The sequence below is a fragment of the Isoptericola halotolerans genome, from assembly GCF_045689585.1.
Lineage (GTDB): Bacteria > Actinomycetota > Actinomycetes > Actinomycetales > Cellulomonadaceae > Isoptericola > Isoptericola halotolerans_B.
The window spans coordinates 2,722,761-2,780,431 of record NZ_CP140108.1 but is presented as its reverse complement, the minus strand read 5'-3'; the positions used below and the strand labels follow the sequence as shown (position 1 = coordinate 2,780,431).

49 protein-coding genes and 2 pseudogenes (2 of these 51 cut by a window edge) are annotated in these 57,671 nt (G+C 72.9%); 25 read left to right on the top strand and 26 right to left on the bottom strand.

Annotated elements, in window-relative coordinates; genetic code table 11:
• From UQW22_RS12890 to UQW22_RS12880, 3 genes are all read right to left on the bottom strand, one after another.
• Positions 1-619: the 5' portion of a sugar ABC transporter permease gene (locus UQW22_RS12890; protein ID WP_407317401.1), read on the bottom strand. Its footprint begins 299 nt before the window's first position; 619 of the gene's 918 nt are visible here — the first part of the coding sequence; the start codon lies at positions 617-619; its stop codon lies off the left edge, out of view.
• Position 620: 1 nt separating this feature from the next.
• Positions 621-2,273 (bottom strand): ABC transporter permease subunit, encoded by a 1,653-nt coding sequence (locus tag UQW22_RS12885; RefSeq protein ID WP_407317400.1) that lies wholly within the window; start codon positions 2,271-2,273, stop codon positions 621-623.
• 67 nt (positions 2,274-2,340) lie between these two features.
• The gene (locus tag UQW22_RS12880) at positions 2,341-3,600 is read right to left on the bottom strand and encodes an extracellular solute-binding protein (protein WP_407317398.1); all 1,260 of its coding nucleotides are present in this window, start codon (positions 3,598-3,600) and stop codon (positions 2,341-2,343) included.
• 195 nt (positions 3,601-3,795) lie between these two features.
• Here UQW22_RS12880 and UQW22_RS12875 point away from each other — a divergent pair, with 195 nt between their 5' ends.
• From UQW22_RS12875 to UQW22_RS12865, 3 genes and pseudogenes are all read left to right on the top strand, one after another.
• Positions 3,796-4,818 carry a LacI family DNA-binding transcriptional regulator gene (locus UQW22_RS12875; protein ID WP_407317397.1) on the top strand — a complete coding sequence of 341 codons (1,023 nt, stop codon included), beginning with the start codon at positions 3,796-3,798 and terminating at the stop codon, positions 4,816-4,818.
• Positions 4,819-4,963: 145 nt separating this feature from the next.
• Complete coding sequence (locus tag UQW22_RS12870; protein WP_407317395.1) at positions 4,964-6,709, top strand: glycoside hydrolase family 13 protein; 1,746 nt, start codon at positions 4,964-4,966, stop codon at positions 6,707-6,709.
• Positions 6,710-6,955: 246 nt separating this feature from the next.
• Positions 6,956-8,128: pseudogene (locus tag UQW22_RS12865) on the top strand (protein kinase domain-containing protein); the annotation flags it as partial.
• Between the two features lie 48 nt (positions 8,129-8,176).
• Here the strand turns inward: UQW22_RS12865 and dusB are convergent.
• The 3 genes and pseudogenes from dusB to UQW22_RS12850 all read right to left on the bottom strand — a co-directional run bounded on the left by dusB (position 8,177) and on the right by UQW22_RS12850 (position 11,861).
• Complete coding sequence (gene dusB, locus UQW22_RS12860) at positions 8,177-9,430, bottom strand: tRNA dihydrouridine synthase DusB (RefSeq protein WP_407317394.1); 1,254 nt, start codon at positions 9,428-9,430, stop codon at positions 8,177-8,179.
• Positions 9,431-9,461: 31 nt separating this feature from the next.
• Positions 9,462-10,919 (bottom strand): annotated as a pseudogene (locus UQW22_RS12855) (alanine/glycine:cation symporter family protein).
• Between the two features lie 78 nt (positions 10,920-10,997).
• Complete coding sequence (locus UQW22_RS12850) at positions 10,998-11,861, bottom strand: helix-turn-helix transcriptional regulator (protein WP_407317393.1); 864 nt, start codon at positions 11,859-11,861, stop codon at positions 10,998-11,000.
• Positions 11,862-11,971: 110 nt separating this feature from the next.
• On the opposite strand from UQW22_RS12850, the gene UQW22_RS12845 reads away from it, so the two are divergent.
• Both UQW22_RS12845 and UQW22_RS12840 read left to right on the top strand, forming a co-directional pair.
• A complete protein-coding gene (locus tag UQW22_RS12845; protein ID WP_407317392.1) occupies positions 11,972-12,721 on the top strand; it encodes an SDR family NAD(P)-dependent oxidoreductase in 750 nt (249 codons plus the stop codon).
• Positions 12,722-12,853: 132 nt separating this feature from the next.
• Complete coding sequence (locus UQW22_RS12840) at positions 12,854-13,003, top strand: hypothetical protein (protein WP_407317391.1); 150 nt, start codon at positions 12,854-12,856, stop codon at positions 13,001-13,003.
• 94 nt (positions 13,004-13,097) lie between these two features.
• On the opposite strand, the gene UQW22_RS12835 is transcribed toward UQW22_RS12840, so the two are convergent.
• Entirely contained in the window at positions 13,098-14,486 is a 1,389-nt protein-coding gene (locus UQW22_RS12835) for a glycine--tRNA ligase (RefSeq protein WP_407317390.1), read from the bottom strand.
• 179 nt (positions 14,487-14,665) lie between these two features.
• On the bottom strand, positions 14,666-15,706 hold the full coding sequence (locus UQW22_RS12830) for an FUSC family protein (protein ID WP_407317389.1): 1,041 nt from the start codon (positions 15,704-15,706) through the stop codon (positions 14,666-14,668).
• Between the two features lie 251 nt (positions 15,707-15,957).
• Between UQW22_RS12830 and UQW22_RS12825 the strand changes: the two genes are divergently transcribed.
• From UQW22_RS12825 to UQW22_RS12785, 9 genes are all read left to right on the top strand, one after another.
• Entirely contained in the window at positions 15,958-16,941 is a 984-nt protein-coding gene (locus UQW22_RS12825) for a metal ABC transporter solute-binding protein, Zn/Mn family (RefSeq protein ID WP_407317388.1), read from the top strand.
• Positions 16,938-17,741 (top strand): metal ABC transporter ATP-binding protein, encoded by an 804-nt coding sequence (locus UQW22_RS12820; RefSeq protein ID WP_407317387.1) that lies wholly within the window; start codon positions 16,938-16,940, stop codon positions 17,739-17,741. Before UQW22_RS12825 ends, UQW22_RS12820 begins: the two co-directional genes overlap by 4 nt.
• A 14-nt stretch (positions 17,742-17,755) precedes the next feature.
• Positions 17,756-18,673, top strand: a complete 918-nt coding sequence (locus UQW22_RS12815) for a metal ABC transporter permease (protein WP_407320815.1) — start codon at positions 17,756-17,758, stop codon at positions 18,671-18,673.
• Positions 18,670-19,089, top strand: coding sequence for a Fur family transcriptional regulator (locus UQW22_RS12810; RefSeq protein ID WP_407317386.1), 420 nt, complete (start codon positions 18,670-18,672; stop codon positions 19,087-19,089). The genes UQW22_RS12815 and UQW22_RS12810 overlap by 4 nt, the downstream gene beginning before the upstream one ends.
• A gap of 33 nt (positions 19,090-19,122) precedes the next feature.
• Positions 19,123-19,677: a DedA family protein gene (locus UQW22_RS12805; protein ID WP_407317385.1), complete on the top strand. Its 555-nt coding sequence runs from the start codon at positions 19,123-19,125 to the stop codon at positions 19,675-19,677.
• Between the two features lie 3 nt (positions 19,678-19,680).
• Positions 19,681-20,718, top strand: a complete 1,038-nt coding sequence (locus UQW22_RS12800) for a FecCD family ABC transporter permease (RefSeq protein ID WP_407317384.1) — start codon at positions 19,681-19,683, stop codon at positions 20,716-20,718.
• A 1-nt stretch (position 20,719) separates the two neighbouring features.
• Positions 20,720-21,748, top strand: a complete 1,029-nt coding sequence (locus UQW22_RS12795) for a FecCD family ABC transporter permease (RefSeq protein ID WP_407317382.1) — start codon at positions 20,720-20,722, stop codon at positions 21,746-21,748.
• Positions 21,745-22,638 (top strand): ABC transporter ATP-binding protein, encoded by an 894-nt coding sequence (locus UQW22_RS12790; protein WP_407317380.1) that lies wholly within the window; start codon positions 21,745-21,747, stop codon positions 22,636-22,638. The genes UQW22_RS12795 and UQW22_RS12790 overlap by 4 nt, the downstream gene beginning before the upstream one ends.
• 120 nt (positions 22,639-22,758) lie before the next feature.
• Complete coding sequence (locus UQW22_RS12785; RefSeq protein WP_407317379.1) at positions 22,759-23,817, top strand: iron-siderophore ABC transporter substrate-binding protein; 1,059 nt, start codon at positions 22,759-22,761, stop codon at positions 23,815-23,817.
• A gap of 76 nt (positions 23,818-23,893) precedes the next feature.
• On the opposite strand, the gene UQW22_RS12780 is transcribed toward UQW22_RS12785, so the two are convergent.
• The 13 genes from UQW22_RS12780 to hrcA all read right to left on the bottom strand — a co-directional run bounded on the left by UQW22_RS12780 (position 23,894) and on the right by hrcA (position 38,307).
• Positions 23,894-24,685, bottom strand: coding sequence for an isoprenyl transferase (locus UQW22_RS12780; protein WP_407317378.1), 792 nt, complete (start codon positions 24,683-24,685; stop codon positions 23,894-23,896).
• On the bottom strand, positions 24,685-25,419 hold the full coding sequence (gene recO / locus UQW22_RS12775) for a DNA repair protein RecO (RefSeq protein WP_407317377.1): 735 nt from the start codon (positions 25,417-25,419) through the stop codon (positions 24,685-24,687). Before recO ends, UQW22_RS12780 begins: the two co-directional genes overlap by 1 nt.
• 78 nt (positions 25,420-25,497) lie before the next feature.
• Complete coding sequence (gene leuA, locus UQW22_RS12770) at positions 25,498-27,264, bottom strand: 2-isopropylmalate synthase (RefSeq protein ID WP_407317375.1); 1,767 nt, start codon at positions 27,262-27,264, stop codon at positions 25,498-25,500.
• A gap of 172 nt (positions 27,265-27,436) precedes the next feature.
• A complete protein-coding gene (locus tag UQW22_RS12765; RefSeq protein ID WP_407317373.1) occupies positions 27,437-29,191 on the bottom strand; it encodes a hypothetical protein in 1,755 nt (584 codons plus the stop codon).
• Between the two features lie 98 nt (positions 29,192-29,289).
• Positions 29,290-30,894 (bottom strand): alpha/beta hydrolase family protein, encoded by a 1,605-nt coding sequence (locus tag UQW22_RS12760; RefSeq protein WP_407317372.1) that lies wholly within the window; start codon positions 30,892-30,894, stop codon positions 29,290-29,292.
• A gap of 48 nt (positions 30,895-30,942) precedes the next feature.
• Complete coding sequence (gene era, locus UQW22_RS12755; protein ID WP_407317370.1) at positions 30,943-31,908, bottom strand: GTPase Era; 966 nt, start codon at positions 31,906-31,908, stop codon at positions 30,943-30,945.
• Positions 31,905-33,239: a hemolysin family protein gene (locus UQW22_RS12750; RefSeq protein WP_407317369.1), complete on the bottom strand. Its 1,335-nt coding sequence runs from the start codon at positions 33,237-33,239 to the stop codon at positions 31,905-31,907. Before UQW22_RS12750 ends, era begins: the two co-directional genes overlap by 4 nt.
• 8 nt (positions 33,240-33,247) lie before the next feature.
• Positions 33,248-33,700: an rRNA maturation RNase YbeY gene (gene ybeY / locus UQW22_RS12745; protein WP_407317367.1), complete on the bottom strand. Its 453-nt coding sequence runs from the start codon at positions 33,698-33,700 to the stop codon at positions 33,248-33,250.
• Positions 33,697-34,773: a PhoH family protein gene (locus UQW22_RS12740; protein WP_407317365.1), complete on the bottom strand. Its 1,077-nt coding sequence runs from the start codon at positions 34,771-34,773 to the stop codon at positions 33,697-33,699. The genes ybeY and UQW22_RS12740 overlap by 4 nt, the downstream gene beginning before the upstream one ends.
• Positions 34,774-34,775: 2 nt before the next feature.
• Positions 34,776-35,132, bottom strand: a complete 357-nt coding sequence (locus tag UQW22_RS12735) for an HIT domain-containing protein (protein WP_407317364.1) — start codon at positions 35,130-35,132, stop codon at positions 34,776-34,778.
• 10 nt (positions 35,133-35,142) lie between these two features.
• Positions 35,143-35,925: a 16S rRNA (uracil(1498)-N(3))-methyltransferase gene (locus UQW22_RS12730; RefSeq protein ID WP_407317363.1), complete on the bottom strand. Its 783-nt coding sequence runs from the start codon at positions 35,923-35,925 to the stop codon at positions 35,143-35,145.
• A 179-nt stretch (positions 35,926-36,104) separates the two neighbouring features.
• Complete coding sequence (dnaJ, locus tag UQW22_RS12725) at positions 36,105-37,226, bottom strand: molecular chaperone DnaJ (protein ID WP_407317362.1); 1,122 nt, start codon at positions 37,224-37,226, stop codon at positions 36,105-36,107.
• 49 nt (positions 37,227-37,275) lie between these two features.
• Positions 37,276-38,307, bottom strand: a complete 1,032-nt coding sequence (gene hrcA / locus UQW22_RS12720; RefSeq protein ID WP_407317361.1) for a heat-inducible transcriptional repressor HrcA — start codon at positions 38,305-38,307, stop codon at positions 37,276-37,278.
• 271 nt (positions 38,308-38,578) lie between these two features.
• Between hrcA and UQW22_RS12715 the strand changes: the two genes are divergently transcribed.
• From UQW22_RS12715 to UQW22_RS12705, 3 genes are all read left to right on the top strand, one after another.
• Positions 38,579-38,791, top strand: a complete 213-nt coding sequence (locus UQW22_RS12715) for a hypothetical protein (RefSeq protein ID WP_407317359.1) — start codon at positions 38,579-38,581, stop codon at positions 38,789-38,791.
• Positions 38,788-41,706 carry an AAA family ATPase gene (locus UQW22_RS12710; protein ID WP_407317358.1) on the top strand — a complete coding sequence of 973 codons (2,919 nt, stop codon included), beginning with the start codon at positions 38,788-38,790 and terminating at the stop codon, positions 41,704-41,706. Before UQW22_RS12715 ends, UQW22_RS12710 begins: the two co-directional genes overlap by 4 nt.
• Before the next feature lie 116 nt (positions 41,707-41,822).
• Positions 41,823-42,704, top strand: a complete 882-nt coding sequence (locus tag UQW22_RS12705; protein WP_407320813.1) for a DUF3097 domain-containing protein — start codon at positions 41,823-41,825, stop codon at positions 42,702-42,704.
• On the opposite strand, the gene UQW22_RS12700 is transcribed toward UQW22_RS12705, so the two are convergent.
• Positions 42,705-43,295 carry a DUF4282 domain-containing protein gene (locus UQW22_RS12700; RefSeq protein WP_407317357.1) on the bottom strand — a complete coding sequence of 197 codons (591 nt, stop codon included), beginning with the start codon at positions 43,293-43,295 and terminating at the stop codon, positions 42,705-42,707.
• 116 nt (positions 43,296-43,411) lie between these two features.
• Between UQW22_RS12700 and UQW22_RS12695 the strand changes: the two genes are divergently transcribed.
• Positions 43,412-43,807: a DUF4870 domain-containing protein gene (locus tag UQW22_RS12695; RefSeq protein WP_407317356.1), complete on the top strand. Its 396-nt coding sequence runs from the start codon at positions 43,412-43,414 to the stop codon at positions 43,805-43,807.
• A gap of 150 nt (positions 43,808-43,957) precedes the next feature.
• A complete protein-coding gene (locus tag UQW22_RS12690) occupies positions 43,958-44,455 on the top strand; it encodes a DUF4870 domain-containing protein (protein WP_407317355.1) in 498 nt (165 codons plus the stop codon).
• 51 nt (positions 44,456-44,506) lie between these two features.
• On the opposite strand, the gene hemW is transcribed toward UQW22_RS12690, so the two are convergent.
• Both hemW and lepA read right to left on the bottom strand, forming a co-directional pair.
• Entirely contained in the window at positions 44,507-45,778 is a 1,272-nt protein-coding gene (hemW, locus tag UQW22_RS12685; protein ID WP_407317354.1) for a radical SAM family heme chaperone HemW, read from the bottom strand.
• Between the two features lies 1 nt (position 45,779).
• Entirely contained in the window at positions 45,780-47,672 is a 1,893-nt protein-coding gene (gene lepA / locus UQW22_RS12680) for a translation elongation factor 4 (RefSeq protein WP_407317353.1), read from the bottom strand.
• A gap of 140 nt (positions 47,673-47,812) precedes the next feature.
• Here lepA and UQW22_RS12675 point away from each other — a divergent pair, with 140 nt between their 5' ends.
• From UQW22_RS12675 to rpsT, 4 genes are all read left to right on the top strand, one after another.
• The gene (locus UQW22_RS12675) at positions 47,813-48,580 is read left to right on the top strand and encodes a maleylpyruvate isomerase N-terminal domain-containing protein (protein WP_407317352.1); all 768 of its coding nucleotides are present in this window, start codon (positions 47,813-47,815) and stop codon (positions 48,578-48,580) included.
• 101 nt (positions 48,581-48,681) lie between these two features.
• Positions 48,682-49,104 (top strand): enoyl-CoA hydratase/isomerase family protein, encoded by a 423-nt coding sequence (locus UQW22_RS12670; RefSeq protein WP_407317351.1) that lies wholly within the window; start codon positions 48,682-48,684, stop codon positions 49,102-49,104.
• A gap of 121 nt (positions 49,105-49,225) precedes the next feature.
• Complete coding sequence (locus tag UQW22_RS12665) at positions 49,226-49,750, top strand: type II toxin-antitoxin system PemK/MazF family toxin (RefSeq protein ID WP_407317350.1); 525 nt, start codon at positions 49,226-49,228, stop codon at positions 49,748-49,750.
• Between the two features lie 142 nt (positions 49,751-49,892).
• On the top strand, positions 49,893-50,153 hold the full coding sequence (rpsT, locus tag UQW22_RS12660) for a 30S ribosomal protein S20 (protein WP_407317349.1): 261 nt from the start codon (positions 49,893-49,895) through the stop codon (positions 50,151-50,153).
• Positions 50,154-50,228: 75 nt separating this feature from the next.
• Here the strand turns inward: rpsT and holA are convergent, their stop codons facing one another.
• Together holA and UQW22_RS12650 are read right to left on the bottom strand one after the other, a co-directional pair.
• Entirely contained in the window at positions 50,229-51,254 is a 1,026-nt protein-coding gene (gene holA, locus UQW22_RS12655) for a DNA polymerase III subunit delta (RefSeq protein WP_407317347.1), read from the bottom strand.
• A 51-nt stretch (positions 51,255-51,305) separates the two neighbouring features.
• Positions 51,306-54,470 carry a glycoside hydrolase family 9 protein gene (locus UQW22_RS12650; protein ID WP_407317346.1) on the bottom strand — a complete coding sequence of 1,055 codons (3,165 nt, stop codon included), beginning with the start codon at positions 54,468-54,470 and terminating at the stop codon, positions 51,306-51,308.
• Positions 54,471-54,607: 137 nt separating this feature from the next.
• Between UQW22_RS12650 and UQW22_RS12645 the strand changes: the two genes are divergently transcribed.
• Positions 54,608-55,747: a glycosyltransferase family 4 protein gene (locus UQW22_RS12645; RefSeq protein WP_407317344.1), complete on the top strand. Its 1,140-nt coding sequence runs from the start codon at positions 54,608-54,610 to the stop codon at positions 55,745-55,747.
• Between the two features lie 4 nt (positions 55,748-55,751).
• Positions 55,752-57,671: the 5' portion of a LuxR C-terminal-related transcriptional regulator gene (locus tag UQW22_RS12640; RefSeq protein WP_407317343.1), read on the top strand. 333 nt of this gene lie beyond the right edge of the window; the window shows 1,920 of its 2,253 coding nt (coding positions 1-1,920); the start codon lies at positions 55,752-55,754; its stop codon lies beyond the right edge, outside the window.

The window sequence follows — 57,671 nt, the reverse complement described above, 5'->3', positions numbered from 1 at the left end:
GGGTGGCTCCGTCGATCTTCGCCGCCTCGTCCAGCTCGCGCGGGATGGTGTTGAAGAACCCGTACATGAGGAACGTGTTCACGCCCAGCGCCCCGCCCAGGTAGACGCACACGAGCGCCACCTTCGAGTTGAGCCCGAGCGCCGGCACCACCTCGCCGAGGCTGATCAGCAGCAGGAAGATCGCGACGAAGGCGAGCATCTGCGGGAACATCTGCACGATGAGCAACGTCGTGAGCCCGGCACGACGCCCCTCGAAGCGGAAGCGGCTGAACGCGTACGCCGCGGCGGCGCCCATGAGCACCGTGCCGATCGCCGTCGCCACGGCCACCTGGACCGAGTTGGCGAACCACGACCAGAACGCCGTGCCGCCCAGCGCGGTGTAGTTGGCACCGCTGATCGTGTCGAACAGCTGGTTGGAGCCGGTCAGGGTCCCGCCGGCGGACAGCGAGGCGGACAGCACGTAGACGATCGGGAAGACCGCGTACACGACGAACACGACGCCGACGAGGTGACGCCAGCCGGTGTCGGCGAACCAACGGCCCGGGGTCCGGCGGCGACTGGCGGCGCTCGGCGCGGGGCGACCGGCGGCACGGCCCTCGGGGAGCATGGTGGCGGTCATGTCAGTTGATCTCCTCGAGCGAGCGGGTCCGCTTGAAGGCGATGGCCGAGATCGTCGCGATGATCACGAAGATGACGATGGACAGCGCGCTGGCGAGCCCGAAGTTCTTCGGTGCGCTGCCGTCGAGACCTGCCACGGAGTACACCATCGTGATGAGGATGTCGGTGTGCCCCAGCGGCACGGAGGCGTCGTCGAACCTCGGCCCTCCCCCGGTGAGCATGTAGATCAGCGCGAAGTTGTTGAAGTTGAACGCGAAGCTGGAGATGAGCAGCGGCGTCGTCGAGACCAGCAGCAGCGGCATCGTCACCGCCCGCCACGTGCGCAGGCGGCCGGCGCCGTCGATCTTCGCTGCCTCCATCACGTCGGCCGGCAGGGACTGCAGCGCCCCGGTGCAGATGAGGAACATGTAGGGGAAGCCGAGCCACAGGTTGACCGCGATGATCGAGAGCTTGGCGAGCCACGGGTCCGTCAGCCACGGGATCGCCGCACCGCCGAGCAGCACCTGGTTGACGAACCCGAAGCTGCGGTTGAGCAGCCCGGACCACAGCAGCGGCGCCACGAAGCCGGGGATGGCGTACGGCAGGATCAGCAGCGTGCGGTAGATCCTGCGTCCACGGATCGGCGCGTTGAACACCGTCGCCAGGAACATCCCGAGCAGGAACGTGGTGGCGACGGACAAGAAGGCGAAAACGAAGGTCCACACCACGACCTGGAAGAACGGGCCGGCGTACCGGGAGTCGCTGAAAGCCGTGGTGAAGTTGTCGAAACCGACGAACACGCGCCAGCCCACCTGCAGCGTGGAGCCGTCGGCGGCCTCGAACCGACCCTCGTCGTTCGGTGTGTAGACGGTCCCGGTCGTGGTGTCCGTCATCGTGTCGGCCGCCTCGTCGTAGACGAGCGTCGGGGTGAAGACGTACCCGGTGCGGGCGTCCTGGGTGCGCACCGACCCGTCGTTCGGGTCGTCGGAGAGCGGGACCCGCAGGGCGGTGACCTCGTCCTGACGCTCCAAGACCTCCTGACGGGTCAGCACGTCCCAGCCGTCGACGGCGGCGACCTGCCCGTCGGTGACGGTGGCGTCCACCGGGGCGAGGGCGTCGTCGGCGTCGCCCACGGCCGTCGTGCCGTCCGGCCGCACGACGGCGAAGCCGAGGTCGTCGCCGTCGGTCACGACCGTCAGGGGCAGGCTGGGCGAGCCCTCGACGCGGCGCTCGTTCTGCGCCAGCAGCGCCGTGATCGCGTCTTCCTTGGTCGAGTTGTGGCCGTCGCCGTAGTTCGTGAAGGCGACCCAGCCGGTGTACGCGATCGTGAAGATCTGGAAGGTGAACAGGAAGATCAGACCGGGCAGCACGTACTTCAGCGGCACGGTGCGCCGGGAGAAGTACACCCAGTTCGCGACGGCGAGCATCGCCACCATCGCTCCCAGGATCACCCAGGACTCGGCGACCCATGCCGACCACACCACGTAGACGCCGAACGCGTCGACGACGGCCATCAGCGCGAGCTTGACGAGGAACCCTGACCCGAACCGGCGCGCCGGGGACTCGTCGGGACGGGTCCGGCGAGGCGGCGGGGAGCTCGGGGGGTTCGTGGCGCCGGAGCCCGTCGCCGGGCGGTCGGTGGCGCTCGTGGCGCCGGGTTGCTGCAGATCGGTCATCGAGGTGCCTTCCGAGGTCGCACGACGGACCGTGGCACGACGCCACGGCCCGTCGTGTGCTGGTACGTCAGGAGCCGAGGGCCCCTTCGATGTCCGAGATCATCTTGTTCCAGGCCTCGGCCGGCTCGGCCTTGCCCGAGATGATGCCGGCCTCGGTGACACCCCAGAAGGCCCAGACCGAGCCCATCTCCGGGATCGAGGGCATCGGCACGGCGTCGGCACCGACCTCGCGGAAGCCGGCGACGATCGGGTCAGACGACGCGGCGTCGGCCGCGGCGGTCAGGGCCGGCGGGCGCCCGCCCGCCTCGAAGAGCCCCGTCTGCGCCTCCTCGGTGGACAGGTAGTTGACCAGGAAGTCGTTCGCGAGCAGCGTGTTCTCGCTCTGCGCGCTGACGTAGAAGCCCTGCACGCCGACGAACGGCTGCGCGGGCTGGTCACCCGCCGCCGGGACCGGGTCGATGGCGAGGTCGAGGTCGGCGAACTGCTCGAGCATCCACGGCCCGCCGACGATGAAGGGCGACTGGCCCTTGGCGAACGCCTCGACCGCGATGTCGTAGGTGGTGTCGATGGTGAGGTTGCCGGCCGCGCCCTGCTCGGCGAGCCACTGGGCGTACGCCTCGCCGTTCTCGCCGCCCATCGCCAGCTCCGGGGTGTAGGAGCCGTCGGCGTTCTGCTCGAAGACCGGGGCGCCGAACGACGTCTGGAACGGGTAGTACGTGTACGGGTCGCCGTTCTCGCCGTCGGACTGGATGAGGAAGGGGAACTTGGTGTCGGCGTCCTCGCCGGCCGTGATCGCCTCGTCCCACGTGGCGGGCGCGGTGTCGGCCAGCTCGGTGTTGCGGATCAGGGCGATGTTCTCGATCGCGTAGGGCAGGCCGTAGACCTGGCCGTCGGCGGTGAACGCCTGGACGGCGACCTCCTCGAACTCCGCGGCCTTGTCGCCGAGCTCGACGGGGGCGACCACGCCGTTGGTGATCAGCTCGCCGAGCCAGTCGTGCGCGCCGACGGTGACGTCGGGGCCCTCGCCGGTGGGGACCTGGGCGACGAAGTCGGCGCGGATGTCCTCGAAGGGCTTGAGCACGAGCTCGACCTCGGCGCCGGTCTCCGCCTCGAAGTCCGCCGCGGCGGACTCGACCGCGGCCTGACGGGTCTCGTCGACCCAGACCGTCAGCGTGCCGCCGGCACCCGTCTCGTCGGCGGCCGCCGTCTCGTCGCCCGTGGCCGCGTCGCCGGCATCGGTCGTCTCGCCGGTGTCGTCGGTCCCGCCGCACGCCGTCAGGGCGAGCGTGGTGACCAGGGCGGAGGCAAGAAGGATGCTCCGTCGCATCGTGGTACTCCCAGCATGAGTCGGATGGCCCGGTGGCGTACGCGCCGGTGGGCCCTGCTGAGGGATGAACCTAAGAGGTATGGTCGCTTTTTGCAAGATCTTGCAATAACGTTTCTGCAACACGACGTCGCGCCGTGCGTCCGACCGGCGGGCGGCCCAGGACGAGGAGGTCCGTTGTCCCCTACGATCAGCGGCGTGCGCACCCGACTGAGCGACCTGGCCGAGCAGGCCGGGGTCTCCACCGCTACGGTCTCGCGCGTGCTCAACGGCAAGCCGGGGGTCGCCAGCTCGACCCGGCAGTCCGTCCTGGCCGCCCTCGACGTCCTCGGCTACGAACGACCGACCGCGCTGCGCGGTCGGTCGGCCGGGCTCGTCGGGCTGGTCGTGCCGGAGCTCACCAACCCGGTCTTCCCCGCGTTCGCCCAGGCCGTCGAGTCGATCCTCGCCCAGCACGGCTACACGCCGCTGCTGTGCACGCAGGCCCCCGGGGGCACCACCGAGGACGAGTACGTCTCGACGCTGGTCGACCACTCCGTCGACGGCATCGTCTTCATCTCCGGGCTGCACGCCGACACGCGCGCGGACCACACGCGCTACGAGCTGCTGCGGGGACAGGGCATCCCCATCGTGCTCGTCAACGGGTACGCCCCCGGGATCGACGCGCCGTTCGTCTCCCCCGACGACGTCGCGAGCGTCGACGTCGCCGTCCAGCACCTGGTCACGCTCGGTCACCACAGTATCGGGCTGGCCATCGGCCCCGAACGGTACGTGCCCGCGCAGCGCAAGCTGGGTGCCTTCACCGCGGCACTGGTGCGACACGGCCTGGTGGCCGACGAGGCGGAGGCCCGCCGGCACGTGACCAGCACGCTCTACACCCTGGAGGGCGGGCAGGCCGCCGGCGGCGAGCTGTTCTCGGCCGGGCACACCGCCGTCGTGTGCGGCTCGGACCTCATGGCCCTGGGCGTGGTGCGCGCGGCGCGCGCCCGCGGCCTGCGCGTCCCCGAGGACGTCTCGGTCGTCGGGTACGACGACGCCCCGCTCATCGCCTTCACCGAGCCGCCGCTGACCACGGTCCGCCAGCCGGTCGAGGCCATGGCGCACGCGGCCGTCAGCGCCCTGCTGACCGAGATCGGCGGGGACCAGGCTCCGCGCACGGAGCTGCTGTTCGCCCCGGAACTGGTCGTGCGCGGCTCCACCGGCGTCGCACCGCGCACCTGAGTCACCGCTTGCACCGGCCCGACGGCCCGCGCAGGCTGGTCGTCAGGCACGACACGCCCGACCGGCGTCGCGGCCCGCGTTGAAAACCTTGCAGCAAGGCATACACTCGACCGCCGTACCCATCCGCCGACTCATCGAGGACCCCATGGCCACCACCGAGCCGCCCACTCCGACGCCCGTGCCGCTCACCACCGACGGCACCGTGCACGTCGGGTCCGACACCGCCCGCGAGTGGTGGCGCGACGCCGTGATCTACCAGGTCTACCCGCGTTCCTTCGCCGACGGCGACGGCGACGGCATCGGCGACATCCCGGGCATCACGGCGCGGCTCGACCACCTGCGGACCCTGGGCATCGACGCCGTCTGGCTCTCGCCGTTCTACCGCTCCCCGCAGAAGGACGCGGGCTACGACGTCGCCGACTACCGCGACGTCGACCCGCTGTTCGGCACGCTCGACGACTTCGACACGATGCTCGCCGGCGCCCACGAGCGCGGCATGCGCGTCATCGTGGACCTGGTGCCGAACCACACCTCCGACCAGCACGTCTGGTTCCAGCAGGCGCTGGCCGCCGCCCCCGGCTCGCCGGAGCGGGCGCGTTACATCTTCCGCGACGGCCGCGGCCCCGCCGGCGAGCAGCCGCCGAACAACTGGCAGTCGATCTTCGGCGGGGCCGCCTGGACCCGCGTCCCGGACGGCCAGTGGTACCTGCACCTGTTCGACTCCTCCCAGCCCGACCTCGACTGGAACCACCCCGAGGTGCGCACCGAGTTCGAGGACGTGCTGCGCTTCTGGCTCGACCGGGGGGTCGACGGGTTCCGCGTCGACGTCGCGCACGGCATGGTCAAGGCCGAGGGCCTGCCCGACTGGCACGGCCACGTCTCGATGGTCGACGGCGGCAGCAGCGACGACCAGCCCACCGATCCCGGAGCCCCCGAGGACGGGTCCACCGGCGCCGGCAACCAGGGCCCCATGTTCGACCAGGAGGGCGTGCACGAGATCTACCGCTCATGGCACCAGGTCCTCGCCGGCTACGACGGCGACCGCTGCCTGGTCGCGGAGGCCTGGGTGGAGCCGTTGTCGCGGCTGGCCCGGTACGTGCGCCCCGACGAGATGCACCAGGCCTTCAACTTCTCGTTCCTGACCACCGCGTGGGACGCGGCCGCGCTGCGTCGGGTGATCAGGGCTTCGTACCGCGCGAACGACGAGGTCGGCGCGCCCACGACCTGGGTGCTGTCCAACCACGACGTCGTGCGGCACGCCACCCGGCTGGGGCTCCCCGACCCGGGCGTCCGGCCCAACGGCGTCTTCCCCGGCGACCCGCAGCCCGACGAGGAGCTCGGTCTGCGCCGTGCGCGCGCCGCGTCGCTCCTCATGCTCGGGCTGCCCGGCTCCGCGTACCTGTACCAGGGCGAGGAGCTCGGCCTGCCCGAGCACACGACGATGCCCGACGAGGTGCGCCAGGACCCCGGGCACTTCCGCACGCACGGCGCCGAGGCGGGCCGGGACGGCTGTCGCGTCCCTCTGCCCTGGCGTGCGGACGCCCCGGGCTACGGCTTCGGACCGACCGGCGCCACCTGGCTCCCCCAGCCCGAGTCCTACCAGCGCTACGCCGCCGACACGCAGTACGGCGTGGACGGCTCCACGTTCGAGCTGTACCGGGCGGCCCTGGCCCTCCGCCGCACGGAGGGTCTCGGGCACGGTGGGCTCAGCTGGCTCGACGCCTGGGCCGACTCCCCCGACGTCGTCGCCTTCGCCAACCGGGGGGTCGCCGTCGTCGCCAACCTCTCCTCGACGGCCGTCGACCTGCCCGACGCCGAGGTCCTGCTGGCCTCCGGGCCGCTCGAGGACGGCGTGCTCCCGGCGGACACCACGGCCTGGCTGCGGGGCTGAGGCGGCGCGGCCGGGTCGCCGTCCACCGGCACCGACCCGGCCGCGCCGTCACCTCCGGATGACGGCGCGGAGCGGGTGGGTCGGTAACCTCCTGGTGTCACACCCGTGTCCGACCACTCCGATCGGGGGCCCGTTGCCCGTGAGCAGTCCAGGTGAAGCGCTGCCCAGCGGCGTCACGCCGCTCGCGCCCACCGACCCGCGGACCCTCGGTGCCCTGCGGGTCCTGGGCCGGCCGAGTACGTCCCGGGCCTCACCCTCGCGGCTCGCGTGGCCGACGGCGGGCCGCTCGCCGAGCCGGAGGTGCGGCTGCTCGTGGCACACCTGGCCGGAGCGCTCCACGACGTCCACCGGGCCGACCTCGTCCACCGCGACCTCAAGCCGGCGTACGTGCTGCTCGGGCCCGACGGTCCTCGATTCATCGACATGGGGATCGCGCGGGCGGCCGACTCGACGTCCCTGACCATGACCGGGATGCAGCTCGGCACCCCGGTCTTCATGGCACCCGAGCAGGCGAAGGTCGACGAGCCCAGTGCCGCCACCGACGTCTGGGCGCTCGGCGCGGTGGCCTTCTTCGCCGCGACCGGGCAGCGCCCCTTCGGCGAGGGCCGTCCCGACATCATGTACTACCGGGTCGTGCACGAGGCGCCTCGTCTCGACGACTGCCCACCTTTCCTGCGCCTCTTCGTCGAGGCCTGTCTCGCGACGGACCCGGCGGACCGCCCCACCGTCGCCGAGATGATCGCCGCCCAGCCGGGACTGCCCGGACCGCGCCCTCACCTCCGGGCGGCGCCCCTCGCCGAGGTCCCGTTCCTCGCCGACCCGCAGCCGGTCGACGACTCCCCCGCCGACGACACCCAGGTGCCGTCGGCCGCCGCCGGGCCGGTCACCGTCGCGGCGCCCGGGGCGGAGGCGTCCGCGACGACGTCGCCGACCGCTTCGCCGAGCGCGTCACCCAGCACGTCACCGGTGGATGCGCAGGCGCCGGTGCCGCCGACGCTCGACCCCTGCCTCGTGGGCCGCTGGGAGCAGACCTCCATGACCGACACCTGGGACCTGCTCGGCGAGGACGTCGAGGTCACCGGGTGGGACGGCCGCGTGCTCGAGATCGCCGAGGACGGCAGCGAGGTCGTCACCTACGACGACGCCGACCCTGTGACGGGCGCGATGAGCGTGGGCACGATCACGGACACCTGGAGCGGGACGTCCACGGACAGGCTCGTCACGGACGACGGCACGCTGGAGTTCACCGCGACCGACCACTCCGGGGTGACCGTGGACCGTGAGGTGGCGGGGTTCACCGAGACGTACGAGCCGCCGTCGGCCGCCGGCGACCCGGTCGGCTACACGTGCGACGGGGACACGATGGTCCAGCGCGACCCCGACCGGGCCTACGAGGCGACGTTCGCCCGCCTCGACTGATCGGCTGGACCCTCGTCCGGGGACCGGGCCGTGCCACCCCTCGTGCGCTCAGCCCCCCGAGACGCTGAGCTCGGCCTCGCGCAGCTTCGCCTCGAACTCGGCGTCGAGCTCGCGCGAGTCCAGCCAGCCGTAGGGCAGGTGCGGCTTCTTGGGCGAGCCGGCGCGCCCGCGCGGCCCCTCGGCGTCGGCCCCGGGGTAGCCGAGCGTGAGGTCGAGCGCGTCGAGGTGCGTCCGCAGCTCCTCGAGAGAGGACAGCATGGCGAGCGCACGGCGGGTCTCGCCCCCGACGGCGTAGCCCTTGAGGTACCAGGCCATGTGCTTGCGCAGGTCCCGCATGCCCTTGGACTCGTCGCCGTCGTAGTAGGAGATCATCAGCTCGCCGTGGCGGTAGATCGTCTCGGCGACCTCGCGCAGGCCGGGGCGCACCCGCTGGTCGGAGCCGTTGAAGGCGGCGGCCAGGTCCGCGAACAGCCACGGGCGGCCCTGGCAGCCCCGGCCGACGACGACGCCGTCGGCGCCGGTCTCGCGGACCATGCGCAGCGCGTCCTCGGCGGCCCAGATGTCGCCGTTGCCGAGCACGGGGACCGTGGTCACCGCTTCCTTGAGACGAGCGACGGCGGACCAGTCCGCCGTGCCGGAGTAGTGCTCGGCGGCCGTGCGGGCGTGCAGCGCGACGGCGGCGACCCCCAGCGACTCGGCGGTGCGGCCGGCGTCCAGGTACGTCAGGTGGTCGTCGTCGATGCCCTTGCGCATCTTGACGGTCACCGGGATCCCGTACGGCGTGGCGGCGTCGACGGCGGCGCGCACGATGTCGGTGAAGAGCTGCTTCTTCCAGGGCAGGGCGGACCCCCCGCCCTTGCGCGTGACCTTGGGCACCGGGCAGCCGAAGTTGAGGTCGACGTGGTCCGCGCGGTCCTCGCTCGCGATGATCTTCACCGCCGCCCCCACGGTGGCCGGGTCGACGCCGTAGACCTGCGCCGAGCGCGGCGTCTCGTCCTCGCCGAAGGTGACGATGCGCAACGCCTCCGGGTTCCGCTCGACCAGCGCACGGCTCGTGACCATCTCCGCGACGTAGAGCCCCGGGTCGAACCCCGTGGAGCGGCCGGCCTCGCGGCACAGCGTGCGGAAGGCGCGGTTGGTGACGCCGGCCATCGGCGCGAGCACCACGGGCGTGCCGACCGTGATCGGCCCGATCTGCAGCGCGGGCAGCACCTGCGTGCCCGACGACGGAGCCCCGCTCGCGGAGGTGGGCTGCGGCGTCGTCGTGCTGACGGGTTCGAGCGTGGAAGTCACATCCGCCATTGTCGCAAACCTGCCGGGGCGATGGCGGGGGCTACGCCTTCACGACCGGCGTGACACCGGTCACCGCGCGTTCGTCCTCCCAGCACTCGATCCCCGCGACTCCGGGCAGCCGGTCCCGGGTGAAGACGGGGTCGCGGCCGCCGCGACGCTGCTGCAGGTAGTCGGCCAGCAGCTTCCACACGATCCCGGACAGCAGCGCGATCGCGACCAGGTTGACCAGCGCCATGAGCCCCATGATCCCGTCGGCCGTGTTCCAGACCAGGTCCGACGAGGCGACCGAACCGCCGAGGATCGCCAGCACCACGAGGGCGCGGTACCCCTGCAGCACGCGCCGGGAACCGGTGATGAACTCGATGTTGGACTCGCCGTAGTAGTAGTTGCCGAGGATCGAGCTGAAGGCGAGCAGGAAGATGATGACCGTCAGCAGCCCGTTCGCCCAGGTGCCGAGGCCGACCACGAGCGCCTCCTGCGTCAGGGTGATCCCCGGGGCGGCGTTCGCCAGGTCCGGGCCGGTGACCAGGATGATGAACGCCGTCACCGAGCACACGACGAACGTGTCGAAGTAGACGCCGAGCGACTGGACCAGCCCCTGCTTGACCGGATGGGTCACCGCCGCCGTCGCGCCGGCGTTCGGGGCGGAGCCGAGGCCCGCCTCGTTGGAGAACATGCCGCGCTTGACGCCCTGCATGATGACTGTGCCGAGCGTGGCGCCGAGCACCTCGTTGAACCCGAACGCATCGGTGAAGATCATGGCGACGACGTCGGGGATCCGTTCGGCGTTCATCGCGACGACCACCAGCCCCGTGAGCAGGTAGACGAGCGCCATCGTCGGCACCACGGCCTGCGTGACGTGCGCGATGCGCCGGACGCCGCCGAAGATCACCATGCCCGTGAGGACGGCCAGCACGATGCCGACGCCCCAGGCGAGTGCGCCACCACCCTCGACCCCGACGGTGGAGGCCACCGTGGCGGTGATGGTGTTGGCCTGCAGCGACGAGAACGCGAACGGGAAGCAGAGGATGAGGATGACGGCGAACAGGACGCCCATCCACCGCGCCTTGAGCCCGCGCTGCATGTAGTAGGCCGGACCGCCACGGAACCCGTCCGCGTCGCGCGTCTTGAAGAGCTGGGCCAGAGACGACTCGACGAACGCCTAGGCACCGCCCACGAACGCCATGAGCCACATCCAGAAGACTGCTCCGGCGCCACCCACCGCGATCGCCGTGCCGACGCCAGCGATGTTGCCGACCCCGACGCGCGAGGCCGCGGAGATGGTGAACGCACCGAACGCCGACACCGACTGCGCCCGGCCGTTCTCGTCCTTCGGCGCCGGGTCCGTCAGGGTGCGGAACATCTCGGGCAGCAGGCGGACCTGCACCACCCCGCTGCGCAACGTGAAGTAGATGCCGAGCACCGCCACGACGGGCAGCACGATCCAGGTCCAGAGGACGTCGCCGCCGGCGAGGATCCAGTCGTTGAGCAGGCCCATCCGGACAGTCTGCGGTCCCGAGGGGCGCCTGACGAATCGAGTGACCGGAGCGGCCGCGGGGCGCCGGGCCGCGGGGCGTCAGCCGACGACCGTGCCGAGCTCGGTGGGTCCGACCACCTGGAGGAAGGAGAGCGCCTCGGCCTCCGCCGTTCCGGGCGCCGCCGAGTAGACGACCACCGACTGGTCGCCGTCCGGGTACACGAGCGTGTCGCAGTCCAGGGTCAGCGGACCGAGCGCCGGGTGCACGATGGTCTTGCGGTGGCTGCGCCAGTGTCCCGTCGCGCCCGACTCCCACAGCCGTGCGAACTCCTCGCTGCCGGCCCGGAGCTCGTCGACCAGCTCGCGCACCCGGACGTCGCGCGGGTACTTGGCCAGCGTCGACCGCAGGCTCGCCACCGCCTGCACGTCGGTGACGGCGCGTTCCTCGTCCGTCATGGCGACGGCGCTCAGGCGCACCGGCGCCTGCGTACCGAGGAACCGGATCCGCACGATGTTCCGCTCGCGCACCGGCAACCGGGACCAGTCGCCGAAGAGCGCCGACGCTGCTGCGTTCCAGGCCAGGATGTCGCCCTTGGCGCTGATGACCAGCGCCGGCTGCTCGGCGAGCCGGTCGATGATGCGCCGGACGCTCGACCGCACGGACAGGTCGACGACGTCGGCCGGAAGGGGCGCGCTGCCCGCCAGGCGGAAGAGCAGCTCCTGCTCGTCGGCGTCGAGCCGCAGCGCGCGGGCCAGCGCGCCGAGCACCTGGTCCGACGGGTGACTCCCCCGGCCCTGCTCGAGCCGCACGACGTAGTCCACGCTGACGCCCGCCAGCTGGGCGACCTCCTCGCGGCGCAGGCCGGGAGTCCGACGGCGTGCGCCCGGTGGTAGTCCCACGTCGGCGGGTGCGAGGCGCTCGCGCGACCGGCGCAGCAGCGTGCCGAGCTCGATGCGGTCCATGATCCCAGCATGGCTCACGGAGCACCGGGACGTCGGGCTCAGCCAGGTACGGGCGCTCCCAGGCTGGACCCTCCCTGGTGCGCCCGGCGTGGACCGGCGACGGTGCTGGCATGGACACCGAGAACACCTCCGCATCCCATCCCACCCCCACGGGGGCCACCACCGTCGCCCTCGTCACCGGCGCCACCCGCGGCATCGGCGGAGAGACCGCACGCCGCCTCGCCGCGCTCGGCTGGACCGTCTGGCTGGGCGCACGCGACCTCGCCGTCGGACGAACGGTCGCGGCCGAGCTGGGCGGCGACGTCCGCGCACTCAGCCTGGACGTCACGCGCGACGACTCCGTCGCCGACGCCGCCACCACGGTGGCCGCCGAGAGCGGCCGCCTGGACGTCCTGGTGAACAACGCCGGCATCAGCGGCGAGCTCGTCGCGCCGCCGGAGACGCTGCCCGACCACTTCCTCGACGTCTTCGGCGTCAACGTTCTGGGCCCCGTGCGCACCACCCACACGTTCCTGCCGCTGCTGCGGGCCGCGGACCAACCCCGCGTCGTCATGGTGTCGAGCGGCCTGGGCTCGTTCGCCCGCACGACCGATCCGGGGACGGTGGAGTCCCAGTTCGCCTCGATCACCTACCCGGCGTCGAAGGCCGCACTGAACATGGTCACGAGCCAGTACGCCCGGAGCCTTCCCGGGTTCCAGGTCAACGCCGTGGACCCCGGCTACACCGCGACCGACCTCAACGGGCACCAGGGCGAGCAGACGGTCGAGGAGGGTGCCCGCAGCGTGGTCCGAGCCGCGACCCTCACGGCCGACGGGCCGACCGGGCAGTTCCTCGACGCGCTCGGCACGGTCCCGTGGTGACGCCTGGTCGTTCGACGTCCGCCTGAGTCGTCCCACCGGCTCGGCAGCTCCCGACGTGCCAGCACGGCGAGGCTGTGACATGTTCAGAACATGTCGCGACAAAACCTGTCGTGACGGACGAAGGAGGTCGACATGCCCCTCTGGCTGATTCTGATCTTGATCGGCGTGGTGCTGGTCGTTCTCGGCATCGCGACCGAGATCGGGCAGTTCCTGCTCTGGATCGGTGTCGTTGTCCTGGTCGTCAGCCTGGTGCTGGCGCTCATGAGGCGCGCCAAGACCTGACCGTCGCACCGACGCACTCCCGCCTTGCGAGCGGGAGCAGAACGGGGGCCGTCCTGATGGACGGCCCCCGTTCGCGTGCTCGGACGGATCGGCGTCAGACGCCGGGCATCCGCTGGGCGAGGTAGCCCGCGACCTGGTCCAGCGCGACGCGCTCCTGCGCCATGGTGTCGCGGTCACGGATCGTGACGGCCTGGTCCTCGAGGGTGTCGAAGTCGACCGTCACGCAGTACGGCGTGCCGATCTCGTCCTGACGGCGGTACCGCTTGCCGATCGCCTGGGTGACGTCGTGGTCCACGTTCCAGTGCTGGCGCAGCTCCGCGGCGAGCTTGTCCGCCGTGGGCAGCAGGTCGGCGCTCTTGGACAGCGGCAGCACGGCGGCCTTGACCGGCGCGATGCGCTTGTCGAGGCGCAGCACCGTGCGCTTGTCGACGCCGCCCTTGGTGTTGGGCGCCTCGTCCTCGGCGTAGGCCTCGATGAGGAACGCCATGAGCGACCGCGTCAGGCCCGCGGCCGGCTCGATGACGTACGGGAAGTACTTCTCGTTCGTCACCGGGTCGCGGTACATCAGGTCCTTGCCGGAGTGCTCCGCGTGCGTCGACAGGTCGAAGTCGGTGCGGTTCGCGATGCCCTCGAGCTCGCCCCACTCGCTGCCGGTGAACCCGAAGCGGTACTCGATGTCCACGGTGCGGGTCGAGTAGTGCGACAGCTTGTCCTCCGGGTGCTCGTACAGCCGCAGGTTCTCCGGGTCGATGCCCAGGTCCGTGTACCAGGCCATCCGGTTGTCGATCCAGTACTGGTGCCACTCGACGTCCGAGCCCGGCTCGACGAAGAACTCCATCTCCATCTGCTCGAACTCGCGGGTGCGGAAGATGAAGTTGCCCGGCGTGATCTCGTTGCGGAACGACTTGCCGATCTGCGCGATGCCGAACGGCGGCTTCTGGCGGGACGCGGCGGCCACGTTGGCGAAGTTCACGAAGATGCCCTGGGCGGTCTCGGGGCGCAGGTAGTGGCGGCCGGACTCGTCCTCGACCGGACCGAGGTACGTCGAGAGCATCATGTTGAAGTCGCGCGGCTCGGTCCACTCGCCGCGGGTGCCGCAGTTCGGGCAGGCGATCTCGGCGAGGCCGCCCTCGGGCGCGCGGCCCTTGCGCTCGGTGAACTCCTCGATCATCTGGTCCTCGCGGAACCGCTTGTGGCAGCTCAGGCACTCGGTCAGCGGGTCCGTGAACGCACCGAGGTGGCCCGAGGCCTTCCACACGGGCGTGGGCAGGATGACGGACGAGTCCAGGCCGACGACGTCGGGCCGGCGCGTCATCGCCTTCCACCACTGCCGCTTGATGTTGTCCTTGAGCTCTACGCCCAAGGGGCCGTAGTCCCACGCGGAGCGGGTCCCGCCGTAGATCTCGCCGGACTGGAAGACGAACCCCCGGCGCTTGGCGAGGGAGACGACGGCGTCGAGCTGGGCGGTCGCGGATGCAGCCACGGATCACTCCTGAGGTCGACCCCGCAGGTGGCTCCGGCGGGGCGGGTGTGCACGGTAGGTCGGCGCCTGCGAACTGCCGGCGGCGCCGGTCCGCCAGCCTACCGTTCTGGGAGCCTCGTCATCCGGGGGCGAGCGTCCGCACCCGGGACCCGCGGCAACTCACCGAGGTGGCGACGTCGTCACCGCGTCCCAGGATCGACCGCCCGTCGGCGCGTGACGAGCGCCACCAGGCCCGCACCTCCGATCGCCAGGATCACCCCGACCAGGGTGTCGACGATGCGGATAACCGGGGCGCTCATCTCATGGTCCACCGCGAGCCAGTAGTACGTGAGGACGGCGTTGGTCAGCAAGAACGCATAGATCAGGTAGTTCGCCGAGTAGAAGGCGACAGCACCGAAGGTACTGATCGCCATGACGACGACGATCGGCGCATCTGCCTCGAACGCCGAGATCAGCCCGGTGGCGGTCAGCACACCGGCGGCTGTTCCCGCGCCCCGCTGCGCTGCCTTGAACATCGTCTGTCCAAGGTCTGGCAAGAAGACGATGAGCAGGACGATCGCTGCCCAGTACGGGTCGAGCTCGGTCGTCAGCGAGTAGCCGATCACCACAGCGACGAGTATCAGAACCGAGCGAACAGCGTTCCACACGCCCAGGTCTGACCGCACGAGCTCGCCCAGCCCGGTGCGACGGTCCGGTGCCTCCGACACGGGTCTAGGCGCCGCGAGTGCGGGCGCGCGCTCTCGCGTCACCAGGGCGACGAGCACGACGAGAACGATCGCGACCGCGCCGCCGACCAAGAACGCCACCGAGGTCGCGGCCGGGTACTCGTCGCGCGACTGCCCGATCAGCACTGCCAGCACCCAGCACAGCAGCAGGTAGCCCCTTCCACCCGCGGCGCGACTGACCCCGTACGCGAGGCCTGTGAGGTACGTGGCGATCGCGAGGACCAGCCCGGCCAGCCACGCTTCCTCCGCCGAGACGTAGGCGATGAGACCCAGGAGACCGCCCACGACGGTCATCACGGCCATGTTGCCCAAGCGTGACCGGATCTCACCTCTGCCGCCCGAGAGGGTCACCACGACCGCCGCGACCGCGGCCTGCACGAATCCGACGCCGATCAGAGCCTCCAGCGCGACGCACACCGCGATCGCGGACAGCACCATGGCCGCCGTACCCCAGCGCATGCTCGATCGGTCGATCGCCACGAGTCGTGAGAACATCGCTGACCTCATCTCCGTCCCGCGCGACGGTATCGCAGCGCCAAGGCACTTTCACCACCCGATCCGCGTGATGTCGCACCCCTGCCGGTCGCTCGCACCGGCGACCCCTGCACCCTGACCGCGCTGTCGCTTCGAGGTGCTCGTCCCTCGGATGTCGGCTGAGCAGCGCACCGCGACGCGTCACGCACAGTGACGAACGCCCCACCCCACCGCTTTGACTTCGCTCCCTCCCAAGGCTGAGAATCGTTCTCATGACTCGCCGTGCCCCGCTCGCGCTCGCCGCCGCCCTGCCCCTGACGCTCGCCCTCGCGGCGTGCTCCACCGCGGACGGCGGACCGGGTGGCGACAGCGACGACGGCGTGCAGGTGCTCGCGTCCTTCTACCCGCTGCAGTACGTGGCCGAGCAGGTGGGCGGCGACCTGGTGAGCGTCGACAACCTCACTCCCCCGGCCGCCGAGCCGCACGACCTCGAGCTCGCCCCCTCCCAGGTGCGCGAGGTCGGCGACGCCGCCCTGGTCGTCTTCCAGTCCGGCTTCCAGCCGGCCGTCGACGAGGCCGTCGAGGCCCGCGCCCCCGAGCACGTGGTAGACGCCGCCGAGCTCGTCACGCTCGAGGCCGACCCCGGGTCGGTGGAGCACGCCGACGACCACGAGGGCGAGACCGCCGAGCACGCGGACGAGGAGTCAGGCGACGCGCACGACCACGGCAACCTCGACCCCCACTTCTGGCTCGACCCCACCCTGCTGGTCCCGGTCGCGGACGAGATCGCCGCCGAGCTCGGCGCCGCCGACCCGGACAACGCAGACACCTACGCGGCGAACGCCGCCGCGCTCACGGCCACCCTGGAGGACCTCGACACGGATTACGCCGCCGCGCTGGAGCCGTGCCAGGGCGAGACCCTCGTGACGAGCCACGCCGCGTTCGGCTACCTCGCCGAACGGTACGGGCTGTCGCAGATCGGCATCTCCGCCCTCGACCCGGAGGCCGAGCCGTCCCCGGCCCGTCTGCGCGAGATCGGCGACGTCGTCGTCGACAACGACGTGCAGACCATCTTCACCGAGACGCTCACAAGCCCGAAGGTCGCCGAGACCCTCGCCGACGACCTCGGCGTGACCACCGCAGTCCTCGACCCGCTGGAGGGCCTGTCCACCGACGCCGCGGAGTCCGGGACGGACTACCTTTCTGTCATGGACGCAAACCTCGCCGCGATCACCGAAGGACTGGGCTGCGCGTGACCGCCCCTGTCATCGACGCCCAGGACGTGCACGTCCACCTGGGCGCCAGCCACGTGCTGCGCGGCGTGGACCTGCGCGTCGAGACGGGCGAGGTCGTCGCCCTGCTCGGCGCCAACGGGTCGGGCAAGTCCACCCTCGTGCGGACCGTGGTCGGCGTCCTGACGCCGTCGCGCGGCCAGGTCCGCCTGCTCGGGCACCCGCTCGGCAACGGCGTGCCCTGGCAGCGTGTCGGCTACGTCCCCCAACGGGTCAGCGCCGCCGCGGGTGTCCCGTCGACGGCGGCCGAGGTCGTCGCCTCCGGGCTGCTGCACGGCCGGCGCTTCGCCCTGCCCCGGGGATGGCGCGCCCGGGCCCGCGCGGCGCTCGACCAGGTCGGGCTCGCCGACCGGGCAGACGACGCCACCAACCAGCTCTCGGGCGGCCAGCAGCAGCGCGTCCTCATCGCCCGGGCACTGGTCCGCGAGCCCGAGGTGCTCGTCCTCGACGAACCCGTCGCGGGCGTCGACCGCCCCAGCCAGGAGGCGTTCGCCGCGACGATGACGCGCCTGGTCGGCAGCGGCCTGACCGTGCTGGTCGTCCTGCACGAGCTCGGCGAGCTCGCCGGCCTCGTCACCCGCGCCGTGGTGCTGCGGCACGGGAAGGTCGTCCACGACGGTGCACCGCCCCGTCCGCACGGCGGGCACGATGCCGCCGGCCACGAGCACGTCCACCCGCACACCTCGGAGCTGCCCGTCCAGACCACGGACGTCGGCCTCACCGACGGCCCCCTCGGGACCGGCTCGACGGAGGTGACGCAGTGAACGAGATCGGCCTCATGCTCACCGACCCCCTCATGCAGCGCGCCCTGGTCGCGGCGCTGCTCGTCGGCGTCAGCGCCCCGGTGGTCGGCACCTACCTCGTGCAGCGCCGCCTCGCCCTGCTGGGCGACGGGATCGGGCACGTGGCACTGACCGGCGTGGCGCTCGGCTGGCTCGTCGGGGCAGCCCTCGGCCTGGTGCCGGACGACGTCCTGGCCATCCCGGGCGCCGTCGTGGCCGCCGTCGTCGGCTCCGTCCTCATCGAGGTCGTCCGACGCCGCGGACGCACCTCGGGCGACCTGGCCCTGGCCATCATGTTCTACGGCGGCATCGCCGGCGGCGTGCTCATCATCGGGATCGCCGGCGGCTCCTCGGGAAACCTGATGGCCTACCTGTTCGGGTCGATCTCGACGGTGACCAGCACCGACCTGATCCTCACCGTGGTGCTGTGCGCCCTCATCCTCCTGGTCGGCGTCGGCCTGCGTCCCGCCCTGTTCTCCGTGAGCCACGACGAGGAGTTCGCGATCTCCTCCGGGCTGCCGGTGTGGGCGCTGAACATGGCCGTCGCCGTGCTCGCTGCGCTGACGGTGACCGTCGCCATGCGCGTCGTCGGGCTGCTGCTCGTCTCTGCGCTCATGATCGTCCCCGTCGCGATCGGGCAGCTCGTCACCCACTCGTTCCGCCGTACCATGGCCGTCGGATCAGTCGTCGGAATCGTCGTCTGCGTCGTCGGACTCAGCATCACGTACTGGTACCCGGTCTCCCCGGGGTCCCTCATCGTGGTCCTCGCCATCGCCGTGTACGCGGTCGTGGCAGGCTTGCACCCGCTGCTGGCCCGCCGTCGGCCGGCACGAGACCCGCACCCCGACATCCCGGACGACGTCGAGGTGGAGGTCGCCGCCACCACCGGCACCGAAGGAGAGTGCGAGAGATGACCCAGCAGCTGCGCATGACCAAGCAGCGTGCCGCCGTCGCCGACGCGCTGGACACCACCGACGAGTTTCGCAGCGCCCAGCAGCTCCACGAGCTGCTGCGCGACCGGGGCGACGCCGTCGGGCTCGCCACGGTCTACCGGACGTTGCAGTCCCTCGCTGCCGGTGGCGAGGTCGACGTGCTGCGCACCGACGACGGCGAGGCGCTGTACCGACGGTGCGCCCGGACCGAGCACCACCACCACCTGGTGTGCCGCTCGTGCGGCACCGCTGTCGAGATCGACGGCCCGACGGTCGAGACGTGGGCAGCTCGCGTCGCTTCCGCGCAGGGCTTCTCCGACATCGAGCACACCGTCGAGCTGTGGGGCACCTGCGCGGACTGCCGTGCCGCCCGTCAGGACGCCGCCTCCCAGGGTTAGGCCAGGCATACCTCAGCAGGGCATGATGGGCGCATGACGCTCGCCCCCACCGTGTCCGCCGCTGCGCTCGCGACCGCAGCGGCCGACGACGGCGGCCGGCACGGCGTCTTCACGCTCGAGGGCTTCCCGTACTGGGCGGTCTACGTCACGGCGTTCTGCATCGTCATGGCCCGAGCCCAGGCGACGTACTGGCTCGGGCGCGGCGTCGCCCGCGGGATGGGTGGCACCCGGGTGGCGCTCCTGCTCGCCTCGCCCCGGGCGGTCCAGGTGATCGACCGGATCCACCGGTGGGGACCACCTGCCGTCACCGTGTCCTTCCTGACCGTCGGTGTGCAGACCGTCGTCAACCTCGCCGCCGGCTACCTGCGGATGCCGTTCGGCCGCTACCTCGTCGCGCTGTTCTTCGGCTGCCTGATCTGGGCGGCGGTCTGGACCACCGTCGGGACCGCCGTGGTCTACGCGGCGATCCTGCTGTTCCTGCTGCACCCGGCCGCGCTGGCAGCGGCCGGTGCGCTCGCCGTCGGCGGCGTGGTGTGGGTGCTGGCCCGCCGGCGGGCAGGAGCACACCGGGGACTGTGGAAGACTTAGGCAATGCTTACCTCGCCTCAGGTCACGTCCTCGGACGCGGCCCGTCAGGTGGCACACCGGACCCGACGGCGGATCACCGCCTGCGTCGTCGCCCTCGCCGCGCTCGCACTCGTCGTCCTCGCGAGCCTCGTGCTCGGCGTACGTGACGTCTCGCCGACCGTCGTGTGGGAGGCCCTGACCGCGCCGGTCGCCGGGAACGTCGACCACCAGGTGGTCGCGGGTCAGCGCGTGCCGCGGGCCCTCGTCGGGATCTGCGCCGGGCTCGCCCTCGGCGTCGCCGGAGCCGTCATCCAGGGCGTCACCCGCAACCCGATCGCGGATCCCGGGCTGCTCGGCCTGAACTCCGGGGCGTCGCTCGCCGTCGTCTGCGCCGTCTGGCTCCTCGGGCTGACCGCACCGTCGCAGTTCGTGTGGTTCGCGTTCCTCGGCGCCGCTGCCGCCGCGGCGCTCGTGTTCTCCATCGGGGCGGGGCAGCCCGTCAAGCTCGCGCTGGTCGGGGCGACGGTCACCGCGCTCATCACCCCGCTCATCACGCTCGTGCTGCTGCGCGACCAGCAGGCCTTCAACCTCTACCGGTTCTGGGCCGTGGGCTCGCTCACCGGCCGCGGCCTCGAGACGCTCGTCGTCGTGCTGCCGTTCATCGCCGTCGGCGCCGTCGTGGCCGCCGGGCTGGCGCACCGGCTCAACATGCTCGCCCTCGGCGACGACGTCGCCCGGGGCCTGGGACAGCGGATCGGTGCGACGCGCGCGCTGGCCGGCCTGGCCATCGTGCTGCTCGCCGGTGCCGCCACGGCGCTCGCCGGGCCCATCGCCCTGGTCGGGCTCGCCGTCCCGCACGCCGCCCGCCGCCTGGTCGGCACGGACTACCGCTGGGTCCTGGCCCTGTCCGCGGTCCTCGGGCCGGTGATGCTGCTGGGGGCCGACGTCATCGGCCGGCTCGTCCTGCCCGGCTCCGAGCTGGAGGCCGGGGTCGTGGCAGCGGCGATCGGCGCGCCCGTCCTGGTCGCGGTCGCCCGCGGCAAGAAGGTCGCGGGGGTGTGAGATGACGTCCGCGACCCCTGTCACCGTTCTGCGGTCCCACCGCAGCCGCCGCCTCGCCGTCGTGCTCGGCTCGCTGGCCGTCCTCGTCGTCGTGCTCGCGACCCTGGGTCTCACGCTCGGCGCCGCCTCGCTGCCCCCGGGACGGGCGGTGCTGGCGCTGTTCGGCATCGGCGACGACGGCGACCTGTTCGTAGTGCAGCGCCTGCGGCTGCCCCGGATCGCGACGGCGCTGCTCGCGGGCGCCGCCTTCGGGCTGGCCGGCGCCCTCTTCCAGTCGACGCTGCGCAACCCGTTGGCCAGCCCGGACATCCTCGGCATCGCCAGCGGCGCCTCCGTCGGCGCAGTCACCGTCATCCTCGGACTCGGCCTGTCGGGCTGGGCGGTCTCCGTCGGGGCGTTCGTCGGTGCCGCGACCATCGCCGTGCTGATCTGGTTCTTCGCCTGGCGCCAGGGCCTGCACTCGATCCGGTTCGTCCTCGTCGGCGTCGGATTCGCCTACCTGGCGGCCTCGTTCCTCGCCTGGATGCTCGCGAGCGCCGACCAGCGCGACGCCGCCACCGCCCTCGTCTGGACCGTCGGCAGCGTCGCGGACGTGCGCGGCCTGGAGCTGGCGGTGCTCGCCGTCGGGCTGGCCGTGCTCGCCGTGGTCGTGGCCGCCGTCGCACGTTGGCAGGGGCCGTTGGCCCTCGGCGACGACCACGCCCGGGGCCTCGGCGTCGCGACGGACGCCGCGCGGGTCACCACGCTCCTGGTCGCCGTCGCGCTCGTCGCGCTGGCGACGGCGACGGTGGGCCCCCTCGCGTTCGTCGCGCTCGTCGCGCCGGCGATCGCCCGTCGGCTGATCGACGACGGCGGACCGGCGCTGCCCGTCTCCGTCGCCACGGGTGCCACGCTGGTGCTGGCCGCCGACATCGTGGCCCAGCACGGCCTGCTCGGCGTGGCCGCCCCGACCGGCATCGTCACCGGCCTGGTCGGAGCCCCCTACCTGCTGTGGCTGCTCGCCACCCACGAGAAGAGGACCCGCGCATGATCGACACCCGCGCCACCCGCTCGTCGCGCACCGAGGGGTCCACCGGCACCGCGGGCGCCGGAGACCTCACCGCGCACGGCGTGGCGATCGGCTACGACGGTCGCCCGGTCATCGAGGGGCTGGACCTCACCCTGCCCGCGGGCCGGGTGACCGCCGTCGTCGGGCCGAACGCCTGCGGCAAGTCGACGCTGCTGCGCGGGCTCGCGCGCCTGCACCCGCTCACCGCGGGACGGATCACGCTCGGCGACCGGGACGTGACGGGCCTGGCGCGCAAGGAGCTCGCCCGGCTGGTCGGAGTGCTCCCCCAGTCGTCCGTCGCGCCGGACGGGGTGCGGGTGGCGGAGCTGGTCGGTCGCGGCCGCTACCCCCACCAGGGCTGGTTCGGGCGGCACAGCAGCGACGACGACGTCGTGGTCGTGCGTTCGCTCGAGGCCACCGGGGTGGCCGACCTCGCCGACCGACCCGTGGCGGAGCTGTCCGGCGGGCAGCGCCAACGGGTCTGGATCGCGATGGTGCTCGCCCAGGAGACGGACGTCGTGCTGCTGGACGAACCGACCACCTTCCTCGACGTCACGCACCAGGTCGAGCTGCTCGACCTGCTGCACGACCTCAACCGGGACCGCGGCACCACCGTCGTCATGGTCCTGCACGAGCTCAACCTCGCCGCCCGGTACGCGGACCACCTGGTGGTCATGTCAGCGGGCCGGGTCGTGGCCCAGGGGGCGCCCGGCGACGTCCTGGACGAGGCCACCGTCCTGGAGGCCTTCGGGCTCGACGCCCGGGTGGTGCCCGACCCGGTGTCGGGGAGCCCGATGATCGTGCCGGTCGGTCGTCACCACCGGGCGGACGGGACCCCGGCACCGGACGGCTCGGCGGAGCCGCGTGAGTGACCTCACATCACGGATTGCTCACGGGGTGGGACGAAGGGTTCCACGTCTCGACTTGGTGAGGTTAGCCTCTCCTCAACAGCCGTACCTCGCGACGTGTCGCGAGCACACCAAGGAGTACCCGTGCGCCTTCGCCGTTCCCTGACCACCGCTGTCGGCCTCCTCGCCGTCGGCACCCTCGCCCTGGCGGCCTGCTCGTCCGAGACCGACCCGGAGACCGGTGGCAGCGAGGAGACCGCGGCCGCGGAGGGCGACGGCGGGGCCACCGACGAGTTCCCGATCACCATCACGCACGCGCTCGGCGAGACGGTCGTCGAGTCCGCACCGGAGCGCGTGGCCACCTGGGGCTGGGGCTCCACCGAGGCCGCCCTCGCCGTCGGCGTCGAGCCGGTCGGTGCGGCCGAGCAGGTCTTCACCGTCGGCGAGCAGGCGCTGCTGCCGTGGGTCGAGGAGGAGTACGACGCCCGCGGTGCCGAGCACCCCGTCATCTTCACCGACGCCGAGGGCGGCGCCAGCGTCCCCTACGAGGAGTTCGTCGAGGCCGACCCGGACCTCATCCTCGCCCCCTACTCGGGCCTGACCCAGGAGCAGTACGACGTGCTCTCCGACATCGCCCCCGTCGTGGCCTACCCCGAGTCGCCCTGGGTCACCCCCTGGGACGACATCATCACCCTCACCGCGGAGGCGCTCGGCCGTTCCACGGCCGGTGAGCAGGTCTTGACGGACGTCGACACCTACCTCGCCGACCTGGCCGCCGAGCTGCCCGAGGCGGAGGGCAAGACCTTCGCGGCCATCGTGGACTCGCCGTCCGAGGGCCTCGTGTACGTCTACACCCCGGCCGACCCGCGCGTGGCAATCCTGGAGAACCTCGGCATCGTGTCCGACCCGTCCGTGGCCGAGCTCGACACCTCCGACGGCGGGTTCTTCTACACGCTGTCCTACGAGGAGCTCGACAAGCTCGACTCCGACTTCCTCATCGCGTACACCTACACCGAGGAGGAGGCCGAGACCTTCGGCGAGAGCGACGAGCTGCAGGCGATCCCCGCCGTCGCCGCGGGCGACGTCGTCAAGGTGGTCGGCAACGTCGCCGTGTCGTCCGTGTCGCCGCCCACCGCGCTCTCGTACGACTGGGCCGACGGCATCCCCGCCATCGCCGAACAGCTCGCGGAGATCTACGGCTGACCCAGCCGACCCCACGTCGAACAGGAGGTTGGGCCCGCTTTCCTGTGGGAAAGCGGGCCCAACCTCCTGTTCGGCACTACGAGGTCGCGACGTCGACGGCGCCGCCGTAGCGCCGGTCGCGGCGGGCGTACTCCTCCACCGCACGCCACAGGTGCCGGCGGTCCACGTCGGGCCACGGCTCGGGCAGGAACACCAGCTCGGCGTACGCCGCCTGCCAGATCATGAAGTTGCTCGTGCGCTGCTCGCCCGAGGACCGCAGGAACAGGTCGACGTCCGGCAGGTCCGGCTCGTCGAGGTAGCGCTGCACCGTCTTCTCGGTCACCCGCGCCGGGTTGACCTTCCCCGCCGCCGCGTCGCGGGCGATCGCCGCCGCGGCGTCCGCGATCTCCGCCCGCCCGCCGTAGTTGACGCACATCGTCAGCGTGCAGCGGTCGTTCTCCTTGGTCATCTCCTCCGCGACCTGCAGCTCCTTGATGACCGAACCCCACAGCCTCGGTCGTCGCCCGGCCCAGCGGATCCGCACGCCCCACGACGACATCTCGTCCCGCCGCCGCCGGATGACGTCCCGGTTGAAGTTCATCAGGAAGCGCACCTCGTCGGGCGACCGCTTCCAGTTCTCTGTGCTGAACGCGTACGCCGAGATGTGCTTGACCCCGATCTGCACCGCGCCCGCGACGACGTCGAGCAGCGACTTCTCCCCCTCCTTGTGCCCCTCCACGCGCGGCAGACCGCGCGCGTTCGCCCAGCGTCCGTTGCCGTCCATCACCACGGCGACGTGGTTCGGCACGAACTCGGCAGGGATCGCCGGCGGTGTGGCACCCGAGGGGTGCGGGTACGGCTCGGCGTACGACTGCGGGGCGCGGGGCATCAGACCTCTCTCTCGATCATGCGCAGCGAGCGCAGGGTGCGCTCGAGGTAGAACTGCGAGTACGCGGCCACCAGCCCGGCCGCCTCGGAACGGTGCCGCGGGTCCGCGGCGTCGGCGACGTCCCAGTCGCCGCCCAGCAGCGCGGCCAGGAGCACGAACGTCTCGGGCGCCGGCGACGGCGAGCCCGGCGGCCGGCAACGGGTGCACACCGCGCCGCCCTGGGCGACGGCGAAGGCATGGTGCGGCCCCGGCTCGCCGCACCGGGCACAGTCGGAGAACGACGGCGCCCAGCCCGCCACCGAGAGCGCCCGCAACAGGTAGGAGTCCAGCACGAGCCCCGGGGCGTGCGCACGGGTCGCGAGCGCACGCAGGGCGCCGGCGAGGAGCCAGTACTGCTGGACCGCGGGCTCGTGCTCGGCGGCCACGAGCCGGTCGGCGGCCTCCAGCATCGCGGCGCCGGCCGTGTACAGCCCGTAGTCCGCGCTGAGGGGGCTGGCGTAGGCCCCGATCGTCTCCACCTGGGTGACCGAGTCGAGGTTGCGCCCCGTGTGGAGCTGGACGTCCACGGCCATGAACGGTTCGAGGCGTGCCCCGAACCGCGACGACGTCCGGCGCACCCCCCGGCCGACGGCCCGGACCTTGCCGTGCTCACGCGTCAGGAACGTGATGATGCGGTCGGCCTCACCCAGCTTGTGGGTGCGCAGCACGATCGCGTCGTCTCGGTACAGGGGCACGGTCCCATTGTCCCAGGTGCGGCGGACACGACGGTCGGGACGACGACGATGCGCGCCGCCGTCCCGACCGCTCGGTCGTCAGCGGCGCTCGGCGCGGTTCACGGCGGAGACGACGGCCTTCAGCGAGGAGGTGGTGATCGACGAGTCGATGCCCACACCCCACAGGACGTCGTCGCCCACGGCGCACTCGACGTAGGCGGCCGCCGAGGCGTCCCCACCCTCGGACAGCGCGTGCTCGGCGTAGTCGAGAACCCGCACGTCCAGACCGACGTGGCAGATGGCGTCGACGAACGCGGCGAGCGGCCCGTTGCCGGTCCCGGTCAGCGTGTGCTCCTCGCCCCGGTCGACGACGTCCACCTCGAGCCGCGTCGCGCCGTCCTCGCCGGACGACGTCCGCGTGCGACGCAGACGCAGGCGCCCCCACGGCTCCAGACCGGAGTCGGCGTCCACCGGCAGGTACTCGTCCGAGAAGATCCGCCAGATGTCCTCCCCGGTGACCTCCTTGCCGCCGGTGTCGGTGTGCTGCTGGACGGCGGCCGAGAACTCGATCTGGAGCCGGCGCGGCAGCTCCAGGTGATGCTCGGTCTTGAGCAGGTAGGCCACGCCACCCTTGCCGGACTGGCTGTTGACGCGGATGACCGCCTCGTACGAACGGCCCAGGTCCTTCGGGTCGATCGGCAGGTACGGCACGCCCCAGGTCAGGTCGTCGACCGGCTTGCCCTCGGCCTCGGCACGGGCCGCCATGTGGTCGAAGCCCTTGTTGATCGCGTCCTGGTGCGACCCGGAGAACGCCGTGAAGACCAGGTCGCCCACGTACGGGTGCCGCTCGTGCACCGGGAGCTGGTTGCAGTACTCCACCGTCCGGCGGACCGCGTCGATGCCGCCGCCCACGGTGAAGTCGATCTGCGGGTCGATGCCCTGGCCGAACAGGTTCATGCCGAGCGTGACCAGGTCGACGTTGCCCGTGCGCTCGCCGTTGCCGAACAGGCAGCCCTCGATCCGGTCCGCGCCGGCCTGGTATCCCAGCTCGGCGGCGGCCACGGCCGTGCCGCGGTCGTTGTGCGGGTGCAGGGACAGCACGACGTTCTCGCGGTACCGCAGGTTCCGGCTCATCCACTCGATCGAGTCGGCGTACACGTTGGGGGTCGCCATCTCCACCGTCGCCGGCAGGTTCACGATCACCGGGCGGGCCGCCGTCGGCTCCAGCACGTCGAGGACCTCGTTGCAGATCCGCGCCGCGAACTCCAGCTCGGTGCCCGTGTAGGACTCCGGGGAGTACTCGTAGTAGACGGTGGTCTCCGGGACCGTCTCCTCGAGCTTGCGGCACAGGCGCGCGCCCTGCAGGGCGATGTCCACGATGCCGTCCATGTCGGAGCGGAAGACGACCTCGCGCTGGAGGATCGACGTCGAGTTGTAGATGTGCACGATCGCCTGCTTGGCACCGCGGATGGCGTCGTAGGTCCGCTCGATGAGGTGGTCGCGGCACTGCGTCAGCACCTGGATCACGACGTCGTCGGGGATCCGGCCCGACTCGACGAGGGTACGGACGAAGTCGAAGTCCGTCTGCGAGGCGGACGGGAAGCCGACCTCGATCTCCTTGTAGCCCATCTGGACCAGCAGCTCGAACATGCGCAGCTTGCGCTCGGCGTCCATCGGCTCGATGAGCGCCTGGTTGCCGTCCCGCAGGTCGACCGCGCACCAGCGCGGTGCCTTCTCGATCCGACGGTCGGGCCACGTGCGGTCCGGCAGGTCGACGGTGATCTGCTCGTGGAACGGCACGTAGCGGTGGTACGGCATCCCGGAAGGGCGCTGCGGGTTGGCGGCGGAGATCCCGGTGGTCTGCATCAGTGGTGTCCTTCGGTGGGGGGCTCAGTATCGGCCGGCGCACCACGAACCACCGCGGCGAGGGTCCGGCCTGTCAGTTGGCCCCGCCGCGGCACGGAAGGAGGAGGCTCACCACGTGCTGCACAGTCACACCGTACACCGTGCGTGGCCCGTGTCACCCTGGCGTCCGCCGTCACCGGCGCGTGCGCAGCGCCGCGTCCACCGCCGGGTCGCCCAGCGCTCCGAGCCAGTCCAGCAAGGCCGGGTACGTCGACGGGTTGGCGGCCACGTGCGGGCGCAGGTGCGGCGCCTCCTGGACGATCTGGGCGAGGTCCGCCAGCGGTGTCGCGGGATCGAGCGCCTGCTCGGGGGTCCACCGCGCCCCCGGGACGTCCGCCACCGGAGGCATCACCTGGGTCTGGCTCGGCGACTGCGCCGGCGGCTGCGCGGCCGGCGCAGTCGCGGCCACCTGCGGCTGCGTGCCCGTGTCGACGGGCGCCATCTGCTGGGTCGCGTCGGTGCCGGCGGCCCACGTCCCCCGCCAGCGCGAACCCGCCTCGCCGGTCCGCGCCGGGACCGGCGCCTGGACGGCCGTGTCCTGCGTCGCGGAGACGCGCGAGCCGGGCTGCTGGACGGCGGGCTGCTGCGGCGCGACGTGCCCGACCGGCACCTCGGCGGACATCTCACCCGCGGACCGCACGTCCGTGACGGACCGCTCGTCCCCGGCCGGCGCGCCGGCGGGCGACCAGTCCGTCCCGTCCTCGCCGGCAGGCTCGGCATCGACGAACGCACGGACGGACGGCGGCAGGAGCAGCGCACCGAGCACCACGGCCGGCAGGGCCAGGGCGAGCAGCAGCTCCTCGACGTGGCTCCGCGTCCCGACGCCGGCCCGCGCCACGAGGATGACGAGCCCGAGCACCACCACGACGCAGGCGGCCCCGACGGCGGTGGCGTGCGCCGTGCGCGCGTCGCGCAGCAGGGCACGCCGAGCCAGGAACGCCACCACGACCACGAGGACCCCCACGACGAGCCGCAGGACCGGCTCCACGCCGAAGCCGAAGCCGGGGACGTCGGTCGCCGCCGCGGCGACGAGACGGACGACCGCCACGAGCGTCACGAACGTCCCCACGACGATCATCAGGTCCAGGGCACGCACGGCCACCAGGACCCACCGGGCCGCGGCGGCCTCGACCGGCTCGTCCGGGGACGCCCCGACCCGCCCGAGCACCGACGGCACCGCGAAGGCGGCCACGACGGGCAGCAGCAGCAGGCCGTAGCGGTCCCCGTGCACGGACTCGACCCAGGCGTACTGCGAGCTCCCGCCCAGCAGCGCCAGCTCGAGGGCGACCGCGGCGCCGACCGCGACCAGGACGACACCCGCGGCGTCGTCCCCCTGCAGGAACGCCCGGACGGTCAGCCACAGGACGGCGAGCACGAGCAGAGCGGCCAGGACCGCCCCCACGACGAGGGGCCACGGCCGCCCCGCGACGGCAGTCGTCAGGGGGGTGGCCACGGCGGCCACCGCGACGACCACGGCGGAGACGAGCAGGCCGCGCGTCGTGGGAAGCGAGGCGGCCAGCACCGCTCCGGCCAGCCCGAGGGCGAGGCCCGCTCCGACGCCCGGGCCGCCGACCGACAGGACGTCGAGCACCAGGTGCAGGAGCACCACCAGCGCGTACGGCGCGAGCCCCACCAGCCGGGCGCGCGGAGCGGCGACCTGCACCCACCCGTCCGGGACGATCCCCGCCCGACGGGCGTACGGCGCCGCGACCGCCAGGACGGCGACCACCGTGGTGAGCACCACCCAGAGCAGGTCGCTGCCGCGGCGCACCTCGTTCCAGGGCAGCGGCAGCGCCAGCAGGAGGGCGACGACGGCGACGACGTCGCGCACGACGTCGCGCGTCGGGACGTCCGCGAACGGTGACCGAAGGTGGACGACGTCGGACATGGGTACTCGCTCCCTGCATGAGTTGACGACCGAGAAAGACCGGTCGGGTCGTTTCTACCCGACGCGGACCCCTCGCGTCAGGTCGGGCCCCTGGCGCGTCAGATCCCGAGCTGGTAGACGCCCCAGTAGGCCAGGGTGAGCAGCAGCGACGTCGAACCCGCGACGACGCACCACAGCACGACGTGTGCCGGCACCCCGCGCGCCACGCCCACCGCGCCGGCGGGACGCCGGGTCGAGCGTACGTCAGCCACGCGCTGCAGCAGCACCGCGGCGGCGACCGCCGTCACGACCCCCAGCACGCGGACCGTCACCCAGCCGCCCTGGACGATCAGGTCGTTGCGCTGGTAGTCGAAGGCGAGCCGGGCGACGAGCAGCAGGTACACGGCCAGCGCACCCGTCGTGGCGACGGACCCGACGCCGAGGACCACCAGGGCACCCCCGACGCCCGGCGCGAAGTCGTGGGCCGCACCGTGAGGGCGCGGCCGGGCGAGGCGACGCACGCGCCGCAGCACGGCGACCGTCCCCCACGAGACGAGGGCGAGCACGACCAGGCCGGCACCTCCCAGCACGGCCGCGACGACGACGTCGCCGTTGCCCCACCAGCGCGGCTGCGGGACCGGCGCGGCCAGGTAGAGCTGCTCCGGTGTCGCGCCGGCGACCTGCGGAGCCGCGTCGGCCGTACCCGGCTGACCCTGCAACCACGCCGCGAGGTCCCGGACGACGTCGGGGTGCAACGGATAGTGGTCCGCGCCGTCGGGTGCGGCACCGTCCCGCACCCGGAGCCCGTGGTCCGCGCCCTCGTAGTAGCGCACGGTCACGGGAGCGTCACCCGGCCCGGCCGCGGTGTCGGCGAGGATCAGCCGAGCGCCCTGCTCGAGCGGCATCGAGGCGTCCGCGGTGCCGTAGACGACCAGCACCGGCGCCGTCTGGCGGACGAGCCAGGGCCGCACGTCGAAGTCGGCGTACCCGAACCCGCCTCCCGGGAACTGCATGCCCACGGCCCGCGGGATCGCGCGGAACACCTGGTCGGGGACCCCCGTGTGGCGCAGGTAGTTGTCGACGGCGTAGGCCGCCTGCTCCCGCGGTGGCACCACGGGCGCCGAGGCGAGGACCGTGAAGGCGATCGACGGGTCGTCCGCCTGCAGGATCGGGACGATCCAGGCGCCCTCCGACTCGCCGTAGAGCCCCACCCGGGAGGGGTCGACGCCGTCGACGCCGCGCAGCAGCTCGACCGAGCGGTCGTAGTCTCGCGCCATCGCCACGTAGTCCCGGTCGCGCAACGAGTACGTGTCGAGACGCTTGTCCGGCACCAGGGTGACGATGCCGGCGCTGGCCAGGTCGTCCGCCGTGCCGGCGAAGGCTTCCACGGCGCGGCCGGTCCCGGCTCCGTGGACGAACACCACGCCCGGACGGTCCGTCAGCAGGCTGCCGTCGGCCTGCACCGGCCGCCGCAGGAGCCCGCCCACGGTGGCACCGTCCAGCTCGATCGTCACCGGCTCCGTGCGGACCTCGTGGTCGCCGACGGCCCCGATCTCCCCGGAGGCGACGGCGGCGGGGTCGACGCCCCCGATCCGCGTGTCAGGTGTCGCCGGCACCACGTGCTCGGTGACGGGTCGCGGGTCCCACTGCGGGCCGGCGACCGCGCCCACCACGGCGAGCCCGACCAGCAGCGCCGCACTCGTCGCGATCGTCCGGAACACCACCCACCGGATGCTACTCGCCGGAGCCCTCCGGGGAGGGTCCGGCGCGGCTCAGAACCCGAGCCGCTGCAGCTGCTTCGGGTCGCGCTGCCAGTCCTTGGCGACCTTGACGTGCAGGTCGAGGTAGATGCGCGTCCCGAGGAGCTTCTCGATGCCCTCGCGCGCCGTCGTGCCGACCTCCCGCAACCGGGAACCACCACGGCCGATGATGATGCCCTTCTGGCTCTCGCGCTCCACGAACAGCGTCACCCGTACGTCCAGCAACGGCGCCACGGCCGGGACCTCGCCGTCGCCGTCGTGACCGGCGCCCTCGCGCGGGACGATCTCCTCGACCGACACCGCCAGGGAGTGCGGCAGCTCGTCGCGCACGCCCTCGAGCGCGGCCTCGCGCACGAGCTCGGCGATCATCGTCTCCTCGGGCTCGTCGGTGAGCTCGCCGCCCGGGTACAGGTCGGGGCCTTCCGGCAGGTGGGCCGCCAGGACGTCGGTCAGCTCGTCGACCTGGAAGCCGCCCTTGGCCGACACCGGCACGATCGCGGACCAGTCGAGGTCCATCGACGTCGCCAGCCGGTCGACCGCCACGAGGTGCTCGGCGAGCCGCCCCCGGTCGACCAGGTCGGACTTCGTGACCACGGCCACCACCGGGACCGGTCGGCGCCCCTGCATCAGGGGTGCGAGCTTGCTCGCGATGTACTTGTCGCCCGGCCCGATCTTCTGGTCGGCCGGCAGGCAGAACGCCACCACGTCGACCTCGCTCAGGGTGTCCTGGACGAGGGTGTTGAGCCGCTCGCCCAGCAGGGTGCGGGGGCGGTGCAGACCCGGCGTGTCGACCAGCACGAGCTGCGCGTCGTCGCGGTGCACGATCCCCCGGATGGTGTGCCGCGTCGTCTGCGGCCGCGCCGACATGATCGCGACCTTCTCCCCCACGAGGGCGTTGGTCAGGGTCGACTTGCCGACGTTCGGCCGGCCCACCAGGCAGGCGAAGCCGGAGCGGTGCGGGATCTCGGCGTGCGTCATGCGGAAACGTCCTTCTGATCGTGCGGCACGACGGCGTCGTCCGCTGCTTCGGTTGCACTCCTGCGTACCAGGATGCTGGCGAGCTGCTTGCGGCGCCCCTCGACCCGCTCGGCCTCGAGGCGCAGCGGACCGACGTCGGCCCGCGCGCCGGTCAACGGGACCTTGCCCAGGTACTTGGCGAGCAGGCCGCCCGCCGTGTCCACGTCGTCGTCGTCCAGGCGCAGGTCGAACAGCTCGCCCAGCTCGTCGACCGGCAGCCGCGCGGGCACCCGCCACACACCGTCGCCGAGGTCCTCCGGCACGGGCTCCGGAGCCGTGTCGTGCTCGTCGGTCAGCTCGCCCACCAGCTCCTCGATGATGTCCTCGACCGTCACGAGGCCCGCCACTCCCCCGTACTCGTCCACGACGATCGCGATGTGCGAGCGGCGGGCCTGCATGTCGCGCAGGAGGTCGTCGGCCGGCTTGGACTCGGGGACGAACACCGGCGCACGGACGTGGTCGATGACGGGACGGCCCTCCGCCGACGGGTCCGCGTCGAGGAGCCGGGCCACGTCCTTGAGATAGACGACGCCCACCAGGTCGTCCACCGTCCGGCCCACGACCGGCACGCGGGAGAAGCCCGAGCGCAGGAACAGCCGCATCGCCTTGCGCAGCGAGGTCTGAGCCGGCACCGTCACCATGTCCGGGCGCGGGACCATCACCTCCCGGGCGAGCGTGCCGCCGAGCTCCAGGGCGGACCGGAGCAGCTCGCGCTCCGGCTCCTCGATCGCCTCGATCTCGCGCACCCGCTCGGCCATGTCGCGCAGCTCGTCGCCCTCCGGCGGTGCCGCCTCGCCCGGGGCACGACGCCGCGGCACCCAGCTCACGGCACGGTGCGTGGCACCGAGCGGTCCGGCCAGCGCGACCAGGGCGCGCGCCGGATGATGGTGTGCCCACGTGCGAGGGCTGAACCGTAGGAGCAGGACCCCGGCCACGAGCCCCACCACCGCGACGCCCAGCAGCGCCTCCCACCATCCGTCGAACCAGTCGGCGAGCAGGATGGCCAGCGCACCGATCGTGACCGACTCCGCGAAGACCCGCACCAGGGACAGCGAGACGGGCACGGCGGGGTCGGCGAGGAGCTGCTGGGCCCGCCGGATCCGCCGCACGCGGCCGGCGCCGGCCGGGCGGGCGGGGTCGCCGTCGTCGTCGCCCGCGAGCGCCTCGGCGAGCGCGTCGGCCAGGGAGGCCCGCGTCGCCCGCTGCACCGCCGTCTGCCCCGCGCTGAGCACGGCCGACAAGGCCAGGGCGACGAGCAGCACGAACCACAGCACCGTGTCGGGTGCGTCCACCGTGCCCGTCACCGTCCCGCGAGGAACGTGAGCAGGATTCGTCGCTGCAGCGCGAACATCTCCTTCTCCTCCTCGGGCTCGGCGTGGTCGTAGCCCAGCAGGTGCAGGATGCCGTGCGTGGTCAGCAGCAGCAGCTCCTCGGCCGTCGAGTGGCCGGCGATCTTCGCCTGCTGCACCGCCACGTCGGGGCACAGGACGATGTCCCCGAGCGTGCCCGGCGGGGTCTCCTCGCCCTCGCGTCCCGGGCGCAGCTCGTCCATCGGGAAGGAGAGCACGTCGGTGGGCCCCGGCTCGTCCATCCACCGCACGTGCAGGTCCGTCATCGTGGGCGTGTCGACGAGCAGGACCGACAGCTCGCTGGACGGGTGCACGTGCAGGGTGTCGAGGGCGAAGCGGGCCAGCGCCGCGAACTCGGCCTCGTCGACCTCGTGCCCGGACTCGTTGTTGACCTCGATGCTCACCGGCGCCCCCCTCGCTCGTGGTGGCTGCCCCGCCGTGGGCCGTCCGCGGGACCGGCCGGGCGCGACGTGTCCCAGCGCGCGTAGGCGTCGATGATGTCGCTCACCAGGCGGTGGCGCACGACGTCGGAGCTCGTCAGCCGGCAGAACTCGACGTCGTCGACCCCGGTGAGGATGTCCTCGACGACCCGCAGCCCCGAGGCCGTGCCACCCGGCAGGTCCACCTGGGTCGCGTCGCCGGTGATGACCATCGTGGACCCGAAACCGAGGCGGGTGAGGAACATCTTCATCTGCTCGGCGGAGGTGTTCTGGGCCTCGTCGAGGATGATGAACGAGTCGTTGAGCGAGCGCCCGCGCATGTAGGCCAGCGGCGCGACCTCGATGGTCGAGGACTCGATGAGCTTGGGGATCGAGTCCGGGTCGACCATGTCGTGCAGCGCGTCGTAGAGCGGGCGGAGGTACGGGTCGATCTTCTCGCTCAACGAGCCGGGCAGGTAGCCCAGCTTCTCCCCCGCCTCGACCGCGGGCCGGGTGAGGATGATGCGGTTGACCCGCTTGGCCTGCAGCGCCTGGACGGCCTTGGCCATCGCCAGGTAGGTCTTGCCCGTCCCGGCCGGGCCGATGCCGAACGTGATGGTGTTCGCGTCGATGGCCTCCACGTAGTGCTTCTGCCCGACCGTCTTGGGACGGATCGTCCGGCCCCGGCTCGACAGGATGTCGAAGGTCAGCACCTCGGACGGACGCTGGGCGGACGTGTCGGTGAGCATCGCCACGGAGCGGGAGACGACCTCCGGGGTGAGCGGGGTGCCCGACTCCACCACCTCGACGAGCTCGTCGAGCAGCCGCGAGACGATGGCGACGTCGGCGGCGGGTCCGTGCACGGAGATCTCGTTGCCCCGCGCGTGCACGTCGACGCCGGGGAAGCCGTCCTCGACGGCGCGCAGCACGGCGTCCCGGCTGCCGAGCAGGGCGACCATCGGCACGTGGGCGGGGACCACGACGCGGTGCTCCGACGCGTGCGAGGCAGCAGGGGTGGCCGAACGCACGGGGCGGTCGGAAGCGGCGGAGGTCGACATGCTCAGGCGGGGCTCCATCCGAGCTGGGTGCCGGCGATGACGTGGCCGTGGACGTGAAAGACGCTCTGGCCCGCACGGGGGCCGGAGTTGAAGATGAACCGGTACTGGCCGTCGGCGAGGTCGTGGGCGACCGTGTCGGCCACCTCGACCACCTCCGCGAGCAGCGTCGGGTCGGCCGCGGCGAGCACGGAGACGTCCCCGTGGTGCTCGCGCGGCACGACGAGGACGTGCACGGGCGCCTGCGGGTCGATGTCGCGGAAGGCCACGACCCGCTCGGTGGACTCCACCACGTCGGCCGGCAGCTCCCCGGCGACGATCCGGCAGAAGAGGCAGTCGCTCTCGGTCTCGACGTTCGTCATACGCTCCACGCTACCGCCACCGGCCCAGACGTTCGCTCAGGAGCGCCACCGCGACCGGTCCGGCGGTCGACGTGCGCAGCACGTGCGGCCCGAGCCGGGCCGCGACGGCGCCCGCGGCGGTGAACGACGCGAGCTCGTCGCCACCGATCCCGCCCTCGGGCCCGACCACGACCAGCAGCTCGGCCGGGACGACGCCGGACCCCGGCTCGACGGGCGCGGGCAGCGTGACATCCGCCAACGCCGTCGTCGCCTCCTCGTGGAGCACGACGACGGCGCCACCGGCGCCGACGACGTCGCGCGTCAGGGCGGCGAGCTGCCGGCTCGTCAGGTGCGCGGCGACGAGAGGCAACCACGCGCGGCGCGCCTGCTTCACCGCGGAACGCACGGTGGACTCCCACTTCGCCCGCGACCTCGCGGCGCGGGCGCCCCGCCAGACGACGACGGACCGGTCGGCCTGCCAGGGCACGACCGCGTCCACGCCGACCTCGACGGCCGCCTCGACGGCGAGGTGATCGCGGTCACCCTTCGCGAGCGCCTGCACGAGCGTGAGCACGACGCCGGGAGAGGGTTCCTCGTCGCGCGCCTCGATCCGCAGGTGCACGACCTCGCGCTCCACGGCGGTCACGACGCCGCGCAGCCGGGTCCCCGCGCCGTCGACCACGTCGAGGGTCTCGCCCGGCCCGCGGCGCTGCACGACACCGGCGTGGCGTCCCTCGTCGCCGCCCAGGACGTAGACGTCTCCCGGCCCGACCTCGTGCAGGTCGTCGGCCGCGACGAAGACCGGAGCGCTCACGGCGCACCCCTCTCACGTGACCGCTGCGGTGCCTCGCTCCGCCACACCTCGTCCCTCGGCGTACCTCCGCGGGGGCTCCTCGCGCTCACGCTGCACACCTGTGACATGACCGCTGCGGTGCCTCGCTCCGCCACACCTCGTCCCTCGGCGTACCTCCGCGGGGGCTCCTCGCGCTCACGTCAGCGGCCGCTCAGCTTGTCCTTGAGGCGCGAGAAGACCCCGGGGTGCGCCGCCACGAGGCGTGGCTCGGGGCGCTCCTCCCCGCGCAGGCCCGCGAGCTGCTGCAGCAGCGCGGACTGCTCGTCGTCCAGCGCGGTGGGCACCTGCACCTCGACGTGGATGTTGAGGTCGCCGCGACCGTTGCCGTGCAGGTGGCCGACCCCGAGTCCCTTGAGCGTGATGATCTGGCCGGGCTGGGTGCCCGGACGCAGGTCGATCTCCTCGGCCCCGTCGAGGGTGTCGAGCGCGAGGACGCTGCCGAGCGCCGCCGCCGTCATGGGGACCGGCAGCGTGCAGTGCAGGTCGTCGCCACGACGCACGAACACGTCGTGCGACTTCTCGCGGATCTCGACGTACAGGTCGCCGGCGGGGCCGCCCCCCGGGCCGACCTCGCCCTGGGAGGTCAGCTTGATGCGGGTGCCGGTGTCGACGCCTGCCGGGACGTTGACCGTGAGGCTGCGCCGCGAGCGCACGCGGCCCTCGCCGGAGCACTCCGCGCAGGGCTCGGGGATGACGGTGCCGAAGCCCTGGCAGGCGGCGCACGGCGCCGTCGTCATGACCTGGCCCAGGAACGACCGCGCGACGCGCTGCACGTTGCCGCGGCCGTGGCACACGTCGCAGGTGCGCACGTCGGTGCCGGGCCGGCAGCCGTTGCCGCTGCAGGTGCCGCACACCACGGCGGTGTCGACCTGCAGCTCGCGCTTGACGCCGAACGTCGCCTCGACGAGGTCGATGTCCATGCGCACCAGCGCGTCCTGCCCGCGCCGGGCGCGGGGCACCGGGCCGGAGGCCTGGCCGCCGCCGAAGAACGTCTCGAAGATGTCCTGGAAGCCGAAGCCCTGGCCGAAGCCGCCGCCCGCTCCCCCGCCCGGGGCGGTCGGGTCGACACCCAGGTCGTACTGCTCGCGCTTCTCGCGGTTGGACAGCACCTCGTAGGCGCGGGCCACGTCCTTGAACTTCTCCTCGCCGTCGGCGCCCGCGACGTCCGGGTGCAGCTCGCGGGCGAGCTTGCGGTAGGCCTTCTTGATCTGCTCGGGCGAGGCATCGCGCTCGACGCCCAGGATCTCGTAGTAGTCGGTCACAGCTCTCTCTTCGGTGACGTACGCAGTCTGGTCAGGGGGCCCGCGCGGCTCAGCTCGGCAGCACGCGGGAGAGGTAGCGGGCTACGGCGTGCACAGAGGCGATCGTGCCGGGGTAGTCCATGCGGGTGGGACCGATCGAGCCTAGTGTCGCCACGGGGTCCCCGCCCGAACCGTAGTCGGAGACGACGACGGAAGCCTCCGTGAGCCCGTCGAGGCGGTTCTCGTGACCGATGCGCACCCCGACGCCGTCGGTCGACATCTCGGTGAGCAGCCCGAGCAGGATCACCTGTTCCTCGAGCGCCTCGAGGACGGGGCTCAGCCCCTGCTCGAACGTGGACTCGGAGCGCGCGAGGTTGGCGGTGCCCGCCAGCACGATCCGCTCCTCGCTCTCCTGGCCGAGGGTGTGCACGACCAGGTCGGCCACGACCCCGGCGACGCCGGCCACGGCCGGGCCGACCGCCTCCACCACCGCCGCGAGGGCCACCGGCAGCTCCGCGAGCCGTTTGCCGGCCGCGGCGGCGTTGAGGCGAGCCCGCAGCTCGGCGAGAGTGGCCTCGTCGAGCGCCGTCCTGCCGTCGGAGCCCACGGGCACCTCGCAGAACCGCTGCTCGACCCGGCCGGTGTCGGTGATGACGACCACCAGCAGGCGGTCGTCGGCCACCGGCACGAGCTCCAGGTGGCGCAGGCCGGACCGCCGCAGCGACGGGTACTGCACCACGGCGACCTGTCCGGTGAGCTGGGCGATCAGGCGCCCGGCCCGGACCAGGACGTCGTCCAGGTCCACCGCCTCGGAGAGGAACGTCTCGATGGCCCGCTTCTGGGGAACCGTCAGCGGACGCACCTCGGCGAGCCGGTCGACGAAGAGCCGGTAGCCGGCGTCGGTGGGAACCCGCCCGGCCGACGTGTGCGGCTGGGCGATGTAGCCCTCCTCCTCCAGCGCGGCCATGTCGTTGCGGATGGTGGCGGGCGAGACACCCAGCCGGTGACGCTCCGTGAGCACGCGCGAACCCACGGGCTCGCGCGTGGTGACGTAGTCCTCCACGATGGCGCGCAGCACCTCGAGCCGACGTTCCTCGCTCACTCCTGCGCCTCCCTCCGTCGAGCACCCGTGGGGCCCCGCTGACTGAGCACACTCGATGACTTAGCACTCTCGATCGCTGAGTGCCATCCTACGCGTCCCCGCCGACAGCACCGCAGCCCGTCCGCATGCCTGAGGTACCTCAGGCAGGTCCTGGCGGCCCGATGCGCCCGAGAACCGGGCACCTGCCCGGTCCGCGCGCCTGCCTCAGCGGACGAGAGTCGATCTCGACGGGGCCGCCCGGTCCTGTCGGAGCCGTCCAGGGAAGGCCACCATGCACCTCGAACACCTCACCGAGCACCGGCTGCGCGAGGCGGAGCTGGTCCGACGCGTCGAGCAGGCACGGCAGGTCCGCGAGCGCCACGCCGCCCTGCAGGCCGGGCCCGACCCGGCCGTGGCCCCGGGGCCGGGGGCCGGCCGGCCGGACACGGGTCGCCCGACGACGCGGCGGCACCGCCCTGCCCTGCTGCGGCGTCGTCCGGCGTGAGCACGGGCACGGCGGCGGAGCAGGACGACCACCTGGCCCCCTGGCACGATGTCCGTGTGCCCCTCGACCCGTCCCCGCTCGTCGGCCGTGCCGACCAGCTCGTCACCCTCCGCGGCACCCTGGCGGCTGCACGTCAGGGCTCCGGCGGCACGGTGCTGCTGTCCGGCGAGGCCGGCATCGGCAAGACACGGCTCGTGACCGAGCTGCTCGCCACCGCGCCGCCGGACGTGCTCGTGACCCGCGGCCAGTGCGCCGGCTCCGGGTCCGGGCCCGTGCCGTACGCGGGCGTCGAGGGCGTGCTGCGCGACGTCGTCGCCGTCCTGGGCCGTGCCGACGCGCTCGCCGCGGCCGGTCCCGCGGCCGACGCCCTCGGCGTGATCATGCCGGGCCTCGTCGACGTCCGCCGCGACATCGACGGCGGGCGGGGCCCGGACGTGCTCACCGAGCTCCTCACCACGCTGGCCGGCGAGCGTCCCGTCCTCGTCGTCCTCGAGGACCTGCACTGGTCCGACGACGTCACCCGCGCGGTCCTGTCCCGGCTCGCCCGCGCCGCCGCCACCACCTCCCTGTGCCTCGTGGCCACCTACCGCAGCGACGACGTCGACCGCCGTCACCCGTTGCGCACCACCGTGGGCGAGCTCGACCGCTCCCGCCTCGTCACCCGCGTGGAGGTGCCACGCCTCGACGCCGGGCAGGTCGCCGCGCTCGTCCGGTCGGTGCTCGACGGCGCGGGCACCGACGCGCTCGACGCGAACGGTCTGGCCGACCTGGTGGAACGCTCCGAGGGCGTCCCCTTCTACGTCGAGGAGCTCGCGAGCTGCGTCGACGAGTCGATGCCGGCCTCGCTGCGCGACGTGCTGCTGCTGCGCTACTCCCAGCTCTCCGCGCCCGCGCAGGAGTTCTGCCGGCTGGTGGCCGCCGCGGGCGCCCGGGCCACGCACGACGTCCTGGAGGCCGTCCTCGGCGAGGAGGAGCTGACCGCGGCGGAACCCGCCGCGCGAGAGGCCGTCGACGCGCTCGTCCTGGTCGCGGACCCCGACGGCTACCGGTTCCGGCACGCCCTGATGCGCGAGGCGATCGACGACGAGCTGCTGCCCACCGAGCGCCGCCGCCTGCACACCGCCTACGCGGAGGCGCTCGCGGCACGCCCCGCCACCGTCCCCCGGCTCGCCGAGATCGCCGACCACTGGTTGCGGGCCCGGGTCCTGGACCGCGCGCTGTCGTCCGCCGTCCGGGCCGCCCTGGTCGCCGGGTACGACGCCGCCACGTCCACGTCCGTGGCGCTCGGCGAGCGCGCCCTGGACCTGTGGGACGTCGTGCCGGACGCCGAGGCCGTCACGGGCACGACCCACCACGAGCTCCTGCTGCGGGTCGCCGACGCGCAGAAGGACGCGACCCGCCTGGACCGTGCCCTGGCCCTGGCCCGGCAGTCCTACGCCGAGTGGCCCGCCGACGACCCGGGCGGACGGGCGGGGACGCTCGGCGTCGTGGCCCTGCACACCTTGCGCACGGGCGACCCGTCCGGGCTCGCCCTGCTGAACGAGGCCATCGCGAGCGCACCGGACGACGCCGCCACGCTCGCCCCGCTGCTGCGGATGCAGGCCCGCACGGCGATGATCGGGGGCCGGCACGAGGAGGCGATCCGCACCGCGGACGCCGGCATCGAGGCCGCGCGGGCCGTCGACGACAGCGCGAGCCACGCCGCCCTGCTCAACGCCCGGGCCCTGGCCAGCATCGCCACCGGTGACCTCGGTGCGATCGAGAGCCTCGAGGAGTCGCGCCGGGTGGCCGGGGACGACTGGTCGGGGCTCTCCCGCTACTTCGCCAACGCCTCGGACACCCGCCTCAAGCTCGGCCGCTTCGCCGAGGCCCGCCGGATCGCCCAGGAGGGCGCCGACCGGGCACGCGCCCGGGGAGCCGGCCGGGTGAGCTTCGCGATGCTCGAGGGCAACGTCACCGAGGCGCTGATCGGGCTGGGCCGCTGGGACGAGGCCGACGCCTGGTACGAGCACGCCACGACGGTGGTCGAGCCGAGCACCTACGCGGTGTACCTCGCCGAACGGTGGACGTGGCTCACGCTGTGGCGGGGCCGCACCGAGGCCGCCCAGGCGATGGCTCGCCGGCACCGTGCGGTGTGGCTGCGTCACGAGCGGGTGGAGATGCAGGTGCGTTCGAGGGTCCGGGGCACCCTCGCGGAGCTGGCGCTCGCCCGCGACGACGTCGCCGACGCGTTGGACCTCGTCGCACCCGTCACGGACCCCGAGCGCCTCCACGGCGCGTACGCCCTGCCGGTGCTCGCCGTCGCCGCCCGCGCCCTCGCCCGTACCCGGGACGCCGGCGGCGCGACCGACGTCGTCCCGTTCCGGGCGGCTCTCGACGCCGTCGCGTTCTGGCCCACGCACCCGGTGTGGGCGGCGGTGTTCGACGCCGAGCTCGGCGACGGTCCGTGGTCCGCGGTCGCCGCGTTCGGGCCCGACGACGGCGCACCGGCCCACCTGCGGCCCTACGCGCTGTGGCGGGACGGGCAGGCCCGCCTCGCGGCCGGGGACAAGAGCGCTGCCCGGCGCTCGCTCGTCGCCGCGGTCGACGCGGGCCGGGCCATCGGCGCCGGTTTCGTGACCGACCGCGCCGCCGCGCTCCTGGCGGACGCCGGGCTGACCGACCGCGGACGCAGCCAACGCAGCGGAGCGGCCGTCACGGCTTCCGCCGGCGCCCCGGCGGCGCGGATCGACGGCCTCACCGGCCGCGAGCGGCAGGTGCTCGACCTGGTGGCCGACGGACTGACGAACGGCCAGGTCGCCGAGCGGCTGTTCATCTCGCGCAAGACCGCGTCGGTGCACGTCTCGGCGATCCTGCGCAAGCTCGGCGTCTCGTCGCGCACGGAAGCGGCCGTCGTCGCTCGCACCGCGACGTAGGACCTCCGGTCGTGGAGAGCTACCCCGGGGTGCTCCCGGTCGACCGGCAGTACTACTTCGCGGAGGCGGGGTGTCGGTCACCGGTCCGACGGCGGGACGTCCGTAGGCTCGCGGGCGTGCACGACCGCTACGGACCCGACGTCCTCGCCACCGCCTCGACCCGCCCGCCCGGCGCCCCGGACGGATCGGCCCACCACCGCCGTCGACCGACCTCGCAGCCGCGCCCCGCCGAGGCCGGGCTGGTCGTCGAGGAGGTGCAGACCGGCTGGGTCGGGGCCGTCGTCCGCGTCGAGAAGTCCGGCGGGATGCACCTGGTGGTGCTCGAGGACCGGCGCGGCCGGACACGGTCGTTCCCGCTCGGGCCCGGCTTCTGGGTCGACGGCCGGCCGGTCGAGCTCACCGCGCCCGTGACGTCCCGGGCGCCGGCCGCCCCGACCCGCACCGCGTCGGGGTCCGTGGCCGTCCACGGTGCCCGCGCCCGGGTCGCCCGGGGCTCGCGGATCTGGGTCGAGGGCAAGCACGACGCCGAGCTCGTCGAGAAGGTGTGGGGCGACGACCTGCGCATCGAGGGCGTGGTCGTGGAGATGCTCGACGGGGTCGACAACCTCGCCGAGGCGCTCGCGGAGTTCGCCCCCACGCCGCAGCGCCGGGTCGGGGTGCTGGTCGACCACCTGGTGCCCGGCTCCAAGGAGCAGCGGCTCACCACCGAGGCGCTGCGAGGCGTGCCTGACGGGACCGTGCTCGTGCTCGGCCACCCCTACGTCGACGTGTGGCAGGCGGTGAAGCCGGGCCGGGTCGGCCTGGAGGCCTGGCCGGCTATCGACCGTGGGACGGAGTGGAAGGTCGGCATCCTGCGCGAGCTCGGCTGGCCCGCGGGCAGCCCGGCCGACGTCGGCCGGGCCTGGCAGCGCATCCTGGCGACCGTGCGGGACTTCCGAGACCTCGACCCGGCCCTGCTGGGCCGGGTCGAGGAGCTCATCGACTTCGTGACGGCCTGATCACATGATCCCGTCGCGACGGGCGTACAGGTTGACCTTCTCCGAGATCGAGACGATGGCCTGGACGAACTCCAGGCCGATGCGCCACAGCGCCAGGTAGACCAGCGCGACGATCCAGCCGAAGAGGATGCCGATCAGACCGACGTACCACTGGTCGGAGAACAGGGTGACGAACGAGGCGATGAACGCCACCAGCCACCAGAAGGCGATGAGGATCGTCACGATCACGTAGATGATCTTGACGACCTTCGGCGTCACGTAGTTGGTGAACGAGTAGTCGAACAGCGCACCGAAGAAGCCCTTGGTGTCGTCTCGCGCCACTCCGGCGGCGGACGACGCGGCACCCGCGTAGAACGGCCGGTCGTCCACCGGGCGCTCGCCGATCGGCTGCTGGTAGTGACCGGGCTGGGCCGAGGGCGACGGCTGCCGGTACGGCTCCCGAGGCGCCGGGCCCGGGCTCGGCGGCTGCTGGCCCGGCTGCGTCCGGTACGGCTCCTGCGGGGGCGACCCGGGGCTCGGCGGCTGTCCCGGCTCACGGCCGTACGGATCGCCGTCCGGCCGTCCGGGGGGCGTGGGAGTGTTCTCGCTCATCGTTCCTCCTGCTGGATGGGGCGGACCGACACCACTGTCAACCCGCGCGTCGTCCCGCGCCACCGGAGCGCGGACCGACATCTGCGTGGCCGCGTCCCCTTTGCGAGGATGAGGGCATGACCCAGTACCCACCACCGCCCGACCAGCCCACCGGGCCCCGACCGCTGTCGCAGTCCGACGAGCGCACGTGGGCGATCTTCGCTCACGTCGGACCGTTGCTCCTGCTGGCGATGAGCGTCGGCACCCTGGGGTTCCTGGCCCCGCTGGTCATCTGGCTCGTGCTGCGGGACCGCAGCGCCTTCGTCGCCGACCAGGCCAAGGAGGCGCTCAACTTCCAGATCACGCTGCTCATCGTCACCGTGGTCGGCTGGGTCCTGACGACGGTCCTCATCGGTTGGCTCGTCCTCGTCGCGGCGTGGGTCGCCGGTCTCGTCCTGGCGATCATCGCGGCCGTCACCGTCAACCGGTACGAGGCCTACCGCTACCCGGTCAGCCTGCGTCTGGTGAAGTAGCCGACAGGGAGCAGGTGACAGCAGGTGACGGGGGCGCGGTCACCGGGTGAAAAAACCTCAGGTCCGCGTCAATTCTTTCCTCGGGCTTGTTCAAGGGCGGTAGCGTGCGTGCGGCATCTCGCCCATATCGACACATGACGGAGTACCTCGTTGACTGAGACGACACCCGACCCGCAGCAGCCCGCCGAGCCCGCGCCGCAGCAGCCGGGAGCCCATCAGCCCGCGCCGCAACAGCCCGCGCAGCAGCAGCCGGTGCCGCCCCCGTACCCGGCGCCCGCGGCGGCCGGGCCCGTGCCGCCGTCCGACGAGCGCACGTGGTCGATCGTCGCCCACGCCGGCGGCATCCTGACCTGCTTCATCGTGCCGCTCGTGGTGTGGCTGATCTACAAGGACCGCAGCCAGCGCCTCGACCACCAGGGCAAGGAGGCGCTCAACTTCCAGCTGACGCTGCTCATCGCCTACGTCGGCATCCCCATCGTGTCGACCATCGTGGCGATGATCCCGATCATCGGCCTGATCAGCGTCTTGGGCGGGCTCCTCGTGTTCGCCGCCTGGGTCGGCTCGATCGTCTTCGGGATCCTCGGAGCGATGGCCGCCTCGCGGGACGAGTGGTACACCTACCCGTTCAAGATCACGTTCATCAAGTGATCCGTCGGGCGGTGGTCCGGCCACCCTCCGGGCCACCGCCCGGACACCCCGTCAGACGGTCAGCTCGCGCACGACGGCGTCCGCGAGCAGCCGTCCACGACGTGTGAGCACCGCCCGGCCCGTCACCGCGGCCGTGCCGTCGAGCAGCCCGGAGGCGACGAGGCCGGCGACCGCCCGTCGCCCGTCCGCGTGCAGGACCCCGAGGTCGAGCCCCTCGGCGAGCCGGACACCGAGCATCACCTGCTCCAGGTGCGCCTCCCCGTCCGTGAGGATCTCGCGTCCCGCCCCGGGGGACGCCCCGGACTCCAGCAGGGCGGCGTAGCGCCGCGGATGCTTGACGTTCCACCAACGCACCCCGGCCTGACCGTGCTCGGCCGGGCCGCCGGCGTCGGACGTCCGCGCACCCACGTACGAGTGGGCGCCCGGTCCGATCCCCCACCAGTCGTCGCCGCGCCAGTACGCGAGGTTGTGACGGCAGGCGTGCTCCGGGCCGCGCGACCAGTTGCTCACCTCGTACCAGCCGAGCCCGGCCGCCGTCAGCAGGTCGTCCGCGACCTCGTACTTGGCGGCCTGGTCGTCCTCGTCCGGCAGCCGCACGTCGCCACGACGGACCTGCGCGGCCATCTTGGTCCCGGCCTCCACCACCAACGCGTACGCGGAGACGTGGTCGACGCCGGTCGCCAGCGCGACCTCCACCGAGGTGCGCCAGTCGTCGAGAGACTCCCCCGGCGTGCCGTAGATGAGATCGAGCGAGACCTCGAGGCCGGCATCGCGCGCCCAGCGCACGACGTCGGGGATGCGCGCCGGGTCGTGGGTACGCTCCAGCGTGGCCAGGACGTGCGGCACCGCCGACTGCATCCCGAAGGACACGCGCGTGAACCCGGCCTCGGCCAGCACCGCCAGCGACTCCGGCGTCACCGAGTCGGGGTTGGCCTCCGTGGTGACCTCGGCGTCCGGCACCAGGCCCCATGCCTCGCGCACACCGACGAGGATCCGGCCGAGGTCGGAGGCCGGCAGCATCGTCGGCGTCCCGCCGCCGAAGAACACGGTCGAGACCGGGCGGCCGCCGAGGCCGGCGTCGTCCAGGACGCGGGCGGCGAGGTCGACCTCCCGCAGCGCCGTCGTGGCGTAGGCCACCTGCGAGGCGCCACCGCCGAGCTCCGAGGCCGTGTAGGTGTTGAAGTCGCAGTAGCCGCAGCGCACCGAGCAGAACGGCACGTGGACGTAGACGCCGAAACCCGCTCGCGGGTCGACGCCGTCGGACACGAAGGGGGGCAGCGCGCCGTCCGCCGGGACGGCCTCGCCGTCGGGAAGAGCCGGCACGCTACTTCTTCTTGTCCTTCGTCTCCTTGCCGCCCGCGCCGTCGGAGGACAGGGCGGCGATGAAGGCGTCCTTCGGGACCTCGACCGACCCGATGTTCTTCATGCGCTTCTTGCCCTCCTTCTGCTTCTCGAGCAGCTTGCGCTTGCGGGAGATGTCACCGCCGTAGCACTTGGCGAGCACGTCCTTGCGGATCGCGCGCACCGTCTCGCGGGCGATGACCCGGGCGCCGACGGCAGCCTGGATGGGCACCTCGAACTGCTGCCGCGGGATGATCTCCTTGAGCTTGGCGGTCATCTTCACGCCGTACTCGTAGGCCGCGTCCCGGTGCACGATGGCGCTGAACGCGTCGACCTGGTCGCCCTGCAGCAGGATGTCCACCTTGACGAGGTCCGCGGCCTGGTCGCCGACGGGCTCGTAGTCCAGGGACGCGTAGCCCCGCGTGCGGGACTTCAGTGCGTCGAAGAAGTCGAACACGATCTCCGCCAGGGGCAGGGTGTAGCGCAGCTCGACCCGGTCCTCGGACAGGTAGTCCATCCCCTGCATCGTGCCGCGACGGTCGGTGCACAGACCCATCACGGTGCCGACGAACTCGCTGGGCGCCAGCACCGTGGCCTTGACCACGGGCTCGCGCACCTCCTTGATCTTGCCGCCCGGGAACTCGGAGGGGTTGGTCACCTTGACCTCGGTGCCGTCCTCCATCGTCACGTCGTAGACGACGTTCGGGGCGGTCGAGATGAGGTCGAGGTCGAACTCGCGCTCCAGGCGCTCGCGCACGATCTCCAGGTGCAGCAGGCCCAGGAACCCCACGCGGAAGCCGAAGCCGAGCGCCACGGACGTCTCCGGCTCGTAGTTCAGCGCCGCGTCGTTGAGCTTGAGCTTGTCGAGGGCGTCGCGCAACGTCGGGTAGTCGGAGCCGTCGACCGGGTACAGCCCGGAGAACACCATGGGCTTGGGCTCGGCGTAGCCGCCGAGGGCCTCGGTGGCCGGCTTGTTGGCGGTCGTCACGGTGTCGCCCACCTTGGACTGACGGACGTCCTTCACCCCGGTGATGAGGTAGCCCACCTCGCCGACACCCAGCCCGTTGGTCTTGATCGGTTCTGGAGAGATGACCCCGATCTCGAGCAGCTCGTGCGTGGCGCGCGTGGACATCATCTGGATGCGCTCGCGAGGGTTGAGGTCGCCGTCGATCGCCCGCACGTACGTCACCACACCGCGGTAGGTGTCGTAGACGGAGTCGAAGATCATGGCCCGCGCGGGGGCGTCCGGGTCGCCCACGGGTGCCGGGACGCGCTCGACGATGCGGTCCAGCAGCGGTTCGACGCCCTCGCCGGTCTTGCCCGAGACCTTCAGGACGTCCGCGGGGTCGCCGCCGACGAGGTTCGCGATCTCCTCGGCGTACCGCTCCGGCTGCGCCGCCGGCAGGTCGATCTTGTTGAGGACCGGGATGATCTCGAGGTCGTTCTCCATCGCCAGGTACAGGTTGGCGAGCGTCTGCGCCTCGATGCCCTGGGCGGCGTCGACGAGCAGCACGGCGCCCTCGCACGCGGCCAGCGAGCGCGACACCTCGTAGGTGAAGTCGACGTGGCCGGGCGTGTCGATCATGTTCAGCGCGTAGGGCGTCAGCGGCGCCTCGTCGCCGTCACGGACGGCCCACGGCATCCGCACGGCCTGCGACTTGATCGTGATGCCGCGCTCGCGCTCGATGTCCATCCGGTCGAGGTACTGCGCTCGGGCGTCGCGCGGCTGCACCACGCCGGTGAGCTGCAGCATGCGGTCCGCGAGCGTCGACTTGCCGTGGTCGATGTGCGCGATGATGCAGAAGTTGCGCAGGAGCTCGGGTGCGGTGGCGTTCGGCTGGATGCGCTCGCTCAGTGCGGGGGACGGGATGGGCAACGCGTCTCGCTCCGTCGGGTCGGGGCCGGGTGATGGGCCTGGTCATTCTCCCATGCCCCCGGTGGTCCCGTGGGCAGTCTCGACGCCTCCTGGCAGACCGGGACCTTCACCGGCGCCCCGGCGCGCTCTAACGTGGCGCCATGGCCACGCCCGCACCCGCCGTCGACCCCGCCTCCGGACGCCGCACCGACGAGGAGGACCTCGACCGGCTGGCGCTGCTGGGAGGGCTGCAGCAGGCGTTCGCCGCGGACGTCGACGGCGCGGACCCGCGGTCTCCGGTGCCGGCCTGCGGGCGCTGGCGCGTCGGGAACCTCGTCACCCACCTCGCGCGGATCCACCACTGGGCCGCGGGCCAGGCCCGCCGGGTCCAGGAGACGCCGCTGGGCCGCGGCCCGTTCGACCTGGCGCCGTTCTACAGCGAGCAGGCGGCGGAGATCCGGGACACGCTGACCGCCGTGGGGCCGGACGCGACGTCGTGGACGTTGCTCGGCGACGGACCCGCCTCGTTCTGGCGACGACGCCAGATGCACGAGACCCTCGTTCATCTGCACGACCTGCGGGCCGCCCGCCTCGGGTCGGGCGCCGCCGTCGAGGCCGAGACCCCGATCGACGTCCCGCGCGAGGCCTGGGCCGACGCCGTCGACGAGGTCGTGCGGATGTTCGCCCCGCGTCAGGTCCGGATGGGCAGGATGGGACCGTTGCCCGTGACCGTCGCCCTCGAGGCCACCGACGTCGGCTGGTCGTGGAGCCTCGGCGACGGCTCCTCCCCCGACGCCACGGTGCGGGCCGGCGCCCACGATCTCGCGCTCCTCCTGTGGCACCGCCTGGCGCCGTCGGAGACCGACCTCGACGTGGTCGGCGAGCGGGCCGCCCTCGACGTCCTCCTCGGGGCACCGGTGGTCCCGTGACCCGGAGACGTCACCTGAGACGTCGTCTCGTTCGCGATCGGCCCGCGCCGCTGCTTGGCTGGGCGTCGGCGGGCCGGTCCCGCCCGAGCGAGGAGGACCCCGTGCCGCACACCGTCACCGTGGAGCACGACGGCGCCGTCGCCGTCGTCACGCTGAACCGTCCCCGGGCGCGCAACGCGCTCGACCTGGCGCTGAAGGAGGAGCTGCTCGGCACGCTCCGCGACGTCGCCGCGGACCCCGCGGTGCGTGCCGTCGTCCTCGCCGGTGCGGGACCGGCGTTCTGCGTGGGTCAGGACCTGCGCGAGCACGTGGAGTCCCTGGCCTCCGGGGCCTGGGCCACACAGCGCACGGTCGAGCGGCACTACAACCCGATCGCGGAGACCCTGACGACGATGCCTCAACCCGTGGTCGCCGCGGTGCACGGGGCGTGCGTCGGGGCCGGGCTCGGGATCCCCTGGCGTGCGACCTGCGGGCCCTCGCCGACGACGCCGTCCTCGGCACGGCGTTCGGCGGCGTCGGCCTGACGTTCGACACGGGCCTGTCGGCCACGCTCACCTGGGCGGTGGGCGCGTTCCTGGACCACCGCACGCCGTCGTACACCGGTCGGTGAGCCGCGGCGCCCGGCCCGCCTCTAGGCTGGCCCCTGTGAGAAGCCCCCGGTGGACGACACTCTGGCGTGCCGCGCGACGAGCGCTGGGAAAGACGCTCCGCACCCGTCCGCGGCGCGGGCCGACCCCCGAGGCGGGCGTCTACCCGGGCGACTTCACCGGGACCGTCCGTCCGGTCTACGCGCCGCGGCCCGACGGCCGACCGGACCCGGGCGAGATCGTGTGGACGTGGGTGCCGTACGAGGAGGACGCGAGCCTGAGGAACCCGCGCGGCAAGGACCGGCCGGTGCTCCTCGTCGGGCGCGACGGACCCTGGCTGCTGGGGCTGCAGCTCACCAGCAAGGACCACGACCTCGACGCATCCCGGCAGGCCCGGCACGGCCGGTACTGGCTGGACATCGGCAGCGGCCCGTGGGACTCCCGACGGCGCCCCAGCGAGGTGCGCCTCGATCGCGTCGTCCGCGTGGACCCGGGAGCGGTGCGCCGCGAGGGCGCGGTGCTCGAGCGCCGCGTCTTCGACCGGGTCGCCGCGGCGATGGCGCGGGGGGCCCGGAACTGGTAATGTTGTGCGCTGCGTGTCCGCCCAGGTCGGCGGGCACAGCCACTGTTCCTCTCCACGGGTTCCCCACCCCAGTCCCGGAGCTGTGGCCGCCCTCGACGACCTATCCGCTCGCCGTCAGGCGAACACACCAGGAAGTACACCAGTGGCCAACATCAAGTCCCAGATCAAGCGCATCAAGACGAACGAGAAGGCTCGTCTGCGCAACAGGTCCGTCAAGTCGGAGCTGAAGACGCACGTGCGCAAGGTGCGTGCCGCCGTCGCTGCCGGTGACAAGGAGGCCGCGACGGCCGCCCTGCAGACCGCGACGCGCAAGCTCGACAAGGCCGTCTCGAAGGGCGTCATCCACGCCAACAACGCGGCGAACCGCAAGTCGGCCATCGCGAAGGCCGTCGACGCGCTCTGACGCACCGCAAGTCGGCCTGAGGGCGCCGTTCCCGTACCGGGGACGGCGCCCTCCTGCTGTGCGCAGCCGACGAGATCAGCGCATCGCGCGCGCCCGCGCGATGGTCAGGACCGCCTTCTCGACGGCGTAGACCGGGTCCCGGCCGCCGCCCTTGACGTCGGCGTCGGCCTGGGCCACCGCCGTGATCGCCGTGGCCAGCCCTTCCGGGGTCCAGCGGGCCAGGTCCCGGTTCGCGTTGCGGACCTGCCACTCCTGCAGCCCGAGCTCGCGCGCCGTCGTCGACCCGCCACGGATCGCCGCCACCCGCGCCAGGGTCCGCAGCCGCAGGGCGAGCGCCGCCACGACGGGCACGGGGTCGGCGCCGGTGTCCAGCGCGTGCCGCAGCAGCGCCACTGCCGAGCCGGCGTCACCGGCGACCGCCGCGTCGGCGACCTTGAAGCCGGTCGCCTCCACCCGGCCGCCGTAGTACCGGTCCACGGTCCCCTCGCCGATGGTCCCCGAGGTGTCGGCCACGAGCTGTGCGCACGCGGAGGCGAGCTCGCGCAGGTCGTTGCCCAGCGCGTCGACCAGCGCCCGCACCGCGGCAGGCTCGGCACGACGCCGGGCGGCGCGCAGCTCGCCGGAGACGAAGGCGACCTTGTCCGCGTCGCGCGTGATCGCGTCGCACTGCAGGACCGGAGCACCCGAGCCGACGATCGCGTCGAGCATGCGCTTGCCTCGGTTGCCGCCGCCGTGCACCACCACGACCACGCCTTCCGGGTCGGGTGCCGCCACGTACTCCACCAGATCGGCGACGAGGTCCTCGGTGCACGCCTCCGCCCCGCGGACTACGACGACCTTGGCCTCGCCGAAGAGCGACGGGCTGGCCGCGACCGTGAGCTGCCCGCCCCCGTAGGTCGCGGCCTCGAGCTCGACCTTCTCGACCTCCGGGTCGCGCGCCCGGGCGAGCCCGAGGACCCCGTCGACCGCGCGTTCCGCGAGCAGCCCTTCCGGCCCGCGCACCAGGACGACGGGAGCGAGGGTCGGGTCGTCCCACGGCCGGGTGCTCGCGGAGGCCTTCGGGCGACGCGCGGGACGGGGGCGGGAGGATGTCGAGGGCACGGGACCAGCCTGCCAGACCGCACCGACAGCGCGCCGGTGCGGTCCGGCCGGTCAGTCCGTGGCGCAGCGCACGCCGTCGAGGAGGAACTCCCCGGGCAGGCTCCCGCCGGCGCCGCTGCTGAGGAACCCGAAGGTCGCTCGGGCGGCTCCCTCGCCCCGGTGCTGCCCCCGGTCCGCGAGCCGACCGTTCCACGGCATGCTCGCGGCCGTGACCGTCGCGCCCTCCTGCGTGACGTCGGCGCTCCACGCCCGGGCCACCGACTCCCCGCCGTCGAGCTCCCAGGTGAGCTCCCAGCCCTCGATCGCCCCCGGGCCGAGATTGGTGAGCCACACCTGGGTGTTGGCCCCGCCGCCGGGCCACGTGCCGTGCTGCGTGTACGACACCTCGCACGTGGGGGTCGGCGGCTCCCACACAGGGCTGCCGTCACCCATGTCCGCGGCCCACGAGGCGTACCAGGCGAGCGCGGCGTTCCAGTTGATGGTCGTCTCGTTCGTCGACCAGGAGTCCGCGTCGTCGATGTAGCACGCCTGCGGTGCGCAGCCCTGCAGGTTGGCCTGCGCCACCGGGTCTTGGATACCCGAGTTGGGACCGCCCGCCACCTTGCCGTCGGGGAACGGCGGCAGCCGGTCCGCCGACGCGTACCAGCGGCTGTGCATGTGCTGCGAGAAGTGCGTCCCGTACGCCGTGACGTAAGAGTTGTTGATCGCGTTGCGCCCGAGCACGTAGTCGATCGACTCCAACGCCGCGTCGCGGTACACGTCCTCGCCCGTCAGGTCGAACGCCGTGGCGACGACCACCGCGTTGTTGACGACCTGGTGGGTCGACCCCCAGTCGTAGCTGTCCGGGCCGTACGGGTGCCCGAACGGCTGGCCCTGCTGGATCGCGACGTAGCGGTCCGCGCCCTCGACCACCGAGTCGATGACGTCGCCGCGGCCCGGCAGGTGGTTCGGCACCGTGGCCAGGTCGAGACGACCTGCCACCGCCGTGCGCCCCCAGTCGAACCCCGTGGGCGACCAGATGTCCTCCTCGGCACCACCGACGTGGTACGCGGACTCCAGGACCACGTCGGCGAACTCGTCCTCCCCCGTGGTGAGGAACAGCTGGGCCGCGGCCCAGTACCACTCGTCGCCGAGCTCGTCGTCGTCGTACGGCCCGCCACCCGGGTTCGGGTCGAGGTCGTTGGTGTTGGGCGCGAGGATCTCCGGGTGGGCGGCTGCGGCGTCCCACGCCCGCCGGGCGGCGGCGAGCAGCTCGTCGGCGTACGCCTCGTCGTGCTCGGCGTACAGGCGGGCGCCCTGCGCCGCCGCCGCGGCGAGGTTCAGCGTGGCCGCCGTCGACGGACGGTGCACGTAGCGCGGCATGGGGTCCTCGTGCGGCAACGTGTTCAGGCCGGTCCAGGCGACGTCGTGCACCTTGTGGTGGACGAGCCCGCCGGCGTCGACCTCCTCGCCGTCGATCGTCATGGAGACGCCGTCGGCGACCTGCATCTGCAGCATCCAGTCGAGGTTCCAGCGCACCTCGTCCAGCACGTCCGGCACGCCGTTGCCCCGCTCGGGGACGACGAGGGTCGAGTCGCCCAGCGCCCCGTCGTTCACCACGCCGGCGTGCAGCGAGCGCTCGTACGCCGAGAGCAGCTGGTAGACGGTGATGCCGGAGTTCACGACGTACTTGCCGTGGTCGCCGGCGTCGTACCACCCTCCGGACGCGTCCACGGTGTACCCGTCGGGGCACGCCCAGCCGTCGACGCCGTAGTGCGCGTCCGCCCCGAGCTGCGGGTTGCCGTCGTGGTCGACGGCGCCGGCGGGCGGCAGGCAGGGGACGTCCATGTCGCCCTGGTTGACGTCGTCGCCGCCGAACGCAGACACGTGCCCCGCCGGGCGGACGTACTCCGTCTTGCGCAGCTCCCCGACGACCTCGATCGGCTCGATCTCGATGCCCGAGCGCTGTGTGTAGTAGATGCCGAGGGCATCAGTGCGCAGCCGTTCGTACAACGACGGCGCGATCTCGAACGGGTAGGACTCCTCGCCGTCGGCGGCCAGCTGGAACCCGGCGCCCTGCCCGGTGAACCCGCTGAAGTCGATGGTGTGCACGTCGAGCCCGGCGGACTCGTCGAAGCCGGCGGGCACCGACTCGCCGGACGCGACCACGGCGTCACCGTCGTCGAGCAGCTCCCAGGCGAGCGGGTCGGTCGCATCGGTGACCAGCGTCGCGTTCTTGGGACCGTCCGGGAGGTAGCCGACCTGGTTGACCCGCACGCGCGGACCCGTCTCGTGCTCGAACTCCTCGACGGTGCCACCCGTCGTCAGGGAGACCACGTCGAGGCACAGGTCGAACGGCTCGTCGTTGCCACCGAGCTGGACCTGGATCTCGGTGTCGGCGTCCGCGTCGGCCTCGAACGTCTCGGTGAAGGTCTGACCGTCGGCCCGCAGCGCGATGTCCGCGAAGTACATCGGCGGCCAGTCGGTACCGGGCTGCGGTACCAGCACCCGAGCGGACGCCTCCGGGCTCGCGCTCGCCGTCACGGTGACGGCGTAGGTCTTGCCCTCCTCGAGCGTGACGCCGCCCTGGCCGAGGATGACGTCCCACTGCTCGCCGCCCGCCGGGACGGTGCCGCACATCCGGCCGTCCGCCTCCGCGAGCTCGAGGTTCGGCGTCGTCCACCAGGGGGCGAGCCCGTCGAACGTCGGGTTGGCCAGGACCTCGGCGACCGGCTCGACGTGCACCGAGGACAGGCAGACGGTGCCGGCCGGGTCGGCGCCCGAGAGCTCGAACTGGACCCGCTGGGCGTCGCCGCCCGCGGTGAACCCCCACTCGTACTCCTGGGCCTCGGGCGTCACCTCGAACGTCTCGGCGACGTCGTACCCCTCGGGTCCGGTCGCGCCGTCGACCTGCACCCTGGCCTCGAGGCCGCCGGTACCCGCGTCGCCGCGGGCGGTGAAGCCGAACACGTACGACTCGCCCTCGACCAGGTCGAGGTCGACGAAGTTGCCGAACCGTTCGACCTCGGGCACGTCGAGGCAGAGCTCGCCGTCGGTGACGTCGCTGTCACTGATCCCCCACCACTGGTCGCCCACGCCGGGGGCGAAGTCGCCGTTGCTGACAAGGTCGGGGGTCTCGTCGTCGGCCTGTGCGGTGATCGGCACGACGGCACCGACCAGGACCAGGGCCGTGACGAGGGCGACGGCCGGACGGCGTCGTTGCTGTCTGGGTCTCACGCTGACTCCTCGATGAGAGCGCTTCCATCATGCGGGCGACACCGAGCCTAGTGCGTGACGCAGGTCACGTGAACCCCTGGCGCGGCCCGGACGACGGGGCGCTCCCCCGTCCGCCGCCGTCCCGGTAGCCTGAACCGGTGCCCCGGACCCTCGTCGTCACCAACGACTTCCCTCCGCGCCAAGGCGGCATCGAGACGTTCGTCCACGCGATGACCTCACGCTTCGACCCCGCCGACGTGGTCGTCCACACGTCCTCCACGCCCGGGCAGGACGCCTTCGACCGCACCCTGCCCTACCCGGTCGTGCGGGCCGCCACGCGCATGCTGCTGCCCACCCCGTCCCGCACACGCGAGGTCCTGCGGCTCGTCGACGAGCACGGGTGCGACAGCGTGTGGTTCGGTGCGGCCGCGCCGCTGGGCCTGATGGCGCCGGCGCTGCGTCGCCGGACGGACGTGCGCCGCATCGTCGCCACCACCCACGGGCACGAGCTCTGGTGGGCGCGCGTGCCGGGCACCCGGCGCGCACTGCGGCACATCGCCCGCGACGTCGACCACCTCACCTACCTGTCGGACCGCACCGTCGCCACGCTCGCCCAGGCCGTCGGGCCGGACGCCGCCGCCCGCGCCGTCCGCCTGTCGCCCGGTGTCGATCCCGAGGCCTTCGCCGGGACCGACCCCGCCGGTGGACGCCAGGTGCGCGCCCGCTACGGGATCCCCCCGGACGCACCCGTCGTGCTCTGCGCGGCCCGGCTCGTGGAGCGCAAGGGCCAGGACACCCTCGTGCGCTCCATGCCGGCGGTCCTGCGGGACGTGCCCGACGCGCGGCTGCTGATCGTGGGGGACGGCCCGGACGCAGGACGCCTGCGCCGTCTCGTCCGCGACCGCGACCTGGCCGACCGCGTCGTGCTCGCCGGCGGCCACCCGCACACCGCGATGCCCGCGTTCTACGCGGCCGCCGACGTCTTCGCCATGCCGTCGCGGAGCCGCCGCGGCGGCCTCGAGGTCGAGGGACTGGGGATCGTCTACCTCGAGGCGCAGGCCGCCGGGCTGCCGGTCGTGGTGGGCACCTCCGGCGGCGCTCCCGACGCGGTACGCGACGGCGACACCGGCTTCGTCGTCGACGGCACGGACCCCGACGACGTCGCCCGGCGCCTCGTCGAGCTCCTCGCCGACCCGGCACGACGACGTCGCATGGGTGCCGACGGGCCGGCCTGGGTGCGCGGCGCGTGGACCTGGGACCAGCGGTTCGACATCCTCCACGACCTGCTCACCGGGTGACGGCATGTCCTTCCGCCTGCCCGAACCGGCCCCCTTCCCGCGCGCCGGGGACAACCGGCCCCGGATCACGGAGACCGCGCCGGCGGACGACCTCTCCTTCGCCGCACGGCGCACGGTGCTGGTGGGCCGCGAGCCCGAGGTCACCGAGGTGCTGGGCGCCGTCGACGCGGCCAACCACTCGGTCATCACGATCACCGGGGTCGGCGGGTCGGGCAAGACGTCCCTGGCCGTCGAGGTGGCCCACCGTCTCGTCGGGCAGTTCGGCCGACGATGGTTCGTGGACCTCACCGCCGTCGACCATCCCGAGGACGTGGTCGTCCACGTGCTCCACGCGATCGGCCTGCGCTCGTCCCTGGGCGACCCGCACGACGTGCTCACCGCGGAGCTGCGACGCGGACCGGCACTGCTCGTCCTCGACAACTGCGAGCACGAGCTCGACGCCGCCGCGCACCTCGTCGGCGTGGTCGCCGCCACCTGCCCCGAGCTGACGATCATCGCCACCAGCCGACGGCCCCTGGACGTGCCCGACGAACGACTCCTGAACCTGGGTCCGCTGCCGCTGACCGACGGAGAGGCACCGGGCCCCGCGGTCCGGCTGCTCGCCGCGCGGGCGAACGCCCTCGGTGCCCGCCTCGATGCCGGCGGCCCCGACGGCGCGCGCCTGCTCGCCGTCTGTCGCCGCCTCGACGGGCTCCCCCTCCCGTTGGTCCTCGTCGCGACCCAGCTGCGCGGCATGGCCCCCGCCGAGCTCGACGACCTGCTCGCGGACGGGCTGTCGCTGCCGGCGATGCGCGGCGGGACGGCGCACCAGCGCACGATGACGGCCTCCCTCAACTGGAGCCTGGCGCTGCTCACGGACGCGGCCGTCGACCTGTACCACCGGCTCGGCACGTTCGTCGGGTCGTTCGACGCCGCGCTGGCCGCCGCCGTCGGGCCGCCGGCCACGGCACCGGTTCGCGTCGCCGCGACCCTCAACGAGCTCGTGGACCACTCGCTGCTGCTCGTGGACACCACGGGCGCCACGACCCGCTACCGGATGCTCGCCGTCGTGCGCGAGCACGCCCGCGCCGGCCTGGACGACGACGCCCGCGCCCAGGTCGCCGGCGCGCACCGTCGGGCCGTCCTGGAGCGCGTCACCGCGCAACGCCATCGCGCACGGTACTTCTCGCCGGAACAGATCGCCGAGCTCGAGATGCTCCACGACGACGTCGTCGCGGCGATCGACAGCGCGATCGCGACCCGTGACGCGCCCGTCCTGGTGGGGCTGCTGACCAGCACCATCCGGTTCTGGCGCGTCACGGGCCGCATCCGGTTCGGGCTGGACCGCACCATCGCCGCCCTCGCAGCGCTCGAGGAGTCCGACCGTGCCGTCCTCGAGTACATGCGCTCCGACCAGGAACGTGTGCTCGGGCTGGTCGACGAGGCCGCCGAGCACGCCGAGGACTCCCTGCGACGGATCCGGGAGAACGGGCCCCGCGCCTGGCTCCCCTTCGCGCTCGGCGGGGCCGGCGACGCCGCCGCCTCCCAGGGCCGGTTCGACGACGCCCGCGCGGCGTACCAGGAGATCCGCCAGCTGTACGACCCGCAGGCGGACCCCCAGCTGCACGCGCTGTGGTGCGCCAACCTGGGCGGGATCGAGCTCGCGGCGGGCCGGGTCGACGCGGCGGCACCGTTGCTGGAGGAGGCGCTCGAGGTCTTCGCCGTCCACCCGCCGGTCTGGCTCATGGGCCGGGTCCGCGGGCACCTGGGCGTCGTGGCGCGGCACCGCGGCGACTTCGCCACCGCGACCACGCTCCTGCTGCAGGGACTCGACGACCTCGCGCCGTACCACGCCCTGGCCGAGGCGGCTCCGCTCGTCGACGAGCTCGCCCTCGTCCTGGCGGCGACGGGCCGCGCACGGGACGCCGAGGACTGCCGGCACGCG

Bases quoted from the DNA above. Each gene is read 5' to 3' on its own strand.
- UQW22_RS12805 (WP_407317385.1), top strand. From the start codon at position 19,123: ATGACGCTCGCCCCCACCGTGTCCGCCGCTGCGCTCGCGACCGCAGCG.
- UQW22_RS12735 (WP_407317364.1), bottom strand. From the start codon at position 35,132: ATGACGAACGTCGAGACCGAGAGCGACTGCCTCTTCTGCCGGATCGTC.
- UQW22_RS12695 (WP_407317356.1), top strand. From the start codon at position 43,412: ATGACCCAGTACCCACCACCGCCCGACCAGCCCACCGGGCCCCGACCG.
- UQW22_RS12830 (WP_407317389.1), bottom strand. From the start codon at position 15,706: ATGTTCTCACGACTCGTGGCGATCGACCGATCGAGCATGCGCTGGGGT.
- UQW22_RS12845 (WP_407317392.1), top strand. From the start codon at position 11,972: ATGGACACCGAGAACACCTCCGCATCCCATCCCACCCCCACGGGGGCC.
- UQW22_RS12795 (WP_407317382.1), top strand. From the start codon at position 20,720: ATGACGTCCGCGACCCCTGTCACCGTTCTGCGGTCCCACCGCAGCCGC.
- UQW22_RS12675 (WP_407317352.1), top strand. From the start codon at position 47,813: ATGGCCACGCCCGCACCCGCCGTCGACCCCGCCTCCGGACGCCGCACC.
- UQW22_RS12800 (WP_407317384.1), top strand. From the start codon at position 19,681: ATGCTTACCTCGCCTCAGGTCACGTCCTCGGACGCGGCCCGTCAGGTG.
- UQW22_RS12815 (WP_407320815.1), top strand. From the start codon at position 17,756: ATGCTCACCGACCCCCTCATGCAGCGCGCCCTGGTCGCGGCGCTGCTC.
- UQW22_RS12700 (WP_407317357.1), bottom strand. From the start codon at position 43,295: ATGAGCGAGAACACTCCCACGCCCCCCGGACGGCCGGACGGCGATCCG.
- UQW22_RS12885 (WP_407317400.1), bottom strand. From the start codon at position 2,273: ATGACCGATCTGCAGCAACCCGGCGCCACGAGCGCCACCGACCGCCCG.
- dusB (WP_407317394.1), bottom strand. From the start codon at position 9,430: ATGGCGGATGTGACTTCCACGCTCGAACCCGTCAGCACGACGACGCCG.
- leuA (WP_407317375.1), bottom strand. From the start codon at position 27,264: ATGCAGACCACCGGGATCTCCGCCGCCAACCCGCAGCGCCCTTCCGGG.
- UQW22_RS12810 (WP_407317386.1), top strand. From the start codon at position 18,670: ATGACCCAGCAGCTGCGCATGACCAAGCAGCGTGCCGCCGTCGCCGAC.
- UQW22_RS12840 (WP_407317391.1), top strand. From the start codon at position 12,854: ATGCCCCTCTGGCTGATTCTGATCTTGATCGGCGTGGTGCTGGTCGTT.
- UQW22_RS12850 (WP_407317393.1), bottom strand. From the start codon at position 11,861: ATGGACCGCATCGAGCTCGGCACGCTGCTGCGCCGGTCGCGCGAGCGC.
- UQW22_RS12825 (WP_407317388.1), top strand. From the start codon at position 15,958: ATGACTCGCCGTGCCCCGCTCGCGCTCGCCGCCGCCCTGCCCCTGACG.
- UQW22_RS12870 (WP_407317395.1), top strand. From the start codon at position 4,964: ATGGCCACCACCGAGCCGCCCACTCCGACGCCCGTGCCGCTCACCACC.
- UQW22_RS12780 (WP_407317378.1), bottom strand. From the start codon at position 24,685: ATGCCCCGCGCCCCGCAGTCGTACGCCGAGCCGTACCCGCACCCCTCG.
- UQW22_RS12765 (WP_407317373.1), bottom strand. From the start codon at position 29,191: ATGTCCGACGTCGTCCACCTTCGGTCACCGTTCGCGGACGTCCCGACG.
- era (WP_407317370.1), bottom strand. From the start codon at position 31,908: ATGACGCACGCCGAGATCCCGCACCGCTCCGGCTTCGCCTGCCTGGTG.
- UQW22_RS12740 (WP_407317365.1), bottom strand. From the start codon at position 34,773: ATGTCGACCTCCGCCGCTTCCGACCGCCCCGTGCGTTCGGCCACCCCT.
- UQW22_RS12790 (WP_407317380.1), top strand. From the start codon at position 21,745: ATGATCGACACCCGCGCCACCCGCTCGTCGCGCACCGAGGGGTCCACC.
- UQW22_RS12715 (WP_407317359.1), top strand. From the start codon at position 38,579: ATGCACCTCGAACACCTCACCGAGCACCGGCTGCGCGAGGCGGAGCTG.
- UQW22_RS12880 (WP_407317398.1), bottom strand. From the start codon at position 3,600: ATGCGACGGAGCATCCTTCTTGCCTCCGCCCTGGTCACCACGCTCGCC.